Annotated in this window: 44 protein-coding genes and 2 pseudogenes (1 of these 46 running past the window's edge); 31 read left to right on the top strand and 15 right to left on the bottom strand. The window is 69.9% G+C overall.

All coding sequences use genetic code 11. The features are described from left to right. Positions 1–84, bottom strand: the start of a protein-coding gene (locus tag HCC78_RS18020) for an APC family permease (RefSeq protein ID WP_172330183.1). 1,347 nt of this gene lie to the left of the window's left edge; 84 of the gene's 1,431 nt are visible here — the first part of the coding sequence; its start codon is at positions 82–84; the stop codon falls past the left edge of the window. A gap of 139 nt (positions 85–223) precedes the next feature. Here HCC78_RS18020 and HCC78_RS18015 point away from each other — a divergent pair, with 139 nt between their 5' ends. Then, positions 224–1,264, top strand: coding sequence for an AraC family transcriptional regulator (locus HCC78_RS18015; RefSeq protein ID WP_172330182.1), 1,041 nt, complete (start codon positions 224–226; stop codon positions 1,262–1,264). Positions 1,265–1,568: 304 nt separating this feature from the next. Here the strand turns inward: HCC78_RS18015 and HCC78_RS18010 are convergent, their stop codons facing one another. Continuing rightward, positions 1,569–2,258: a helix-turn-helix domain-containing protein gene (locus HCC78_RS18010; protein WP_172330181.1), complete on the bottom strand. Its 690-nt coding sequence runs from the start codon at positions 2,256–2,258 to the stop codon at positions 1,569–1,571. 145 nt (positions 2,259–2,403) lie between these two features. On the opposite strand from HCC78_RS18010, the gene HCC78_RS18005 reads away from it, so the two are divergent. After that, positions 2,404–3,210: a class I SAM-dependent methyltransferase gene (locus HCC78_RS18005; protein WP_172330180.1), complete on the top strand. Its 807-nt coding sequence runs from the start codon at positions 2,404–2,406 to the stop codon at positions 3,208–3,210. 724 nt (positions 3,211–3,934) lie between these two features. Continuing rightward, positions 3,935–4,741: a hypothetical protein gene (locus HCC78_RS18000; RefSeq protein ID WP_172330179.1), complete on the top strand. Its 807-nt coding sequence runs from the start codon at positions 3,935–3,937 to the stop codon at positions 4,739–4,741. An 800-nt stretch (positions 4,742–5,541) separates the two neighbouring features. Here the strand turns inward: HCC78_RS18000 and HCC78_RS34870 are convergent. From HCC78_RS34870 to HCC78_RS17960, 8 genes and pseudogenes are all read right to left on the bottom strand, one after another. After that, positions 5,542–6,858, bottom strand: a complete 1,317-nt coding sequence (locus tag HCC78_RS34870; protein WP_371743859.1) for a mechanosensitive ion channel family protein — start codon at positions 6,856–6,858, stop codon at positions 5,542–5,544. 29 nt (positions 6,859–6,887) lie between these two features. Next, positions 6,888–7,670 (bottom strand): hypothetical protein, encoded by a 783-nt coding sequence (locus HCC78_RS17990; RefSeq protein WP_172330177.1) that lies wholly within the window; start codon positions 7,668–7,670, stop codon positions 6,888–6,890. 121 nt (positions 7,671–7,791) lie between these two features. Beyond that, on the bottom strand, positions 7,792–8,151 hold the full coding sequence (locus HCC78_RS17985) for a hypothetical protein (protein ID WP_172330176.1): 360 nt from the start codon (positions 8,149–8,151) through the stop codon (positions 7,792–7,794). Between the two features lie 118 nt (positions 8,152–8,269). Further along, positions 8,270–10,192, bottom strand: a complete 1,923-nt coding sequence (locus HCC78_RS17980) for a DUF3604 domain-containing protein (RefSeq protein ID WP_172330175.1) — start codon at positions 10,190–10,192, stop codon at positions 8,270–8,272. A 30-nt stretch (positions 10,193–10,222) separates the two neighbouring features. Further along, entirely contained in the window at positions 10,223–10,981 is a 759-nt protein-coding gene (locus tag HCC78_RS17975) for a hypothetical protein (RefSeq protein WP_172330174.1), read from the bottom strand. A 93-nt stretch (positions 10,982–11,074) separates the two neighbouring features. After that, on the bottom strand, positions 11,075–12,130 hold the full coding sequence (locus HCC78_RS17970) for a DUF1214 domain-containing protein (RefSeq protein ID WP_216671211.1): 1,056 nt from the start codon (positions 12,128–12,130) through the stop codon (positions 11,075–11,077). 292 nt (positions 12,131–12,422) lie between these two features. Continuing rightward, positions 12,423–13,292: a transposase gene (locus HCC78_RS34865; protein WP_172330173.1), complete on the bottom strand. Its 870-nt coding sequence runs from the start codon at positions 13,290–13,292 to the stop codon at positions 12,423–12,425. Between the two features lie 493 nt (positions 13,293–13,785). Continuing rightward, positions 13,786–14,640, bottom strand: a pseudogene (locus HCC78_RS17960) (IS110 family transposase). 845 nt (positions 14,641–15,485) lie between these two features. Between HCC78_RS17960 and HCC78_RS17955 the strand changes: the two are divergent. The 11 genes from HCC78_RS17955 (at position 15,486) to HCC78_RS17905 (ending at position 34,036) form a co-directional block, all read left to right on the top strand. Beyond that, positions 15,486–16,736 carry a serine hydrolase gene (locus tag HCC78_RS17955; protein ID WP_253949241.1) on the top strand — a complete coding sequence of 417 codons (1,251 nt, stop codon included), beginning with the start codon at positions 15,486–15,488 and terminating at the stop codon, positions 16,734–16,736. A 14-nt stretch (positions 16,737–16,750) separates the two neighbouring features. Beyond that, the gene (locus tag HCC78_RS17950) at positions 16,751–18,430 is read left to right on the top strand and encodes a ShlB/FhaC/HecB family hemolysin secretion/activation protein (protein ID WP_172330172.1); all 1,680 of its coding nucleotides are present in this window, start codon (positions 16,751–16,753) and stop codon (positions 18,428–18,430) included. Between the two features lie 93 nt (positions 18,431–18,523). Continuing rightward, the gene (locus HCC78_RS17945) at positions 18,524–26,227 is read left to right on the top strand and encodes an autotransporter outer membrane beta-barrel domain-containing protein (protein WP_172330171.1); all 7,704 of its coding nucleotides are present in this window, start codon (positions 18,524–18,526) and stop codon (positions 26,225–26,227) included. A gap of 169 nt (positions 26,228–26,396) precedes the next feature. Next, positions 26,397–27,005, top strand: a complete 609-nt coding sequence (locus tag HCC78_RS17940) for a TetR/AcrR family transcriptional regulator (protein ID WP_253949240.1) — start codon at positions 26,397–26,399, stop codon at positions 27,003–27,005. 111 nt (positions 27,006–27,116) lie between these two features. Further along, the gene (locus HCC78_RS17935; protein WP_172330169.1) at positions 27,117–28,295 is read left to right on the top strand and encodes an ABC transporter substrate-binding protein; all 1,179 of its coding nucleotides are present in this window, start codon (positions 27,117–27,119) and stop codon (positions 28,293–28,295) included. A 50-nt stretch (positions 28,296–28,345) separates the two neighbouring features. Then, positions 28,346–29,215 carry a branched-chain amino acid ABC transporter permease gene (locus tag HCC78_RS17930; RefSeq protein ID WP_172330168.1) on the top strand — a complete coding sequence of 290 codons (870 nt, stop codon included), beginning with the start codon at positions 28,346–28,348 and terminating at the stop codon, positions 29,213–29,215. A gap of 4 nt (positions 29,216–29,219) precedes the next feature. Then, positions 29,220–30,200, top strand: a complete 981-nt coding sequence (locus tag HCC78_RS17925; RefSeq protein ID WP_172330167.1) for a branched-chain amino acid ABC transporter permease — start codon at positions 29,220–29,222, stop codon at positions 30,198–30,200. Beyond that, positions 30,197–30,961 carry an ABC transporter ATP-binding protein gene (locus tag HCC78_RS17920; RefSeq protein WP_172330166.1) on the top strand — a complete coding sequence of 255 codons (765 nt, stop codon included), beginning with the start codon at positions 30,197–30,199 and terminating at the stop codon, positions 30,959–30,961. The genes HCC78_RS17925 and HCC78_RS17920 overlap by 4 nt, the downstream gene beginning before the upstream one ends. Further along, complete coding sequence (locus HCC78_RS17915) at positions 30,954–31,670, top strand: ABC transporter ATP-binding protein (protein WP_172330165.1); 717 nt, start codon at positions 30,954–30,956, stop codon at positions 31,668–31,670. Before HCC78_RS17920 ends, HCC78_RS17915 begins: the two co-directional genes overlap by 8 nt. A gap of 15 nt (positions 31,671–31,685) precedes the next feature. Further along, on the top strand, positions 31,686–32,654 hold the full coding sequence (locus HCC78_RS17910) for a dipeptidase (RefSeq protein ID WP_172330164.1): 969 nt from the start codon (positions 31,686–31,688) through the stop codon (positions 32,652–32,654). A gap of 89 nt (positions 32,655–32,743) precedes the next feature. Next, positions 32,744–34,036, top strand: a complete 1,293-nt coding sequence (locus HCC78_RS17905) for a sorbosone dehydrogenase family protein (RefSeq protein ID WP_172330163.1) — start codon at positions 32,744–32,746, stop codon at positions 34,034–34,036. Between the two features lie 9 nt (positions 34,037–34,045). Here the strand turns inward: HCC78_RS17905 and HCC78_RS17900 are convergent, their stop codons facing one another. From HCC78_RS17900 to HCC78_RS17890, 3 genes are all read right to left on the bottom strand, one after another. Next, on the bottom strand, positions 34,046–35,623 hold the full coding sequence (locus HCC78_RS17900) for an oleate hydratase (protein ID WP_172330162.1): 1,578 nt from the start codon (positions 35,621–35,623) through the stop codon (positions 34,046–34,048). A 166-nt stretch (positions 35,624–35,789) separates the two neighbouring features. Beyond that, on the bottom strand, positions 35,790–37,388 hold the full coding sequence (locus tag HCC78_RS17895; RefSeq protein ID WP_172330161.1) for a caspase family protein: 1,599 nt from the start codon (positions 37,386–37,388) through the stop codon (positions 35,790–35,792). A 78-nt stretch (positions 37,389–37,466) separates the two neighbouring features. Continuing rightward, positions 37,467–38,321 (bottom strand): LysR substrate-binding domain-containing protein, encoded by an 855-nt coding sequence (locus HCC78_RS17890; RefSeq protein ID WP_172330160.1) that lies wholly within the window; start codon positions 38,319–38,321, stop codon positions 37,467–37,469. Positions 38,322–38,421: 100 nt separating this feature from the next. Here HCC78_RS17890 and HCC78_RS17885 point away from each other — a divergent pair, with 100 nt between their 5' ends. From HCC78_RS17885 to HCC78_RS17855, 7 genes are all read left to right on the top strand, one after another. Continuing rightward, on the top strand, positions 38,422–39,402 hold the full coding sequence (locus HCC78_RS17885) for a fatty acid desaturase (protein ID WP_172330159.1): 981 nt from the start codon (positions 38,422–38,424) through the stop codon (positions 39,400–39,402). Beyond that, positions 39,399–40,241: a sugar phosphate isomerase/epimerase gene (locus HCC78_RS17880; protein WP_253949239.1), complete on the top strand. Its 843-nt coding sequence runs from the start codon at positions 39,399–39,401 to the stop codon at positions 40,239–40,241. Before HCC78_RS17885 ends, HCC78_RS17880 begins: the two co-directional genes overlap by 4 nt. Before the next feature lie 75 nt (positions 40,242–40,316). After that, positions 40,317–41,207, top strand: coding sequence for a LysR substrate-binding domain-containing protein (locus HCC78_RS17875; RefSeq protein ID WP_371743858.1), 891 nt, complete (start codon positions 40,317–40,319; stop codon positions 41,205–41,207). Positions 41,208–41,335: 128 nt separating this feature from the next. Continuing rightward, entirely contained in the window at positions 41,336–42,367 is a 1,032-nt protein-coding gene (locus tag HCC78_RS17870) for an ABC transporter ATP-binding protein (protein WP_371743857.1), read from the top strand. Between the two features lie 50 nt (positions 42,368–42,417). Next, entirely contained in the window at positions 42,418–43,530 is a 1,113-nt protein-coding gene (locus tag HCC78_RS17865) for an ABC transporter substrate-binding protein (protein ID WP_172330158.1), read from the top strand. Positions 43,531–43,579: 49 nt separating this feature from the next. Beyond that, positions 43,580–44,395 carry an ABC transporter permease gene (locus HCC78_RS17860; protein ID WP_172330157.1) on the top strand — a complete coding sequence of 272 codons (816 nt, stop codon included), beginning with the start codon at positions 43,580–43,582 and terminating at the stop codon, positions 44,393–44,395. Next, positions 44,392–45,207 (top strand): ABC transporter permease, encoded by an 816-nt coding sequence (locus HCC78_RS17855; protein ID WP_172330156.1) that lies wholly within the window; start codon positions 44,392–44,394, stop codon positions 45,205–45,207. The genes HCC78_RS17860 and HCC78_RS17855 overlap by 4 nt, the downstream gene beginning before the upstream one ends. Here HCC78_RS17855 and HCC78_RS17850 read toward each other — a convergent pair. After that, positions 45,198–46,097 carry a LysR substrate-binding domain-containing protein gene (locus HCC78_RS17850; protein ID WP_172330155.1) on the bottom strand — a complete coding sequence of 300 codons (900 nt, stop codon included), beginning with the start codon at positions 46,095–46,097 and terminating at the stop codon, positions 45,198–45,200. The genes HCC78_RS17855 and HCC78_RS17850 overlap by 10 nt on opposite strands. Before the next feature lie 126 nt (positions 46,098–46,223). Here HCC78_RS17850 and HCC78_RS17845 point away from each other — a divergent pair, with 126 nt between their 5' ends. After that, positions 46,224–47,360 carry a TauD/TfdA family dioxygenase gene (locus tag HCC78_RS17845; RefSeq protein ID WP_172330154.1) on the top strand — a complete coding sequence of 379 codons (1,137 nt, stop codon included), beginning with the start codon at positions 46,224–46,226 and terminating at the stop codon, positions 47,358–47,360. Next, positions 47,357–48,121: a class II aldolase/adducin family protein gene (locus HCC78_RS17840; RefSeq protein ID WP_172330153.1), complete on the top strand. Its 765-nt coding sequence runs from the start codon at positions 47,357–47,359 to the stop codon at positions 48,119–48,121. The genes HCC78_RS17845 and HCC78_RS17840 overlap by 4 nt, the downstream gene beginning before the upstream one ends. Here HCC78_RS17840 and HCC78_RS17835 read toward each other — a convergent pair. Further along, positions 48,118–49,062, bottom strand: a complete 945-nt coding sequence (locus HCC78_RS17835) for a GlxA family transcriptional regulator (protein ID WP_172330152.1) — start codon at positions 49,060–49,062, stop codon at positions 48,118–48,120. The two genes, HCC78_RS17840 and HCC78_RS17835, sit on opposite strands and share 4 nt — an antisense overlap. Before the next feature lie 77 nt (positions 49,063–49,139). On the opposite strand from HCC78_RS17835, the gene HCC78_RS17830 reads away from it, so the two are divergent. The 8 genes and pseudogenes from HCC78_RS17830 to HCC78_RS33810 form a co-directional block, all read left to right on the top strand. Beyond that, positions 49,140–50,300: an acyl-CoA dehydrogenase family protein gene (locus HCC78_RS17830; protein WP_172330151.1), complete on the top strand. Its 1,161-nt coding sequence runs from the start codon at positions 49,140–49,142 to the stop codon at positions 50,298–50,300. A 1-nt stretch (position 50,301) separates the two neighbouring features. Next, positions 50,302–52,341 (top strand): acetate--CoA ligase family protein, encoded by a 2,040-nt coding sequence (locus HCC78_RS17825; protein ID WP_172330150.1) that lies wholly within the window; start codon positions 50,302–50,304, stop codon positions 52,339–52,341. A gap of 5 nt (positions 52,342–52,346) precedes the next feature. Next, positions 52,347–53,138 (top strand): carnitinyl-CoA dehydratase, encoded by a 792-nt coding sequence (locus tag HCC78_RS17820; protein WP_172330194.1) that lies wholly within the window; start codon positions 52,347–52,349, stop codon positions 53,136–53,138. A 12-nt stretch (positions 53,139–53,150) separates the two neighbouring features. Beyond that, entirely contained in the window at positions 53,151–54,074 is a 924-nt protein-coding gene (locus HCC78_RS17815) for a 3-keto-5-aminohexanoate cleavage protein (protein ID WP_172330149.1), read from the top strand. Then, on the top strand, positions 54,071–55,519 hold the full coding sequence (locus HCC78_RS17810) for a carnitine 3-dehydrogenase (RefSeq protein ID WP_172330148.1): 1,449 nt from the start codon (positions 54,071–54,073) through the stop codon (positions 55,517–55,519). The genes HCC78_RS17815 and HCC78_RS17810 overlap by 4 nt, the downstream gene beginning before the upstream one ends. Continuing rightward, positions 55,516–56,265, top strand: a complete 750-nt coding sequence (locus HCC78_RS17805) for a class II aldolase/adducin family protein (protein WP_371743856.1) — start codon at positions 55,516–55,518, stop codon at positions 56,263–56,265. Before HCC78_RS17810 ends, HCC78_RS17805 begins: the two co-directional genes overlap by 4 nt. 767 nt (positions 56,266–57,032) lie before the next feature. Next, on the top strand, positions 57,033–57,263 hold the full coding sequence (locus HCC78_RS17800) for a hypothetical protein (RefSeq protein WP_172330147.1): 231 nt from the start codon (positions 57,033–57,035) through the stop codon (positions 57,261–57,263). Positions 57,264–57,441: 178 nt separating this feature from the next. Continuing rightward, positions 57,442–57,671 (top strand): annotated as a pseudogene (locus tag HCC78_RS33810) (hypothetical protein); the annotation flags it as partial.

Below are 57,671 nucleotides of genomic sequence, written 5' to 3'. Positions count from 1 at the left end.
CGCCGCGGCCACCACGAAGAATACGATATGGGCAAGGCCTATCGAGTTGCCCTGGAGTCGGCTTCCGCCGGTCATGTCGGTCATGTTCTCTTGTCCCTGTTGCACGTGTGCCGTGAATGGGACTCGGTTAGCGCCGGGACCTGCCGCAGCGGCCATTGCCGCGCGCGCCATGAATCCGATAGTCTGCGCCAAGTGGCGCTTCAGAACGGGGGATCCGTGCAGAATGTCGACCGGGACCGGACCGCTGCCGGAATTCCTGTCCGTCAGGGCGATAATTCTTGAGCCGATTTTCGCGCTCTTCGATGAGGATCCGGGCGCTTTGGGAACGCTCCTGCGCCGCCGCGGCATCGATTCGCGGGTGCTGGAGGACCGCTATGCCCCGGTGCCGCTGCCTGCCTACCTGGGCCTTTTCGAGGATGCCGCGGCGCATCTGGGCGAACCCGATCTCGGGCTGCGGCTGGGCGCGCAGGTGCGGCCGGGCAGTTTCGGGCCGATGGGGCTGCGCGCCGCGCAATGCGCCACGATCCGCCGCGGGCTCGACAGCCTGGTGCGCTTCAGCTCGGCGCTGCAGAGCGGCACGCAGGTCAGCCTCGAGGAGGCGGAGGGCGATCTCTGCCTGCGCTACCTGATTGCCGCGCCGCAGGTCGCGCCCTGCCGCCAGGACAGCGAGTTCACCCTCGCAGGGATATGCAGCCTGATCCGGAAGGGATACGACCTGCGCTGGCGGCCCGTCGAGGTGCATTTCCAGCATGCCGCGCCCGAAGCGCCCGGCGAGGTGGCGCGCTGGTTCGAGGCGCCGGTGCTGTTTTCGCAGCCGTCCAACATGCTGGTCATCGCGGCGCGGGATGCGCAAAGGGTCTGCCGGGAGGAGGACCCGGACATGCTGGAGCTGATCGACCGCCACCTCGCCGGGCTGGTGGGCGAAGCGCATCGCGGCCAGTCTGCCAGCAACCAGGTCCGGGCGCTGATCGCGCTCAATCTCGGCGCCCGGCCGATCGACCTGGACATGATGGCGGGGCTGCTGCAGACCTCGCGCCGCTCGCTGCAGCGGCGGCTGGCGGAGGAAGGCGCGACGCTGAGCGGGCTCCTGCAGGAGCATCGCCGGGAGCGCGCCGAACGCCTGCTGCAGGAAGGCGGAAGGAGCATCGAGGCGATTGCCGAGGCGCTCGGCTATGCCGACGGCACCGCCTTCTGGCGCGCCTACCGCAGATGGACCGGACGCAGTCCCAGCCAGTCCGGCTCGGGAAATCCGCCCGGAAGCTGAGCCCGGGCGGAACACCCTGTCCTGCGCCCGGCCCGCATCCTGCGGGAACCGGGCCGAACCGCTTCCTTGAAGCCAGCCGTGCCAGCCAGTGGCGGCCACTGCCGCCGGCGCACATGGCGGCCCGGGCCGGACAGGCAGGGATTGCGCCGCCGCGGCCTTCCGCTGCGCCGGGCGGCACCGGACGGCCTGGCACCTTGCCGGCTACATGGCACGCCGTGCCTGCCAGCGGCGGCGGCCCCGGCCGGATGCTTCCCGTCCCGGCAATGCCGCAGGACCGGCGCGCTGCCGTCCCGGCCGGGTCCGGTCAGTCCCGGACCGCGAGAATGCTCAGGACGAACCAGCGCGAGAAGTCCCGGATCTCCGGCTGCTCTCCTTCCAGGATCAGGTCCCGCCTGCGGATCGCCGTCTCCAGCGGCAGGTGGCCCAGCCATATCTGCGTCATCGTGCGGATATGGGCCGTGACGGTGAGGCCGGTCGCGTATCCCGGATCGCGCAGGCAGATTTCGACCTCTCCGCCGCGGAACAGCAGCCAGAACCGGCTTTTCGCGGATGGCACGCCGAGGAAGTGGAAAGCTGCGGCAAAACACCTGTCCCGTGCCATGCCGCTGCCGGCGACCCTGCGCCGGATGTTCCACATCAGGAGATCCGGATCGAGGTTCCCGTCCTCGGTCATGTCCTCGCGGCAATGCGCCTGCGCCCAGCGTCCCATGCTTTCGAGCACCGGAAACAGCGCAAGCCCCGCTTCGGTCAGGCCGTACACCTTGCCGGATCCGCTTGCTGCGGGCGCGCAGGTCACGATTCCCGCGTGCTGCAGCTCCTTCAGGCGCTGGGACAGCAGCGCGCTGGAGATGCGGGGCAGGCCCCGGCGCAGATCCGCGTAGCGCGTGCTGCCGAAATAGAGTTCCCGCACGACCAGCGGGGTCCATCTGGTCGCCAGGATCTCTGCCGCCCGGGCAATCGGGCAGAACTGGCCATATCCCTGTCGCGTGCCCATGCGCGCCAGCCTAGCGGCGGCCCTGCCCGCATTCAACTTCAGTTATTGAACTTGAGTGCAGGGCACATCTGTCCAGAATGGCGGCAGACGTTGCGGACTGCGGCGCGCGGGTGCCGCGGCGGCGACGGCAGCAGGGGAGGCAAGCATGACGGACACCGATGCAAGGTTCGACGCCTGGACGGCGGGGCAGAGCTACGACCGCTACATGGGCCGCTGGAGCCGGGCCGTGGCGGACGGGTTCCTTGCCTGGCTGGCGGCGCCGGAAGCGGCAAGATGGATCGAGACGGGATGCGGGACCGGGGCGCTGACTTCCGCCATTCTCCGCCAATGCGCCCCGGCGACGATCTTGGCGACCGATGCCTCGGCAGAATTCGTGGCCCATGCGCGCGCGGCCATCGCCGACCCGCGAGCGGGTTTCCGCACCGCGGACGCGGCGCATCTGCCCGCCGAAGATGGCAGCGCGGATGTCGTCACCTCCGGACTCGTCCTGAATTTCCTGCCCGACCGGGCGGCCGGGCTTGCGGAAATGCAGCGGGTCCTGCGTCCCGGCGGCCTGCTGTCCTTCTACGTCTGGGACTATCCCGGCGGCGGCATCGGCTTCATCGACGCCTTCTGGAAGGCTGCGGCGGTCCTCGATCCGAATGCCGCCGATCTCGACGAGGGCGCGCGGTTTCCGTTCTGCACCAGGGACGGGCTGGCCGGGCTGATGGCCGGAGCCGGCCTCGCCGATCCGGAGATGGAAGCCATCGAGATCGTCACTGAATTCCCGGATTTCGAGGCCTTCTGGCACCCCTTCACGCTGGGGGCCGGGCCTGCGCCCGGATATTGTCTCGGCTTGCCGCCGGAGGGCCGCGCGGCCCTGAAGTCGCTGCTGGAAGAGAGGCTGGACACCGGCGGGCCCGTCCGCTTGCCCGCCCGCGCCTGGGGCGTGAAGGCCCGGCGTCCGGAATAGGCGGCGGCAGAGGATCCCCGGCGCGGCCCGGCGGCCAGCCGCTCCGGCATTGCCCAACCTCTTGCCCGGAGGGCGTCATCCGCCCCTCGGCCCTGCGTTCGGGTCTCCGGCGCCGCGCGCCACGGGGCGCGCGCGGTCCACCGCGCGGGCAAAGCGGCGTCTTCCATGCCCCGGACAGGGCGCAACGGTCCCGGACCTGCCGTGCGGCGGCAGCCTGCCGAAGAGAATGGGAGGCGTCCGCGCCCGGCGCGGCAGCGCGCATGCACCCGGACGGACGGAAACCGTGCTCCCGGATCGCGCATTGGCGAGGCGGCCGGGAGGCCGGGCGGACAGCCGGGAAACGCGCCTCCGGCACCGGTCCCGCCTGTCCGCAGCGCGCCGGGTCCGGCAGGCCATCGCCCGAGATGCGCAGGACGCGGCTTTCCCGGCGGGTGCGCAATTCGGGCGGTGCGCGTCCGGCGGGGACGGGACGGCGGATGACGCGGGGGTGCAAGCCGCCGCTCTGGCCATGCGGTGCCCGTCCGGCACTGCGCCGCTGCCGCGTTCCCGGCGGCGCCGTCCGCCCGGCAGGACAGGGTCAGTTGCTGCGTCCCTGCGATGCCGCGCTTGACAGCGGCACCGCCAACGCCTGACTCTCGGCCATCGCGATTTGGCGCGATGTCAGGATTTGGCTGCGGGGCGCGGAGTCCGTCCGCCTTCCCCCTGTGGCGGAGGTTCCAATGCCATGATCTTCCGGATCTACGGACTGCCGCTCTGGGCCTTTGCGCTGCTCATCCTGTCAGTCCTCCTGGGCGCCATCCTGCTCGGGGCATGGAACGGCCGCCGCGCCTCGCGCATGGCCGGCCGGCCGCGGACGAAGCCGGGCAAGGCAAAGAGCGATCTGGAAGTCGGGGCGCTGCTGGCGCTGCTGGGCCTCGTTCTGGCCTTCACCTATTCCTTCGGCCTGACCCGCATCGATGCGCGGAAGCAGGCGCTGGTGCATGAGGCCAATGCCATCGGCACGGCCTTCCTGCGCGCCGACCTGCTGCCGGAACCGGGGCGGAGCGCGCTGAGGGAACAGCTGCTGGCCTATGCCCGCACCCGGTTGATGTCGGAGCCCGCCCGGAATGACATGGGTCTTGCCATGGAGGAGATCGCCGCGTCCCTGGCCGAGCAGGCGAAGCTCTGGCCGGCCACCCGCGACGCGCTGTCGGAGGAGGTTCCGGGCCATGTGCAGATGCTGGTCGTGCAGGCGGTCAATGACGTCCTCGATGCCCACGCCGTCCGGATGGCTGCCGGCCTTGACCGGCTGTCGCCGATCGTCCTTTGCTTCACCATCGCGCTGGCAGCACTGGGCGTCGGGCTTGCATCGCAGAACGAGGCGGCGGAGGGGACGTTCCGGCCTGCCAGGATGATCATGTTCGCCGTCACGCTGTCGGCGCGGATTTTCCTGATATCCGACTTCGACAATTCGTCCCGCGGCCTGATCCAGCTGCACCAGGACAGTCTCGTCGACCTTCTTGCGGAAATGGAGCGGTCCATGACGCCGTGACGCGCCGGAAGGGCACCGGAGCGGCGTCCCGGACACCGGCTCGGGCGGGACCGCAGGCGGGCCCGGCACTCCAGCAGCGGCCGAGGCGCATGGCCCCTGCCGGTCAAACCCCGCGGCAAGAACCTCTGCTGCCGCGTCTGGTCTGGAAGGAGTTCCGGCGGCTTTGGCCAGGATGGTTGCCGAGCCGGCCGCGAGAACCCGCCGCGGGACCGTGCGGGGAGGGCCTGCAGTCTGCGAAGTTGATCGGAATACAGGCATCGTGGCGGGACGGGGATCCATGGGAGACGGTCAACAGCAGGCCGTCCGTTCCGTTGCCGGACCAGACCGGCCGGAACGAGACGCCCATGTCGCCGGAGAGCTCCGGTCGGCAGTGGCTCGGGACCGCGCGGGGCAGCGAGCTCTCCCTTGGCCGCGGACTGGCACGCGCCTTGGCGGCCCCATCCAACCGGGCAAGGATCGACATAACCGCCGCAATGGCCGCCTAGCGCAAATCAAGCCAGTCCGGGATCCGGGTGCAAGCTCGGACCTCGCCGGCAGGGTTGAGACTCGGGTGGTCCTGGATCAGCCGCACCTTCGGTGCCGGACCTCTGCGGGATCCGCGCGTTGGCTGCTTCGGTGTCACAGGCACCTGGCGTGAGGTGTCCGCCGAGTCCGCCGGTTTCCTCCGGGTGTCCCGGCGTCTCCGGCGCGCGAGGTCGGAACGAGGCAGGCTGACCTCGGGGGCGAGGCTGGACGCACCGGGGGAATGGTCGGCGCTGTCGCTGGCCGGGAAGCTGATTCCGGGGAAATCGGTGGCCGCGTCATCGCCCGGCCCGGCCCGATTGGCCAGGGTTCCGGCAAAGTCCCCCGTGATCTTGCCGGCGGCTGCGTCGTGAAGGAGCTGACGTCGGCGGGTCCCGGCTGATGCAGGAAGATGCGTCCGAAGCTGCCGGAGGCTGGCCCCGATGCCTGGCTGGCGCGACCGCCGAACAGGGAGGTCGCCGCCGGCGGCAGCTTTGCGGCGGGCCCCGGGCGATCCGCTCGACCTCCAGCCCGGCTGGGCGTCGCAGTGGCAGGAACTGATCACGAGCTGCCCGGCGGCTTCCGGGAACCGGAGGGCCTTGCCGCAATGTCCGGCCACGGCCGCCCCGTCGCGCACCGGGACTCCGGAGACCCTGGCCAAGGTCCTTGTCCCGGCCGCCAGGATTGCCCGGGGCGAGCTGCCGGCTGCCGCGTCGGGTCGGTCTCGGCATCGGCCGCCCGCATCCGGCAGTCCGGGGCCTCGATGTTGCAGACCCTCCGCGCCGGCGGCGTGGCGAGCCAGAGAGTGTCCGCCATGCGGCGGGCGGAGGGATGGGCGCCGCACGGCCGGCGATCGTCTCTGTGCTGGCAGGCGCATGGCGGGCATCGGCATGGCGGCTGCCCTCTTCGAGGAGATCCCTGCGGCCGCCGTCTCCGACGGGGTCCCCCCGTCGCCCTGCACCCGGTCCTCGGTGCCCCGGAGGATCATGGCGGGTCCGTCCTGCGCCGCTGGCGGGAGCCCGGCGAGGTCCGGCAGCAGCGGAGCCGGGCCGATGGTCCGCCGGCGTGGCCGTGTTTGCCCTCATGTGCCAGCCGGCGGCTGTCCGGCGGCGGCCGGAGCGGCGGTTTCCGGCGCGCCCGTGAAGGGCTGCGGGAACGGGATGGATTTCGACCTGCGGGAACGGGATGGAGATGCCAGCGGCGTCGAAGCCGTCCTTGGCCGCCGCGGTAAGGCCCCAGAAGACCTTCCAGTCGTCCGGCGTCGCGACCCAGGGGCGGCAGAATATGTTGACCGCGCTGTCTGCCAGTTCGCCCACGAAGATCTCCGGCGCGGGTGTGGCAAGGCACAGCGGGTGCTCGTCCACCAGGCGCTCCAGCAGCGCGATCGCCAGGCGGGCGTCGTCGGAATAGGAGATCCCGAAGACAAGGTCGACGCGGCGGGTCCCGGAGGCGCTGGCATTCGCGATCACGCCGGACCAGACCCGGGAATCCGGGATCTGGATGATCTGGTTGTCGGGCGTCCTGATCCTGGTCGGTACCAGCGACATCGCCTCGACGAAGCCGGCCTCGCTGCCTGCCCGGACGAAATCGCCCGTGTCGAAGGGCCGGTTGACCATGATCATCAGGCCGCCGGCAATATTGCCGATCATGTCCTGCAGCGCGAAGCCCAGGATGAAGCTGACCCCGCCGAACACCGCCAGGAGCGGACTGGTCCAGTGCCGAAGAAGGACAGCATGGTCACCAGCTCGGCGCCGAGCGTCAGCCAGCAGGCCGCCTGCGCCATGAAGTTGCACAGCAGCACCGAGATGTTCCTGCCCCGGCCGATCCGCCGCCGCGTCACGGTCCGCGCGAAGGCGGACACGGCCAGCAGGCCGAAGATCCAGGCCAGCACGGCGGCAAGATCGAACAGCGCGCGCAGGCCGCCCGAAGGCGACCGCAGCCAGTCCGCGAAAAGCGATGCCAGCGCCCGGAACTCCGTGGTCCGGACCAGATCCCGGGCCAGAGACGCCAGATAGCGCCGGTGCGGCAGGATTGCCTCCGGATCGCCGCCGCGGTCTTCCCAGGCATTGAGGATCCGGCGGTATTTCGCGGTCAGGCCGTACGCGGTCTCGGAATTGTCCACGATCTGGCTGCGGAGGCCGTCGCGCTGGTCCGGGGCCGCGTCTGCCCGCGCCGTCTTCAGATCGACCGCGCGGATCAGCGCCGACCGGATCTGGAGCCGCGCCGCCTCCGCGAGGGGCGACAGTTCCGGGGCGGCAGGCGGCGAGAGATGCAGCCGCATGTCCTGAGGCCCGGTTGCGGGATCCAGGATCCGCTGCATGAGGCCTTCGACCTGCGCGTTCCGGCTGCCGCCGGGGGCGGCCCGGACGGCGGGCGCAACCGCCGCGAGGAAGGCCAGCACGGCGATCCCGATCAGCCGCTGTATCAAGATGCGGGTTCCGGGCCGGGGCGGGCGGACCACCGGCGCGGCGGCGCTTGCGCCGTCCCGTTGTCCGCAGCCGACGCGGGGACGGGACGGCGCGCTGGTCCCGCGGGCCGATGGCATCCGCTCACTTCATGAGGTCGGAGACGATGCCGATGGCCTCCAGCACGACGGCCGTGTCGCGCGCCACCCTGTAGACCTCGCCGTCATAGCGCGCATAGCCCTGGCCCGGCAGCAGCGGCGGCAGGCGCCACTTGTCGTAATCGGTGATCCAGATCAGGTCCTTGGGAAGCGCCTCGCCGTTGCGGTAGACCTTCCTGAGCTGGCCCGGCGGCATCCCGGCCGGCTTCTTGGCCAGCCCGGGCGGCGTTCCCGCGGACGCCCCGGGCGGCAGCGGCAGAACCTTGCCCGGCTTCTTGTCGTCGGCCGCCGCCGGCAGGGCCAGCGCGATGGCCAGAACAAGCATCATGGCACGATTGGTCTCCATGGTTGTCCTCCTCGGAAGCTCCGGTTTCCGTCCCGTCCGGCCCGGCAGCCGGGCCGCGGACGTCCGGAGCGCTTCGCTTTGCGCGTGGCGGCGGACCCTGGGGCGCCGGCCGGGGCCGTCAGCCGGGCGTGTACCAGACCGGCGATGTATAGGCGCGCTCCTGCTGCTCCGGCGGCACGTAATCCGGCAGCGGCACGCCGAAGAAGCCCGCATCATAGGTCGTCCAGCGCGGCGTCGGGATCTCCAGCACCCGCACGTAGTAGAAGGCGCGCTGCGCCGGATCGAAGGCCGGATCCTCCCAGAACGCCTGAAGGAAGGGCGCGCCGATGCTGTTGGAATAGCTCGCCGCCGCCACGTCCACCGTGCTGCCGACATCGCCTGCGCAGGTCCCGGCCTCGATCGGACGGGCGTCCGAGCAGGCGATGTCGCGGATGCTTTCATGCAGCGCGCCGGCGGCGTCCAGCCAGCCCTTTACTACCTGCACCCGGTCGAGATTTGCCCCGTCGGGGTCCCTCAGCACCTTGACCAGCAGCTGCGGCGGACCGCTCTGCGGTCTGCCGGAGAGGTCGCCGCCCATCGGCACCCCGGCCGCGTAGCCATGGGCCGCGAAATCCGAGCGGTCGAGATCCGCCGGTTCGAACTCAGTTCCGGCAAACACCCGGATGCGGATGCGCGGCCCGGTCGTGGCATAGACCTCCTTGCGCTTCAGCGCGTCCCAGATCGCCTCGCGGGTGTTCTCCCGCGCCCAGACGGCGGTCATTCCGGAGGCCAGCCCCATGCCGTGCACCTGGTCATCCGAGGGGTCGTCCGGCGTCATCCGGCCGGTGATCGCCTCCTCGAAGCGCACCGGGTCGGCGGTCGGCTCCACCATCGGCGCCTTGCCGAAGAAATTCGACTCTTCCGCGGTCGAGAGCCCGGTATGGGAGTCGGTCGAGCCGATCATGCCGAACTTGAACGGATTGGCTCCCAGCGCCGCCTCGTAGGCCAGCCCGCGCTTCAGCGCCTCGCGGGCATATTCGCGCGGCAGCATCTCCGGCGTCTTCGGCTCCAGCCCGAAGCTGCCGCGGTCCCAGGTGCCGTAATCGGCGAAGGGATCCTCCGGCGACAGGGACGGATGCGCCTCGCCGTCTCCCTTGATCTGGGTGACCTCGTAGACCGGTTCCCAGCGCATCCGCCGTTCCGCGTAGTCCGCGTCGATCGGCACCCGCCCGGTCAGCGTCACGTCGTCGAACATCAGCCCGTTCGACAGGTTGCCGTTATGCGGGATCGCCAGCAGCCGCCCGCCCGTCGCGTCCTCGTAGCCCTGCATCCAGGCCCAGAGGTCTTCCGGATCTTCGCTGTCATAAGCGGAAAAGGGGATGACGCGGTCCGCCTCGGCCTTGCCGTCCCGGAAGATGACGTTGCGGTGCAGGTTGTTGCCGGCCGGCCCCGAGGTCCATTCATAGCCGATCAGCGCGGTGAAGCTGCCCGGCGCGTTGTGGCGTTCGGCCGCCTCGGTCATCCGCTGCCACATCGTGGTGGCCAGGGGGGTGTCCTTCAGCGGATCGCCCTTCCTGTCCTCGCTGACGAAGGCCGCGGCCCAGTAGAGATAGGCCTCGGCCATCGCCTTGCCGTCGCGCGGCGCGAACACCCGGCTCAGCCCCTCGGCCCAGGCATTGCCTTGCAGGAGCGCGCTGGTCTCGTCGAGCGCGATGTAGAGGCCCAGGTTCTCCGCATGATCGGCGACCACCAGGAAATCCAGCGGCCGCGCCAGCCGGGCCGGGATGCCGTTCGAGGAGACCACCGTCTCGCCCTTGGCGAAGCGGTAGGCGTCATCGGGCGTGGTCGTGGCGCCCACCAGCCCGGCATCGGCCGAATAGGCCGTGTGCAGGTGGGTGTCGCCGAACAGCACCTGGTCGGGATAGTCCCGCTGCAGGTAGGGCGAATACTGCACGTCCGGTTCCGGCGCCATGCCCACCAGTTCCTGGGAGGCCGCGGGCAGGCCCGCGAGCAAGGCCGAGGCTGCGCACGCCCCCGCGGCGAATGTTCTGAAGGTCGTCATGGTTTCCCCCCCTCCGCAGGCGCCGCGGTTCTAGAACTTGAAGGTCAGGCCGAGGATCGGCCCGGACTGGGTGACGTCGTAGACCGTGCCGTCATCGTCGTAATCGATGTAGAGATGGCGCCAGCCCACCGAGAGCGCGGCCAGGTCGCTGAAGGCCCAGTTCACGCCGGCTGTCACCGTCCATTCCAGGTCAGCCCCAGCGCCGAACCCGCCGATGTCGGCGGAGCCGAAGGCCGTCCACTTCTCCGCCAACTCATAGCGCCCGGCAAGCCCGATGATCGGGTCGGTCCAGTCGGCATCGGTGTCCTTGCGGTAGGTCGCCGCCGCGGTGCGGACCTTGTAGTCGTTCTCGAGGCTCCAGTAGCGGAAGCCGCCGTAGACATCGAGATTGTAGCCCGGGGCCGCCGCGACGGTCCGGCCGACCGCCATGGCCAGGTTGGAGGTGCGGCTCTCGATCTCGACGCTCTTCACCGTCGGGCCGTTGACGTTCTCCTTGGAGGTCGTCTGCACCGCCGAGCTGTCGAGATAGAAGACCCAGGGCCCGTTGCGCGCGCTGGCGAAGAGGAACAGGCCGTAATCCAGGTCATCCCAGATGTCGCCGAAGGACAGGTCCACGGACTGCGCCGGATAGCCCGGAATCGTGCCGAGATCGCCGTCGATCCCGGACATCCAGGCATAGGGCGTGACGGTGAGTTCCCAATCTCCGGCCGCCGCCGCGGGCATTGCCCCCGGCAACTGGAGGAGCAGGGCCGCACAGGCGGAGGACAGGCATTTCCCGGGCACTTTCATTTCGCGTCTCCTCGTTTCGGGCGGGCGGGGCTCTCGGGGAACCCGGCCCGGGGTCCAGGCTTGCCCGCCGGCCGCGCGGCCGACGGGACGGGCTCACATCGGTGCCACCGCGGGGAAGGACCAGCTTCCGTCCAGGATCGCGGGTCCCGGCCGGTAGAGGCGGACGACGTAGTTCCAGCCCTCCATGACCGGCAGGCAGTTCTCCCGCCCGTCATCGCAGCCGCCGAAATGCACGGTCATGCCGCCGTCGTCGTTGCGGGTTCCTGAGACCGAATTGACGTTGTAGGCGCCGAGCGCGTTCTTCTGGTAGAAGCCGTCCGCATTGTAGAGGCTGACCGACCAGAAGGCGCCGACCGGCACGTCGGCGGGCACGTCGATCCTGTATTCCCCGGCCGGCAGCCCCGGCTCGACATTCAGGTAGTAGGCTTCGGTTTCCGGCAGCCCGCCCCAGCCGAAGGCCGCGCCGAGGAAATGGCGCAGCGGCGCGACCTCGCCCTCGGGTCCGAAGGTGTCGCGGCTGTCCGGGGCGAAGCGCGACAGCTCCAGCGCCGCATTCAGGACGGCGCGGAAATCGTCCATGTCGTAGTTAGGCACGACGAAGGAGGAAGTGGACCCGGCCTCGAGCGAGATGGCATCCTGCAGCGCATGCGCGGCCTCCATGTCCGCCGGGTCCGAGGCATCGGCCAGCGTCCGTATGATGATCACGACATAGGGCGTCGTGAAGGTCTCCATGTCGAGCGCATAGGTGCCGCCGCCGAGGAAGACCTTGTTCATGTAGTGGTCCTGGTTGACGACCTGCGCCGAGATGTAGCGGTCCCCGGTATCGGGCAGGACCAGCGTCGCGCCCTTGCTGATGTCGGCCAGCGCCATGCTGTAGATCGTGTCGCGGTTCATCCGGATGGTCGGCTGGCGCTCGACCGGCGTGACCTCGCGGATATGCAGCAGCTGGTTCACCCCGCCCGACAGCGCCAGGTATTTCTCGAATTCGATTTCGGTCGCGGCGCGGACGAAATTGGTGATGTCGACCGGCACCTCACGGCTTTCGAGCAGCCCCTTCAGGTCGCCGCCCCGGTCCTGCGCCGCGGCGGCGCCTGCCAGCGCCATGGCGGCGGCGGCGCAGGCGGCGGCCGGTCTTCCTGCGAAGGTCATGTTTCCGCTCCTTCGGTCTCGGCACTGCCGGGCAATCGCGGCAGAGGCCCCCGCCGGATCGGAGGCGGAGACGGGTTGCGGGCAGGCACGTCCCCGGCAGGTTGCCCTTCGGGCCGGGATGACTGGGACTTGTCCGGACATCGGAAAACGGCACTCACCGCCGCCGTGCCCAACGGGACAGGCGGGCCGAAATTCTTCGCGGCCCTCGCGAGAGCCCCCCCGGCGCGCCCTGCGGCGCGGCGCGCGGCAATTGACGTATAGTAATGATGGAATGTCAAATCATTGATATGGATCATTGGAAACCGCGCATCCTCCGGCATTTGCGCAAGAGGGCCGCATCCGTCCGCTTGCCTGCCAGCCGTCGCGGGTCCGGAGCCCGCCGAGGTCGAGGATTTTCGATGCGGACCGATGCGGATCGGCGCTCATCTTGGGTTGGTCCGCATTGCAAATCGTCCCTATTTGGAAGCTGCGTTCGGCTGGGCGCTGTCCATTGGGGGCAAGTGCTGCGAGCTGGTTCCGCGGGCTTCTCTCCGGCCGTCCGGGCGGTCGTGCCTGATGTCCGGCTGCCATTCGCGCGGCGCATTCTCTGCCGATTGACCGATGATCTCGGCCGCTTCGGCGTCTTGCGCACGGGCCGGGGTTCGGGCAGCGCGCAGAATACGGTGCCTGTGCAGCCGGACGGCTGGTATCCGGAGGTTTCGGAGGGCGGGCACTTCCGCATGCGTCCCTGTCTGCCTCTGCCCCGATGAGCGGCCCAATCCTCGCGGCGCAGGCCTTGCGGACGCGGCGCGCGAGGACGCCACCGGGCAGGACATGACTCAGGACGCTCCCGATGTCCGTGCTCCGCGGCCGGGCGCGGGTCCCGGCTCGACCGCGGCCGGCCTCCGGCCCAGGGCTCCGCCCGTTCAGGGCCGAATTGATCCCCCGGATCACTTCCGGGACGGCCTTCGCCCCACACGGGGCCACCGATGCCGAGCCCGGCGAACCGGCGGACCGGCAGGTCGCGGTCCAGCTGCGCCATCAGCTGCCGCCCGGAGCGGACCGGGAACGGGATGTGCAGCAGGCTGGCCCGGACCAGCCGCTCGGGGGCGATCTGGCGGCGGCCACAACCGGCGCGGAGCGCCGCGAAGCCGCCGTCGCGGTCGGCGGGCGCGTTCGCCATGGGCCTCGGACCGACGGCGGCTCCATGGCCCGCTTCGCCGCCTGCCGGTTTGTCCGCAGCGGATGCCGCGCCGGGATGCGCGCCTCCGGATCGGCATGGCTGGACGGCGATCCGCTCGTGTGGTCCGCCCCGCGCATGCCTGTCTCCGCCGCTGCTCCGCAGCGGGCGGACCATGTTCTGCAACCGGCGTCGGGGCCCGGCTGGGCACAGGACCCTGCTCTCATGATCGCTGTCAACCCCTTGTTCCAAGGCCAATCTTCCGGCGGTGCCGGGCGCGGCGTGTTGGAGATGCGCAAGGCTGGGGGCGAAACTGAGACGACGGTTGAGCAAGCTCTCATGCGCGGGCTGGCTACCGCATGACCGTGTTTCGTCCTGGGGCTGCCTTGCTCTAAGGATCGAGCGTCGTTTCCGGCTCATGACAGGGCACGAGGATTCCCCACCGCGTTCAGCCCCCGGCCTTGCGCATCGGCGGGCCGGAGGGATGTCCTTCCTTCTAAGCAGCCCTCACGGCCGCGCGGGCCGGGTCTGCCGCCACCGTCCGCGCGATGGCCCAGATGAAGCCCACCATCTCGCGGGCAATGGCCGTGGTCACGACCACCTTCGGCTTGCCCGCAGCCGCCAGACGGCGATAGCGCGGGCACATCCGCAGCTGCCCCTTCCAGGCGATGTCCCGGACAGCCGCCGGAAGCCCCTCGACCCGGTCGTGCAGCTTGCGGCTGACCCGCGGCTGCTCCATGCCCCCTCGATCAGGGCCTGCCGTGCAGGCCCGCTGCCTGCCCTGGTGATCCCGCCGCGGCGGAGGCTGGCGCCGCTCGAATGCGTCCTGTGGCGTCAAGCCGAGTTGGGCCATCAGCTGCCGCGGATTGCCGGAGCGGTGGAAGTCGCCGGCTTCGGAGACAACGGTGACCGCGACGATGAACGCGACACCGCGCATGGTCGTGGTCCGCGCCCGGACCAGGTCCCGCATCGCCTCGTGCGCCGCATCCGGAACCCAGACCGCGGTCAGCTCTCCCGCCCGGGTCGCAGCTTCGCCAGCATGACGCCGTCGCGGCGGTGCGTCTCAACGCGGTCTCCGCTCCTGACCGGTATCAGCGAGGGTGCCACGACTGTGCAGTCGTGCCCATTTTGACAAGCTGTCGATGAAGGCCGTGGCCACAGGGCCCGGCCTCGTAGCAGAAGTGAAGCTTGCCGCCGCCAGCACCCAGCTTCTCGGCCAGTTTCCGGACATGGTCAGGCCGGTGCGGGACGGTGCCCAGTGGCGGACCTCACCGCCCCGCTCGTCCGTCGCAACGGCCACCGAAATCGCCGCCTTGTGGACATCCAGCCCGATGAAGATGCTATCCTGCACTAGGTTTCTCCCCAATTCTTGAGGCTCGGCGCCAGCCCGTCCGGCGCAGCCCTCGAAGGAGAATGCCGCGGGAGAGGCCGCCGACCCAGCCGGCTCACTCCGCGATCGTGAGGTCTAAATCGGACCGCCCGGGGCGGGGAGCCGGAGGAGCGTGATCCAACCTGGGGCTGGAGACTGGCGCCGTTTCCGGCGGGTCGAATTGACGCGCCGCCGTCCGGATCCGTCTTCCCTGGACGGCGCGCGGGATCTGCCCATGGTTGTCCGGCCCCGTTCCGTAGGGCGTGGCTGTCGCCGGCCCGGGGCCATGCCCCGGCTGGGGAAGCCCTTGGCCCGCGCCCGCGTTCCCGGCCCGCCGGTGTCCGGACGGGCTGCCTTCGGAAGGCTTCCTGCATGGACCATCCCGTCGAGGCCTCGGGGACGGCAACGGATGCAGGCAGCGGCCGGGCGGTCCCAGTGGCCAGTCCGGGCAGCAGGGGGGCAAGCTTTCGCAAAGTCAACCTGCGGGAGATTGCGGGTCCGGGAGGGCCGACGGGGCGCCCAGGCCATTCTGATAATTAGAATGGATGATCTCAAATATTGGAATAGATGGCAATGGAGACGGCCGCTACCGTCGTTTCCGTTGATCACGGGTGGACGAAATGGCTGGGCCTAGCGGCAGATTATCCTTCGTTGGCGGGCGGTTCCGGGCTGCTGCATCCGGGCCCTGCAGGGCTCCGGGCTCCCCGATCCGCCCTGCCGCCGCGGCGGTGTTCCCCCCTATGCGTGGTTGCGCGGATTTCCGCGGCACGGTTCCCCCGCGGCCCTGCGCTGTCCGAGACTTTTCCATTCCGAGAGGATTCTAGACCTTGAAACGCTTCGATTCCCCGATCCCGGTCCGGCCGCTGGCCGTCCTTGCCGCGGCTGCGCTGGCCTCCCCTGCCGCTGCCGGTGCGGCGGAGGATGCCTGCATCCCCGATCCGGCCGCGCTGATCGCCGCGCCGCCGGGACCGGACGTGCCGCTTCCCGCGGAGCTGGCGGACCGGCTGGACGCGGCCCTGCGCGACGCGCTGCCGCTGGCGGCTGCGCCGGGGATCATCGCCGGTGTGCAGACCGCCGAAGGCCGCTGGAGCGCAGCCGCGGGGCTTGCCGATCCCGACGCGGGGACGCCGATGGAGGCGGGCATGCATACCCGCATCGGGTCGGTCACCAAGACCTTCACCGGCACGCTGCTCATGCAGCTCGCAGAGCGGGGCGACCTGTCGCTCGACGACACGATCGGCAGCTATGTCGAGGACATTCCGAACGGCGACGCCATCACCTTGCGGCAGCTCGCGGACATGACCAGCGGCCTGGCCAACTACACGCTGACCGACACGTTCTGGCAGGCCTTCGCCGCCGATCCGCAGCGGGTCTACACTCCGCAGGAGCTGCTCGGCTATGCAGTTCCGGCCTCGCCGATCTTCGAGCCGGGCGGGCGCTTCGACTACTCCAACACCAATACCGTGCTGCTCGGGCTGGTGATCGAGAAGGTCACCGGCGCGCCGGTCGGCGATGCGATGCGCAGCATGATCATCGGGCCCCTCGGCCTGCAGGACACGATCTGGCCGGAGGCATCGCCCGACCTGCCGGAGCCGTATGCGCGCGGCTTCACCTTGCAGGGCGACGACATTCCGCCCGAGGATCCGGCTGACGCAACCTTCTGGAACCCGTCCTGGGGCTGGACCGCAGGCGAGATGATCTCCACCCTCGATGACCTGCTGGCCTATGGGCATGCGTTGGCCACCGGCCAGGGGCTGCTGGGCGAGGCGGCCCAGGCGGAGCGGCTGGCTTCGTTCCCGGAGGCGGGCGGCTACGGCATCGGCTTCGGCTGCATCGGCGGATGGCTCGGCCATACCGGCGAGCTGCCCGGCTACAACACCACGCTCTACACACATGTGCCCAGCGGGATCACGGTGGCGGTCCAGGCCAACAGCGACATCCCCTCGGGCGATTGCGGCGAGATGGACGTGCTGCCGGGCAACCCCGGGGGCGTGGCCTGCGCCTCGCCGGCAACGCGGGTCTTCGCCGCGCTCTCCGAAGCGCTCGGACACGGCTTCGCCCGGCCCTCGGCCGACTGAGCGGGAGACGCCAGATGACATCCCCCGCGCAGCGCGCAGCCCGGCGGCTGCGCGGCCCCCTCCTTCTTGCCGTTCTCGCCGCCCCGGTCGCGGCGGTCCCTGCCGCGGCGCAGACCGTCTCAGCGCTCGACCGGGCGGTGGCCGGACAGACCACCATCCTCGAACGCTTCGCGCCGCCGCCGCGCGTCGGCCAGGTCGACCTGGCGGTCCAGGACCAGAAGGCGCGCATGCCCGGCCCGGAGGCGGAGAAGGTCCGCTTCCGGCTGGCCTCGGTCGGGCTCGCCGGGGCGCGCACGGTTCCGGCAGACAGCCTGGCGCCGCTCTGGCAGGACATGATCGGCACCGAGATCAGCCTGGCCGATCTCTATGGGCTGGCCGACCGGATCGACGCCGCCTACCGGCAGGCCGGCTATTTCTCGGCCACCGTCGTGCCGGTGCAGGATTTCCGCGGCGGGGAGGTCACGCTGCGAGTCTACGAAGGCTACCTGCAGCGGGTCGAGGTCACCAGCAGCATCCCCGGCATCGACCTGCGGCTGCGGCCCTATATCGACCGGCTGATGGCGATGAACCCGATCCGGATCGCCGAGGCCGAGCGCGTGCTGCTGCTGATGGCCGATCTCGGCGGGCTCGAGATCAACGGAACCTTCCTGCGCCCGGACACTCCGACCGGCGGCGGCGTGCTGGAGCTGGAGGTCGGCCAGGTGCGCAGCTCGGGCATGGTCGGGCTGGACAATCTCGGCACCGACGAGGTCGGGCCGCTGGAACTGTCGGGCACGCTGGTGCTGAACGACATGCTGGGGCTGTTCGAGACGACGACGCTGGTCGCGGTCACCGTCCCCGACAGCCCCGAGGAGATGGGGCTGCTGCAGCTGTCGCAGGATTTCCCCGTCGGGCATGACGGGATGACGGCCGGCTACGGGCTCACCTACCTGGCGCAGCAGCCGGGCGGCGACCTGGAGGAGCTTGACGTCGAGGTCGAAACCGCGATCGGATCGGCCTACCTGGCCTATCCCTTCCTGCGCCGCCTCGACCGGAGCCTGACCGGCCGGATGGAGATCACCCTGCGCAACGACGATGTCGACATGCTGGGCATGGCGCAGCTGCGCAGCCGCACCCGCTGGGCGACGCTCGGCCTGCGCTACGACCGCGAGTTCGAGCTGGGCGGCTATTCGGCCGGGGCCGAGATCGGCCATGGGCTAGACACTGCCGACCTTCGCCAGGAAGTGCCGGCCGGATACCGCTTCCTGCGGCTCGATCTCGATGCCAACCGCAGCCTGTCCGAGCACACGCTGCTGCGGCTGCGCGCGGCCGGCCAGCACGCCCCGCAGGCCCTGCCGGCCGCGGTGCAGTTCGCGCTCGGCGGCGATCCCTATGGCTGGGCCTTCGACAATGGCAGCCTGGCCGGGGACAGCGGCGCGGGGGCGGCGCTGGAGCTGAGCCACGGCTTCGCGACCGGGATCGGGGCGCTGCCGGAGCTGACGGCCACCGCTTTCGCCGATTACGGCGCGGTCTGGAGCGATGACGCGGCGGCGGAGCAGGACGGCGCCACGCTGGGCTCCGCCGGTTTTGGCATATCCGGCATGCTGGCCGGGCGCGCGACCTTCCAGCTGGTCGCCGCCGCGCCCTGGCAGGCGGATGACAGTCTCGACGATCCCGGGCCGCGGCTGTTCTTCCGGGTCGCCCTTCCGTTCTGATCCGCCAACCCTTGCCCCTCCGCGCCGTGCGGCGATCCCGCGCGGCGTGTCCAAATCCTTTTTCCCGAAGCAAATACGTTTGGAATGACCCCCATGCTGCGAACCCAATTGCTGCTGTCCGCCGCGGCGGTGTCCACCGGAACCCTCTGGGCGCTGCCCCTCCTGGCCGATTGCGAAGCCTCCGGCAGTGCCGCGACCTGCACCGGCGATCTCTATGACGGGCGGGGCGTCGAGTATCAGCGCGACGACGGCTACGGCGTCCTGTCGGTGACCGTCCGCGACCTGACCCGGGACATCGAGACGCCGCAGAACCCGAATGCCGCGCTGGCCGAATGGCATGGCAATGACGGCGGGGCGGGACAGGACGGCGGCACCAGCGAGAACCTGAGAATGTCCTTCGACGGCGGATCGCATGGCGTGAACGGCACGGCAGGCGGCTTCGCCATGGGGGTGACGGCGCAATCGGTGGGGGGCGCCGGCGGCAATGCCCCGGCCAGCGGATCGTCCTCTGCACGCGGCGGGCACGGCGGCGATGGCGGCCTGGCGCAGACCTTCTTCACCTCCGGCTACGTCACCTTCGCCCCGCCGTCCGGGCAGCCCGGCGGCGTCGCCGTCGGCGCCATTTCCGGCGGCGGGCAGGGCGGCAGTTCCGGCGATGTCCAGATCGTGGCGGGCACGGCGTCCAGCGGCAATGGCGGCGATGGCGGCGACGGCAGCGCGGCAGAGACCAGCTTCGGCTCGGGCACGGTGACCGCCGGTGGCACGGCGCCCTACGGCGTCGGCAGCACGTCGCAGGGCGGGAACGGCGGCAGTGCCGGGGCGGCGCGGATCACCCTGGGCGATGCCGAGGCCGGCCGGGGCGGAAATGGCGGCCATGGCTCCCGGGCCACGACGGAGGTCTCGGCCGGGAGCGTGACCGTCACGGGCGGCTACGCCCGCGCGGCTGCCGCGCGCTCGGCGGGCGGCACCGGCGGCACCGGCGGCGCGGCGTCCTCCGGCGACAAGGCCGTCACGGGCGGCAGCGGCGGCCAGGGCGGCGCCGGCGGCACTGCCGCGGCCAGCGCGAATGCCGCGACCCTTTCCGCAGATGGCAGCAACGCCGCCGCACTCGCCGCGGAAAGCGCCGGCGGGGATGGCGGACAGGGCGGCAGCGCGGAGAGCTTCGTCGCGCTCGGCAGCGGCGGCGCGGGCGCCGAAGGCGGGCAGGGCGGTGCCGGCGGTGCCGGCGGAAGTGCCTCGGTGTCCACCGGCACCGGCACGGCCAGCGCGGCCGGCAGCCGCGCGGCGGCGGTTCTGGCGGAGTCGGTCGGCGGCGCCGGCGGCACGGGCGGAACTGGCCAGGCCGGCGGCGCCAAGGCGATCGGCGGCGCTGGCGGCGCTGGCGGCGACGGCGGCTCGGTCTCCGCCACGCTCGGCAGCGGCATGATCAGCGTGGCGGGCAATGCGGCGGCGGCGGTGTCGGTCCGCAGCATCGGCGGGCAGGGCGGCACGGGCGGCTGGTCGACGACGGTGGCCGGCGATGTCCAGGGCGGGCATGGCGGCCGGGGCGGCGCTGCAGGCCAGGTCACGGTGACCAGTTCAGGCCATGCCACGATCGCCGCCACCGGCACGGGGGCCCAGCACGGCATCCGCGCCGAGGCAATCGCCGGGAAAGGCGGCAACGGCGGCGGCGGATCGACCGATGCGGGCAAGGGCACCGGCGGGGATGGCGGGCAGGGCGGCGAGAACGGCTCGGCCGTTTCGGTGACCGTGGATGCCGGGATCGCGACGGCAGGCGAGCATGCCCAGGGGATCCTGGCGCGGAACTACGGCGCGGCAGGCGGCAACGGCGGCTCCGGCACGGGGGTGATCGGCACCGGCCAGGGCGGCGCGGCCGGCGGCGGCAGTCCGGGCGGGACCGTCAAGCTGTCCTTCGGCGGCACGATCTCCACGGGCGGGGACAAGGCCAATGCCATCCTGGCCCAGAGCATCGGCGGCTTCAGCGGCGATGCCGGCGCGGCCTCCGGCTTCCTGGCCTACGGCGCGGGCGCCCAGAGCGCGGGCGATGGCGCCGAGGTGTCGGTCGATCTCCAGGCCGGGACGGTGCTGGAAACCTCCGGCAGCCATGCCAGCGGCATCGTCGCCCAGAGCATCGGCGGCGGCGGCGGCCATGGCTCGGACGGGGCCGGGATCAGCGCGCTCGGCGGTTCGGGATCGGCGGGGGGGCACGGCTGGCTGGCGATGGTGACGACGCAATCGGGCCGGATCTCGACGGCAGGGGACGGCAGCCGCGGCATCCTTGCGCAGAGCATCGGCGGCGGCGGGGGCGACGGCGGCAGCGCCACGGGCATCGCGGCCATCGGCGGCAGCGCGGGCGCCGGGGGCAACGGTCTCACGGTTTCGGTCGAAAGCGGCGCGGCGATCGCCACCCTGGGCGCGCATGCGGAAGGCGTGCTTGCCCAGAGCGTCGGCGGCGGCGGCGGCTCGGCCAAGGATGCCGTCGGCGGGGTCGCCGTCGGCGGCAGCGGCGGGTCCGGCGGTTCGGGCGGAGAAGTCGACGTCACGGCCGGGGCGGACATCTCCACCGCGGGCGGCCAGTCCGATGCCGTCTTCGCGCAGAGCATTGGCGGCGGCGGCGGCAAGGGGGCCTTGGCGGTGTCGCCGGACGGCCTGGTGTCGGTGGCGATCGGCGGTTCGGGCGGCGGCGGCGGCGACGGCGGCGATGTCACCTACCGCGATCTCGACCCCGCCGCCTCCTACCTGCTGGCGACAAAGGGCGACCGGGCGCGCGGCATCTACGCGGCCTCCGTGGGCGGCGGCGGCGGCGACGGCGGCCACGCGACGACCGTCGGCAACATAAACGTCACCATCGGCGGTTCGGGCGGCAGCGGCGGCAACGGCGGCACGGTGACCGTCGATACCGGCGCAACGGTTGCCACCGGCGGCGACGGGGCGGCGGCGGTCATGGCCAAGTCTGTCGGCGGCGGCGGCGGCAGCGGCGGCGGGTCGGTCTCGGTGGCCGGCGGCGCGGTCGGGATCGCCGTCACGCTGGGCGGTTCGGGCGGCGAGGGCGGCACGGGAGGAGATGTCTCCGTCGCCGCGCGCGGCGGCCTGACCACGGCCGGGGACAGCTCGGACGGGATCATCGCCAAATCGGTCGGCGGCGGCGGCGGCCATGCGGGCCAGACGCTGAGCATCACCGGCCCCTCGGGCGGCAGCGTGAACACGACCGTCGGCGGATCGGGCGGCAGCGGCAACCATGGCGGCGAGGTGACGGTGGAGTCCGAAGGCGCCATCGCCACGTCGGGGGACTCCTCCCGCGGCATCCTCGCGCAATCGGTCGGCGGCGGCGGCGGGTCCTCGGCGTTGACCGGCAGCCTCAACATCGGGGCCTCGACCGGCTCGATCGGCACGACGGTGGGCGGCAGGGGCGGCGCGGGCGGCGACGGCGGCAACCTGTCGGTCACCGCGGGCGGGACGATCTCCACCGCGGGCGACAATGCCGAGGGCATCTACGCCGCCAGCGTCGGCGGCGGCGGCGGCGACAGCGGCGCGACCTTCGCCGGGACGCTGGCGCCGACCTCGATCCAGACCACGATCGGCGGTTCCGGGGGCTCGAGCGGCTCGGGCGGGGCCGTCACGGTCATCAGCGACGCCGCCATCGGCACCGCGGGCGAGCACGGCAGCGGCATCCTGGCCCAGAGCGTCGCCAATGGCGGCGGCAGTTCGGGCTTCGTGGCCAGCGGCGCGATCGCCGGGGCATCCGTCAACACCACTGTCGGCGGCTCGGGCGGGTCCGGCGGCAGCGGCGGCGACGTGACGGTGATCAATGATGGCCGGATCTCCACTGCCGGATCCTATGCAGAGGCGATCGCCGCCCGCAGCCTGGGCGGCGGCGGCGGCTCCGCCAAGGGCAGCATCAGCGGCGACATCGCGATGGGCGCGGTTTCCGTCACCCTGGGCGGCGGCGGCGGCGCGGGCGGCAGCGGCGGCGCGGTGGAGGTCGTCTCCGGCGCGGCGCTGTCGACCTTCGGGGCGCATTCCCACGCGATCCTCGCCCAGAGCCATGGCGGCACCGGCGGCACCGGGGGCTTCTCCGCCGAAGGCAGCCTCACCGGCGGCGAGCTGTCGGGCAACGTATCGGTCACCCTCGGCGGCGCTGGCGGCCAGGGCGGCAGCGGCGGCGCGGTCCGGGCGGAGAATGCGGGACTGGTGGCCACCTGGGATTACGGCGCGCGCGGGATCATGGCGCAGTCGCTCGGCGGCAATGGCGGGATCGGCGGCAATGTCTATACCGGCAACGTCAACATCAGTTCGGAGGGCGGCGCCAACGTCAATGTCGCCATCGGCGGCAGCGGCGGCTCGGGCGCCCTGGGGGGCACCGTCGATGTCGGCAACTCCGGCACGATCACCACCGGGGGCCACGATGCGGCCGGGATCATGGCGCAGTCGGTCGGCGGCAATGGCGGGGCGGGCGGCAATGTCTATACCGGCGTCGCGACGGTCTCGCCCGGCAGCTCGGCCACGGTCGGCGTCGATCTCGGCGGCAACGGCGGCACCGGCATGGATGCCGGGGACGTCACCGTGTCCAATTCCGGAAACATCGCCACCGCGAAAGGCGGCTCCGACGGCATCCATGCCCATTCGGTGGGCGGCGGCGGCGGCAAGGCCGGCAACGCCGCGAACTTCAATCTCAACCTGACCGGCGCCAACAAGGGCTCCACCTTCACGCTGACCGCGAATGTCGATGTCGGCGGCAAGGGCGGCGCCGGCGGCGCGGGCGCGGCGGTCACGGTGTCGAACGGCGGCTGGATCGACGTGTCCGGCGAGGGATCGCGCGGGATCGTGGCCCAGTCGGTCGGCGGCGGCGGCGGCGACGGCGGCCTCGCCTCCAGCTACAGCCTCGGCATGAGCGGCGTCTGCAAGCTGGCCACGCTCACCGCCTACAGCTGCTCCCTGCCCGGAAGCGAGGACGCGACCACGGTGCAGCTGTCGATGAACGCCGTGATCGGCGGCTCCGGCGGGGAAGGCAGCCATGGCGGCACGGTCACCGCCGGCAATGACGGCCTGATCTCGACCCATGGCAAGCTCGGCCACGCGATCCTGGCGCAGAGCATCGGCGGCGGGGGCGGAACCGGCGGCGAGGGCGACCTCGGGATCGCCGGCTGGACGACGGACAAGACCGCCGCGACCATTGCGGGCCTCGTCTCCACCACGACCCAGATCCCCAGCTTCCGCAGTTTCAGCCTCGCGCTCGGCGGCTCGGGCGCCAATGCCGCAGACGGCGGCACGGTCTTGATCGGCAACGGCGGCACGCTGGCCACCGAAGGCGACCTGGCCTACGGCATCTTCGCCCAGTCGGTCGGCGGCGGCGGCGGGGCCGGCGGGGCCGGGGCCAGCGGCGTCTTCGCGAATGTCACCATCGGCAGCTCGGGCGGCGGCGGCGGCAATGGCGGGGCCGTCACAATAGCGGGCACCGATCCGGACAGCAGGCCCGGCGCGATCTACACCAGCGGCACCGGAAGCATCGGCATCCTCGCCCAGTCCGTGGGCGGCGGCGGCGGGGCCGCGGGAGACGTGCATCGCGGGCTGTCCCTCGGCTTCGCGGATCTCCATATCGGCGCCGGGGTCGGCATCCGCCTGGACGGGGCGGAAGGCGGCGACGGCGGCGACGTGTCGGTCACCAGCGGCGACATCGTCACCACCGGCAGCGGCGCCCACGGCATCTTCGCCCAGTCGGTGGGCGGCGGCGGCGGCGGCAGCGGGATCGAGAACACCTCGGCCGGGGAGTCCGTGCTTTTCGCCGGAAGCAACGGCGAGAGGGGCGATTCCGGCGCGGTGACGGTGACGGCAGTCGGCAGCATCCATGTCAGCGGCGCGAATGCCCACGGCATCTTCGCCCAGTCGGCTTCCGGCAGCACGGAAGGGGATTCCAGCGGCGACGTCACGGTGACGGCGAATGGCGACGTCATCTCTTCCGGCGCGCGCGGCCGGGCGATCCTGGCGCAGAGCGCGGGCAGCGGCACAAGCGGCAAGGTGACGATCAATGTCGCTGCGGGAGCCACCGTCGCCACATCCGCGGAGGGAGCCGAGACGGTCGGCATCTTCCACGGCCGGGACAACGTCATCGACAATGCCGGGACGATCGCCAATGGCGACGGAACGGCAGGCGGCTTCGCGATCCGGACGGACGGGCGCGCCGCGCTTTCGGTGCGCAACACCGGGACGATCGCGGGGTCGGTGCGCAGCGCGATGGCCGACGGCAGCGCGGCGGCGGGCGTCACCATCGACAACGCCGCGGGCGCGGCCTTCCTGATGGGCTCGCGGATGGTCCTCGGCGAGGGCGGCAGCTTCGCCAATTCCGGCTTCGCCACGCCGGGCAGCGCGGGGACGGTGTCGCGCAGCAATTTCACGGGCAGCTTTTCCCAGGCCTCCGGCGGCACGCTGGGGATCGACGTCACCGCCCGGCAGGCGGACGGCACGGCGGCCCGGACCGATCGGCTGCGGATCGACGGCACGGCCGATCTCGCGGGGAAGGTGAAGGTCAACATGGATGTGGGCGCGGCGCCGGCCGCAGGGGCGCAGACCACCGGCGCTTTCCTGACGGCGACCGGTGGGGTCGCGGATTCGGGGCTGTCGGTGGAGTCGACCGTCGCGGCGAGCTACAGCCTGAACTGGACCACGGCGGATGCCGTCAGGCTGGACTACCAGCTGGATTTCGGGTCGGGCGCCGCGCTCTCGGCGGCGCGCTCCGGCCATGCGCCGCTGGCCCGCCACCTGCAGGCGATGTACGAGGCGGGCACCCTGCCGCGGGAGGAGGCCAACCAGCTGGCCGCCATCGCCGATCCCGACGACTACGGCGACGCCATCGCCTCGTTCAGCAACGAGATCTATTCCGACAACCAGTTCAGCTCGCTGCAATCCAGCCTGCGCTTCGGCGACGCGATGATGAGCTGCGCCGGGCGCAGCGGCGCCTACCGCTTCATCGCCGAGGAGCAATGCGGCTGGGTCCGGTTCGGCGGCTCGCGCCTGACCCAGCGCGGCGGCAGCGGCGGCATGGGCTTTGACGAGACCACCGGCGGGGTGACCGCGGGGATGCAGGCGGGCTTCGGCGGCGGCTGGCATCTCGGCGCCGCCTTCTCCTACGAGAACCGAAGCCTGTCCAAGGACGGCATGATGTCGAGCAAGGGCGATGTCTTCCAGGTCGGCGCGGTGGCCAAGCACCAGTCCGGCCCGGTTCTGGCGGCCGCCTCCCTGGCCCTCGGCCATGGCAGCTTCGACATCGAGCGCGACACCTTTGGCGGCGGCACCGCCCGAGGCACGCAGGACATTTGGACGCTGTCGGGCCAGCTCAGGGGGGAATACCTGCTCGGCCGGGACAATCTCTTCGCCAAGCCGCGGTTCGACCTGGGCGTCGACATCATCCGCACCGGCAGCGTCGGCGAGACCGGGGCCGGCGGGTTCAACCACCGCATCGACGGTTCGACGGGCACTTATTTCAACGTCCAGCCGGCGGTGGAGTTCGGCGGGGAATGGACGGACGGCGACGGCACGGTCTTCCGTCCCTCGCTGACGCTCGGCGTGACGCAGTTCCTCGGCGGCGCCGCCCCCGGCACCAGCTCGCTCTTCGAGGCTTCGCCGGATGGCGTGCCGCGGATCGAGACCGGCAGCCAGTTCGACACGCTCTACGGCGATGCCGCCCTGGGGCTGGAGGTGATCTCGGCCTCGGGGATGGTCGTCAGCGCCGCCGCCTATGGCAGCTTCTCGGAGACCACCGAACAGGTCGGCGCCAGCTTCCGCCTGTCGATTCCGTTCTGAGCGCGCCGCGGCCGGGATCAGCCCGGCCGCATCCGTCTCCGGCGATGCAAAAACGGGCATTTCCGGCCTGAGGCCGCGCAAATCGCAGTCATTCCGCTGCAGTTCATGCCAAAGATGAACAGAATCATAAAAACCGGCCGAACGGTTTGTTAATGATCCGGTCATGACAATGACCAGACGCAGGACCCAGGACGAGCGCAGCGCGGAGACCCGCAGGCTGCTGCTGGAGGCGACGATCCAGTCGCTGATGGAGGTGGGCTACGCCAATACCAGCACGGCGGGCATCGCGCGCCGGGCCGGGGTGTCGCGCGGGGCGCAGACGCATCACTATCCGGGCAAGATGGACCTGATCGTGGCGGCGACCGGCGAGATGTTCGCCAATTTCGCCGACGGGCTGGAGTCGCTTGCCGCCGAGCTGCGGGAGGGCCGGCTCGACCTGGACGGCTTCTTCGAGGCGGCCTGGGACAATGTGCTGAAGGGGGACTGGTTCTATTCCTCGCTCGAGATCATCGTCGCGGCGCGCGGCGACAAGGAACTGCGCCGCCAGCTCGCGCCGCTGATCCTCGACCTGCACGAGAAGTTCGAAGCCACCTGGTCGCGCAGCTTCGTGGCCGCCGAGCCGGGGACCGTCTCGGCCCGGGTGGCGATGAACCTGGTGATGAACGTGTTCCGCGGCATGGCGGTGCAGGCCGTCCTGCGCCGCGACGAACGCTATTTCCGCGAGATGCTCGACGCGCTGAAAGCCGTCATCGCGGTCCATGTTCGGCCGGCGCCGTAGGAAGTGGCGCGAATAAACAAACCGACCGGTCGGCAAGTTAAGAATTTGCCAACCTAACCAGAAGCGGTGCCAAGCCGCGATCCTCCCCGACAGACCAACAGGAGCCAGAAGATGCGAACACTTGCCTCCCTGCTTGCCGCGCTTGCCGTAACGGCCGCGCCGGTGCTCGCCCAGGATGCGGAATGGGAGACCGAAGGTCTCACCGACGATGCCATCACCATCGGGGTGATGGGCCCGTTCTCGGGCAATGCTTCCTCCTACAGCAAGGCGCTGATCGGGATGATGGCCTATTACGACAAGATCAACGACGAGGGCGGCATCTACGGCCGCAAGCTGGTCGCCGTCCAGGAAGACACCGCCTGCGACAGCGCCAAGGGTCTGGCCGCGGCCAAGAAGCTGATCTCGCAGGACAAGGTCTTCATGCTGCAGGGCAATTCCTGTTCGGGCGTGGCGCTGGCGCTGCGGCCGACGATCGAAGAGTCGGGCGTGCCGTGGATCGTCGCCCATGCGGTCAGCGACTCGATCTCCGACCCGCTGGCGAAGAACATCTTCCACGGCGTGCCGACGGGCGGTGCCAACGGGCGGGCCATGGCGGCCTTCGTCCTGTCGAAGCCGGACACCGCGAATGTCGCGATCATCGAGCATTCGAATGACTGGGCGCACAGCTATTCCAATCCCGCCCGCGCCTATCTGGAAGAGCACGGCGTCACGCCGTCGCTGGACCTGACGATGGAGCGCGGCCAGACCGATGCCACTGCGCAGGTGCTGAAGCTGCGCCAGGAGAAGCCCGACTTCATCATCGCCGCGCTCTATGAGGCGGAGACCGCCATCTTCCTGCGCGACCTGAAGAAATACGGGATGGGCGACATTCCGGTGATGGGCACGGCCGGGACCGACCTGGAGAACACGCTGAAGCGCACCGGCGATTTCGACACGGTGAAGAACTACTACGTGATCCATTCCTACGTGGACAATCTCGACGGGCCGAAGATGGAGCCCTGGGGCGAGATGATCCACAAGTACTATCCAGACGAAGAGCTCTCGACCTTCTCCTTCGTCTCGATCGGCTCGGCCGAGGCGCTGGTCGAGGCGCTGAAGGCGGCGGGTCCCGAGCTGACGCGCTCCAAGCTGATGGCCGCGCTGGAAGAAGTCCGCGATTTCGACACCGGCATCCTCTCGGACCCGATCACGTGGACGCCGGAGGACCACCAGGGCGTCAAGGGATCGGCCGTGGCGGGCTTCGTCGACGGCACGCCGACCGTCCTGAAGGCCTGGGGCCAGCCCTACTGAGTGCCTGACCGCCGGGCGCCTGCGCCCGGCCTTTCCAAGGAGCAGACAAGATGCTGTTGCAGCTCACCCTGGGAGGGCTTTCCCAGGGCATGATCTACGCGCTCGTCGCGCTGTCGCTGACGGTGGTCTACCGATCGACCACGGTGGTGAATTTCGGCCATGGCGACTTCGTGATGGCGGGGGCGTTCCTCTCCTACGTGCTCGTCGTTCTGGCCGGGATCGCCTTCCTGCCCGCCGCGGTACTCGCCATGCTCGCCATGTTCGTCCTCGGCGTGCTCTTCAACCGCGGGCTGATCCGCCCGGTGAAGGGCGGGCCGCATATCGGGCTGGCGCTGATGTGCATCGCTGCCGGGTACCTGCTGCGCGGGATCGCGCGCATGGTCTGGGGGCGCGAGGTGCTGCCGATGCCCGCCGTATTCGACATGGCCCCGATCTTCCTCGGCGATCTTGTGATCACAGGCGATGCGGTCTTCATCATCTCCACCGTGCTGGTGCTGCTCCTCGTGTTCTTCGGGCTGCTGGCGCTGACCGATCTCGGCAAGATGGTGCAGGCGGTCTACCAGAGCCCGCGCGGCGCCCGGCTGATCGGGCTCAATGTCGAGCGCTTCGACGATTTCGCCTGGGGCGTGGGGGCCGCGCTCGGCGCGCTCGGCGGCATCCTCGTGGCGCCGGTCTCGCTGCTGCATCCCGATTTGGGGGCGTCCTTCCTGATCAAGGGTTTCGCCGCAATGACGCTCGGGGGCTTCGGCTCGCTGGGCGGCGCGGTGCTGGGCGGCGTGATCCTGGGCGTCGCTGAGCAATATGCCGGCGCCTATCTTGACAGCGCGCTGATCGAGATCACCGCCTATCTGGTGATCGTCCTCGTCCTCTTCATCCGCCCGCAGGGCCTGTTCGGCCGCAAGGCCGTGGTGAAGGTGTAAGCCGATGTCCAACATGCCCACCCCCCGCCAGCAGAACCTGCGCACCTATGCCTTCTGGGCAGTGCCCGCGGCGCTCCTCTTCCTGCCGCTGGCGACCAACGCCTATACCCAGTTCATCGTCAACGGCATGCTGATCTCCATCCTGGTGACGCTGGGCTTCTCCCTCGTCATCGGCAATCTCGGCCAGCTCGCCTTTGCCAATACCGCCTTCTTCGGGATCGGCGCCTATGCATCGGCGATCCTCTCGGCCAAGGCGGGGATCCCCTGGATCGTGACCGTCCCTCTGGCCGGGGCTGTCGGCGCCCTCGGCGGGCTCATCGCCTCGGCCGCCGCGCTGCGCGGCATCCGCAGCTACTACCTCGCCATCATCACCCTGGCCTTCGGCGAGCTGATGCGGTGGGCCTATCTGCATGCCAAGCCGCTGACCGGCGGCACAGACGGCATGCCCCTGCCGCGCGAGACGATGTTCGGCATTTCGCTGACCGACGACACGCTGAAATTCTACATCTTCCTCGCCGTCACGGTGCTTCTGGTGAAGGCCACGCTGAACCTTCTGCGCTCGCGCTTCGGCCGCGCGGTGATGGCGGTGCGGGAAAACGAGATCGCCACCGCCTCGCTGGCGATCCCGACCGCACGGGTGATCGTGACCACCTTCGCCTGGTCGGGGCTCGTCGTCGGCTGCGCCGGGGCGCTTTTCGCGCGCCATGTCGGCCATGTCTTCCCCGAGAGCTTCGGCATGCTGCAGCTCATCGCCTCCTTCGCGATGGTGCTGGTCGGCGGGCTCGGCTCGGTTCTGGGCGCGGTTCTGGGCGCGGTCCTGCTGACCGCTCTGCCCGAATACCTGCGCGCCTTCCCGGGGATGGAGGAGCTCTTCTTCGGCCTGATTGTCGCGGCCGTTCTGGTCGCGATGCCGAAGGGGCTGGCGAGCCTCCTGCGCCGGCTCTCGCCGGTCTTCACCGAACGCTACTACCGGGAGGCCCCATGACGCTGCTTCTGGAAACCCGCGGGCTCTCGGTCCGCTTTGCCGGGCTGACCGCGCTCGACGACGTGTCCTTCCGTCTCGACGAAGGCCAGATCCGCGCCGTGATCGGCCCGAACGGCGCCGGCAAATCGACGCTCTTCAACGCGATCTCGGGCTATGTCACGCCGACCTCGGGCAGCGTGCTGCTGAAGGGGCAGGAGCTGACGCAGCTCACCCCGCACGAGATCGCCGCCCGCGGCATCCGCCGGACCTTCCAGAATGGCGGGCTCTTCCCCGAGCTGACCGTGCTGGAAAACGTGCTGACCGGGCTCCATGCCCAGACCGCGGGCAGCTTCCTCGACATCCTGCTCGGCCGCTCGAAGGCGCTGAGGGCCGAGGCCGACGCCATTGCCCGCGCCCGCGACCTGCTGAAGCTGATGTCGATGGACCATATGGCCGATACCCGCGCGGGCGACCTCTCGGGCGGGCAGCAGCGCATCGTCGAGATCGTCCGCACTGTCGCCTCCGATCCGCCGGTGCTGCTGCTCGACGAGCCGGCGGTCGGGCTCTCGCCGGTGGCGAGGGCGCAGATGATGGAGATCATCCGGCGGCTCGCAGGCGAGAAGGGCGTCGGCATCCTTCTGATCGAACACGCGGTGGAGCTGGTCATGGCCGCGGCCGACCGTATCCTGGTGATGGCGGCCGGCGCCCGCATCGCCGAAGGGACGCCTGCCGAAATCCGTGAGGACCGCGCCGTGCTGGAGGCCTATCTCGGACATGCCTGACACGCCCCTCCTTCAAATCCGCGACCTGCATGCCGGTTATGGCAAGAAGCCGATCCTGCGCGGCGCGTCCTATGACGTGTTGCCGGGCGAATGCCTGACGCTGCTCGGTGCCAACGGCTCGGGCAAGTCGACCTCGCTCAACGCGGTCTGCGGCTTCGTGCGGCCCTCCGCGGGCTCCGTCCTCTTCGACGGCACCGAAACCGCCGGGCTGCCGCCGCATCGCATCTTTGCCCTCGGCATCGCCCAGGTCAGCCAGGCGCGCGACCTCTTTCCGGACCTCTCGGTCGAGGACAACCTGCGGCTCGGCGCGATGCGCCGCGGCGGGCGCGAGATGGCGGAGACGCTCGATCGCATCTATGCCCGCTTCCCCCGCCTGAAGGAGCGCCGCCGCCAGCCGACCCGCACGCTCTCGGGCGGCGAGCAGCAGATGGTCGCCATCGGCCGTGCGCTGATGTCGAAGCCGCGGCTGCTGCTGCTCGACGAACCCTCGGGCGGCTTGTCGCCGCAATTCTGCGAGGAAATCGCCCAGATCATCGACGCGCTGAAGCTCGAGGGCGTCACCATGCTGATGGTCGAGCAGAACCTCAACCTCGCCTTCCGCGCCGCCGACCGCTTCATCGTGCTGCGCGACGGGCAGGTCGTGGATGGCGGCGATGTCCGCGCCATGGCCGGCGATCACGACGCGATCGTGCGCAACATCTATCTCTGAACCAAGGACCAAGACATGACCACGCTGCACGATGACCTGACCGTTTTCGACGGGCTCATCATTTCGGACTGGGGCCGCCCGGTCTTCGAGGCGATGCGGGCGGGCGGGCTGACCGGCGCCAACTGCACCTGCTCGGTCTGGGAGAACTTCCGCGACACGATGCTGGAAATCGGCCGCTGGAACGGCATGTTCCGCGACCACGCCGACCTGATCGTCAAGGCCAGGACCGTCGCCGATATCCGCCAGGCCAAGGCGGACGGGCGGACCGCGGTGGTGCTGGGCTTCCAGAACACCTCGGCCTTCGAGGACCGGCTGGAGTTCATCGAGCTCTTCAAGGAACAGGGCGTCGGCATCGTCCAGATGACCTACAACACCCGCAACCTGGTGGGCTCGGGCTGCTACGAGACGGTCGATGGCGGGCTGTCGGATTTCGGCCATGAGGTGGTGGCCGAGATGAACCGCGTGGGCATCCTCTGCGATCTCAGCCATGTCGGGCCGAAGACCTCCGAGGACGTGATCCGCGCCTCCAAGCGGCCCGTCGCCTATAGCCACTGCCTGCCCGCGGGGCTGAAGGCGCATCCGCGGAACAAGTCCGACGAACAGCTCCGCTTCATCGCCGAGGCCGACGGCTTTGTCGGCGTGACCATGTTCCCGCCCTTCCTCGCCGCGGGAAACGGCGCGACGGTGGACGACTACGTCGCCGCCATCGACTACATCGTGAACCTCGTCGGCGAGGAGCGCACCGGTTTCGGCACCGATTTCACCATGGGCTACGGCGCGAAGTTCTTCGAGTATCTCAACCGCGACAAGGGCTATGCGCGCCAGCTCACCGATATCTGGGAAGTCGAATTCCCCGACGGGCTGGGCTCGGTCGCCGATTTCCCGAACCTGACGGCGGCGATGGAGCGCGCGGGCTGGTCCGAGACCAAGATCCGCCGGATCATGGGCGAGAACTGGCTCTCGCTGCTCGACCGCGTCTGGTAGCGCTCGCACATCCTGTCGCGGCAGGCGCAAAGGTGCTGTCGCGGCTGGTGCATCTCCGCTAGGCTGCCCCCGAGGAGAGGGGAGAAGCCATGGATTTCATAGCGAAAGCCACCGAACTGGTGGGCGGAACGGTCGCCTGGACGCGGCGCATGGGGTCGCCCGCGCATCAGGCCATCGGCCAGGCGCCGCAAATCCCCGAGGCCCGCAAGCAGGGGATCATGACCCTGAAGATGCCGGTGGCCGAGGGCTGGAAGGACGGGCGGCTGCCGGTCTGCGCGCCGGGGCTGAAAGTCAATGCCTTCGCCTCCGGGCTGGACCATCCGCGCTGGATCGAGGTGCTGCCGAACGGCGACGTGCTGGTCGCGGAATCCAAGGAGCAGCCGGCGCCGCCGAAGACGCTGATGGATCACGCCGCGCAGGCAACGATGCGCCGGGTCAAGGCGATCGGCACCAGCGCGAACCGGGTGACGCTGTGGCGCGATGCCGATGGCGACGGCATTGCCGAAATCCGCGAGGTCTTCGTAGAAAACCAGAACCAGCCCTTCGGCATGGCCTTGGTCGGTAACCGCTTCTATCTCGGCAATACCGACGGGATCCGGGTCTTCGACTTCGCGCCCGGCAGCACGGCATTGTCCGGCGAGGGCGAGCAGCTGGTCGATTTCAAGCCGCACGGCCATTGGACCCGCAGCCTGCTGGTCTCGCCGGACGGCGCCAGGATCTATGCCGGCGTCGGATCGCTGTCGAATATCGGCGATGCGGGCATGGAGGCCGAAGAGGGCCGCGCCGCGATCTGGGAACTGGACGTGGCGACGGGGCAGGCGCGGATCTTCGCCTCAGGCCTGCGCAACGCCGTGGGCATGGTCTGGGAGCCGGTCACCGGAAAGCTCTGGACCGTGGTCAACGAACGCGACGGGCTGGGCGACGAGACGCCGCCCGATTACCTGACCTCGGTCGAAGACGGCGGCTTCTACGGCTGGCCCTATTGCTACTGGGGCCGGACCGTCGACGACCGCGTGCCGCAGGACGCAGGCCTGGTCGCCCGCGCGATCACCCCGGATTACGCGCTCGGCGGCCATACCGCGTCGCTCGGCCTCTGCTGGATGCCGGAAGGCACGCTGCCCGGCTTCGGCGATGGCATGGTGATCGGCCAGCACGGCTCCTGGAACCGCTCCAAGCTCAGCGGCTACAAGCTGATCTTCGTGCCCTTCGAGAACGGCCGGCCCGCCGGCCAGCCGCGCGACATCCTCTCGGGCTTCCTGTCGGAGGACGAGAAGCTGGCCTATGGACGCCCGGTCGGCGTGACCATCGGGCCGGACGGCAAGTCGCTGCTGATGGCGGACGATGTCGGCGACGTCATCTGGCGGGTCACGGCCGCCGCCTGAGGCGCGGCCTCATCCCCGCAGGAACACTCCGGCCGCGCGCATCAGCACCCTCGGGTCGAGATCGGTGCGCGCGACCGGCGGCGGCGGCGTGCAGCGGCCGGTCAGCCCGGCGACCGCGGCGCGGGCGGCGCGGACCGAGTATTCCACAGTGAAGACGCAGTCGCGCTCCTGCTCGCAGAACTGGCCCATCACCGCGACGTTGCCGATGTCCGGCGGGCAGACAAGCGGACGGTCGCCGGGGCGGCGCGGCATGAACTGGCTGGTGATGAACGGCATCCGGCAGGGGCGGATGCGGGCGTTGCGGAACCAGCCGGCCTGATCCTCGGACAGGTGCAGCTGGCCGCAGAGTTCCGCGGCGATTTCGTCGCCGGTGGCCTCCCACATCGGCTTCCGCACGAAGTCGCCGGGCCGGTCGCCGCGCAGCCCGTAGCCCCAGAAGACCTGCTTCCCCGGGGCCTGGCCGCGGAAATGCGGCTGGTGGAACAGCACGATCGACAGCACCCAGCCCGAGCCTGCGAAGGTCACAAGCCCGCCCGTGCCGGTGCGGTTGCCGGTATGCGCCTCCATGAAGGCGAAGAAGCCGGGATCTTCCATCGTGACAGTGAAGGAGTTCCAGGCGCTCAGGCGCGGGTCGCCGCAGAAGGCTTCGGGCCGGCCGAAGCCCGGCTCCGCCGCGGCGAGGTTGCGCCACAGCCTCCAGGACGGCCCCTCGCGGTCTTCCTGGCCCGGCGCGGCATCGTTGCTGCCCAGGACCGCGCCGTCAGTCATCGAGCCCAGCGTCAGGTAGACCTTGTCATCCGCGCCGAGCGGCACCGCCGTGCCATCGTCCAGGACCAGGTCCGTTGCGCGGCGGCTGCCGGGGCTGCCCGCGAAGCGCAGATCGGCGATCGCTGTGCCGGTTTCGATGCGCACGCCGCGCGCTTCCAGCCAGCGCTGGACCGGCAGGATCATGGAATCGTACTGGTTGTAGCGCGTCCGCAGGATCCCCTCGATCCGGGTGAAGCCGGGAAAGAGATGGATGAACCGCTTGAGATAGCGCCGCATCTCGGCAGCGGAATGCCAGGGCTGGAAGGCGAACATGGTCGACCACATCAGCCAGAAATTGCTGTCGAAGAAGGACGGGCGGAACCAGTCCTCGATGCGCCGCGCCCCCAGCGCGGCCTCCGGCACCAGCGTCAGCCGGGCGATGTCAAGCTTGTCCATCATGCGCAGCGAAAGCTCCGCGCGGTCCGGCGCGGGCCGCCCGTCACGGACCAGCCGGCACTTGCCCGATCCCGGCACCGCGCGGTTGAAGGCGAAGATGTCCTCGGCGGCGGAGACCGCCGGATCGTCGGCAGACGGGATGGAGCCGAGCAGGTCGAGCGTGCAGGCGAAATGCGGCTCGAACATGCGGCCGCCGCGGACCAGGTAGCCGGCGTCCGGGCCGCCGCTGGCATCGAGCGAACCGCCCGCCACCTCCGCGGCGTCGTAGATGCGGATGTCTTCCCCGCGGGTCCCCGCATCGCGGATCAGGAAGACGGCGGCGGCCAGCCCGGCAATGCCGCCCCCGGCGATGTGATGCAGTCCGGACGGCGTGTCTCGTGTCATGGCGTGTCCTCCCCGGCACGGAAGGATCCTGCCATGGCGCCGGGGGGCGGTCGTTGATCCCGGTCAAGCACCCGCCAGGGGCCGCGCCCGGTTCAGATGGCGCGGGACTTGGGCTCCGGCCCGGGGGGCGCAGGGCCCGCCCGGCAAGCGGCCCGGTCCGCCGCCTTTAGCCCGCCTTGCGGCCATGCACGGTGCAGGTCGACGTGCCCTTGGTGGTATAGCTCAGACCGTCCGGCGCCATCTGGCCGCTGAAGGTGTTGGTCTTGGCCGGGAAATAGGATTTGCCGCTGATCGCCAGCCCGCTGAGCGTCATCTCGGCGGTGCCGTGCTGCCCGAGCGAGTCCGAGATCTCGCCGCGGAAGAAATTCGGCTGCGTCTCCCTCAGCCGCACCGTGCCCGTGACGCGGAGGCCGAAGGCACAGGTTGCGCTGAAGGACCAGGACCCGGCCATGGTGGGTCCGCGCACGGCCCTGGGCGGCTCCGGGGCAGGGGGCGCTGCGGTGCTGCAGACCGGGCCGGTCTGGGCCTCGACTGCCTTCAGGGCGGCCTCGAGTCCCAGATCCCCTTCCGCCAGATCCGCCCCGCTTTCGCGGATGAACCGGGCAAAGGCGCTGCGCGTCCGCGGACCGGCAATGCCGTCGGCGGCGCCGGCGGCGCAATTCGCCCGGTTCAGCGCTGCCTGGGTGGCGCGGATGATGTCCTCGCGGCTCCGCGCGGCCATGGCGGGCGGTGCTGCCTCCTGCCCGGGGGCGTCCTCTGCCGGGGGCTCCGGCGCCGCGGCATCCCGCGCGCTCGGTCCCGCTTCGGAGGCAGCCGCCCCCTCGCGCAGCTGCAGGGCGAGTTCGTAGGTGTATTCCCCGCGCCGCGCGGCATGGCGCTCCAGGAAGATGTCCCAGGCCGCGGGCGTGCCGATCTCGCGGGCGAGATCGAAATCCTCCCGCATGCGGTCCGCGCCATCGCCGCCCGGCTGCGTCTCCGCCGCCGGCCGGTTCGCTGGCGGGGCGAAGTAGAACGCGCCGATCAGCTCGTCGTAATAGGCCGGCACCTGCGCGTGCTGGACCGAAAGCGCCATGTCGCGCACCTCGATCCGCAGATCGGCCACCATCTCGCGCAGCTCCAGCCCCGGCTGGGGCAGCCGCTTCAGCAGCGCGCGGGTGAAGACGGAATTCGCCGCGCCGGTCTCGCCCGGCAGATGGTCGAGCGCGAGCTGCCCGGCCCCGGCGGAGAAGATCACGAAGCTGCCCTGCGGCGCGGCGATCCGGCCGAGCCCGCGGGTGGCGCCGATGCTGCGCCCGGAGGCCGTCGCGAAGGGGTTGTTGCGGCAGGCGTCGATGATCGCGATGACCGTGCGGGCGCCGGTCGCTCGGACGCGGTCGAGCAGCCCGGACAGCGCGATGGACTCCGACTTGACGAAATCGCTCTCGCCCGCGCCGGGAACCAGGATATCGGCCGGCAGCAGGTAGTTCTCGCCGTCGATCTCGACCCCGTGGCCGGCGAAATACACCACTGCCGTGTCGCCCGGCTGGAGCCGCGCGGTGAAATCCGAGATCTTGCGGTTCATGTCGCGCCGGCCCGCATCGGTCGCGGTCAGCGTCTCGTATCCCTGCTGCCGGAGCGCATCGGCCACGGCGGTTGCATCGGCGACGGCCAGCGCCAGCTGCGGCACGTTCGCATAGGCGTCATTGCCGATCACCAGGGCCATCCGGTTCTGGGCAAATGCCGGACCGGCGGCCAGCCAGGCGCAGAGAAGCAAGATGATCCGCATCGAAATATCCCGTCCAAACCTGGGCCAGTGTGGCACGGATCCGCGGCCATCCCAACAGCGGGCGGGACGCGGCGGCAGTCAGGCGGCAATCTCGGCCTTGATCCAGTCGATGAAGGCCTGGGCCGGATCCGAGGCGCCGCCGGGCGGCGGGGCGATCCAATAGGCTGCGCGGGCGGGCATCTCCGTCCCGAAGGGGCGCACCAGCCGCCCGGTGCTCAGCGCCCGCGCGCAGGTCAGGCTGTCGCCCAGGCAGAGGCCCAGCCCGGCCTCGGCGGCGGCATACATCGCGAGGAGCCCGGTGAAGGAGATGCCCTCGGTTCCCGGACGGAGCCCGGAGCCTGCCGCTTCCAGCCAGCGCCCCCAGTCGGCCGGTCCGTCGAGATGCAGCAGCATGTCCGGCCGCAGCCCGCCGATGGCGATCCCGCCGCCCTCGTAGAGCAGCTCCGGCGCGCAGACTGGAAAGAACGCGACCCGCAGGAGCAGCTCGGCCCCCGGCGGCGGGCTGTCGGTGAAGCCGATCCAAAGGTCCGCGCGTGGCGGCTCCTCGCCCGAGGCGAAGCTGGACAGGGTCAGCGCCACGTCCGGGCAGAGGCCGAGGAACCGCCGCAGCCGCGGCGCCAGCCAGGTTGCCGCCAGCCCCGAGGTCACGGCCAGATCGAGCGTGCCGCCTGCCGCGCCGATCCCGCGATGGGCGTCGCGCAGCGCCGCGAGCCCGGGCCGTATCGCGGCGACATAGCGGTGCGCCTCGCCGGTCAGCCTGAGACCCCGGCCCTGCGCTTCGGCCAGGCGGAAGCCCAGCCGCGCCTCCAGCGTGCGCAGCTTGTGGCTGACCGCGCTGGGGCTGAGATTCAGCTCCGATGCGGTGGCCGCGACCGAGCCTGTCCGGGCCAGGGCGTCGAGCATTTCAAGGGCGGATATCGGCGGCAAATTCATGCAGAAAATTCATCTTAATGGCAAATCAATGTCAATAGACGTGCAAATTATTCAACATTAATCTGTATCGAACATTTCCGCGCCACGACAGGGGACCAGGATGGAAGCGAGCTTTTCGCGCAGGAAACTGCTGGAGCCGGCAGAGCTGAGGACGCTGGCAGAGCGGTCGGACCTGAAGGGCTGGCTGCAGCTCGGCAGCCATCTGGGCGCGATCGCCGCCGCGGCCTGGCTGCACGCGCTGGCCATGGGGACATGGTGGGTTCTGGCCACCGGGCTGGTGCTCGGCGTGCTGGTGAATTTCCTCTATGCCGCGCAGCACGAGCTGTCCCATGCCACCGTCTTCGCCACCCGCTGGCTGAACGAAGCCTTCGGGCGGATCATCGGCTTCTTCATGCTGTTCCCGCGCGATTTCGACCAGGTGATGCATTTCGCCCATCACCAATGGACGCAGGACTGGGAGCGCGACGGCGAACTCGTGCGCGAGCCCTACACGCTGGCCACCTACCTCCTGTGGCTGTCCGGGATCACCTATTGGCGCAACCGCATCCTCGGCATCGTCCGCCGTACCCGCGGCGTCATCGTGGAACCCTTCATCCGTCCGCAGGAAGAGGCGCGCATCATCCGCGAAAGCCGCATCCATCTGGGCCTCTACGCCGCGGTCCTGATCGTCTCGCTGGCGACGGGCAGCTGGATCTGGCTCACCTTCTGGATCCTGCCGATGGTGCTGACCAAGCCCGTCCACCAGCTGCAGAACACCATCGAGCATCTCGGCCTCAGCCACGAGGACTCGATCCTCGAGAACACCCGCTCCACCCGCGCCAATGCGCTGGTCCGCTGGCTCTGCTGGCAGATGCCGTACCACACCGCGCACCACACCTTTCCCTCGGTGCCGTTCTGGAAGCTCGGCGAGCTGAACGCGAAGATCGAGGCGAAGGCCGGCGGGGTCTGGCAGATGGGCTGGATCGAGTTCCAGATCGAGGTGATACGCAAGCTCCGCGCCAAGGACGAAAGCCAGTACCCGATGAACGAGGTCTGGGTCGTGCCGGTGCGCGGCCGCCCGCTGCGGGTGATGGCCGAATGACCCGGCGCCTCGACGTCTATACCGCCCTCTGGGCGATGCAGCCGCATGACCAGTCCGGCGTGAAGCTGCCCTACGAGCAGGTGGTGGAGAAGGTGGCCGGGGCGGGCTATGCCGGCATGGCGTTGGATTTCGGCGCTACCTCTGCGGAGGACATCCGCCGCATCCAGCCGATGATGGCGCGCGCCGGGCTGACGCCCTTCCTGGTGGACTTCCCGAAGACGGTGGAGGGCCTGCGGCCGACGCTGAGGATGGCGAAGGACTTCGGCGCGCCCTTCGTGGTGGTGATCGGCCAAGTGATGCCGCTGTCCGTCGAGGGCATGATTCCGGTGATCCGAGCCTGGATCGAGATGTCGGAACAGGAGGGCATGCCGGTCCTGTTCGAGACCCACCGCAACTGCATCACCAACGACCTCTACGCGACGCTGCTGCTTCTGGATGCCGTCCCCGAGATGCGGCTCTGCGCCGACCTTTCGCATTACGTGACCGGCCGCGAGATGAGCTTCCCGATCCCCCGCCGCGAGATGGGCCACATCTCCCGCATCCTCGCGCGTTCCGACAGCTTCCAGGGGCGTGTCGCCGGGCGCGGGCAGATCCAGCTCCCGCTCGGCTGGCCCTCCAGCCGCAAATGGGAAGATCTGTTCCGCGGATGGTGGCGCGAGGGGCTGGCGGGCTGGCGCGCGCGCAACGCGGACGGCACCTGCATCTTCCTCTGCGAACTCGGGCCGCCCGATTATGCGCTGACCGGCCCGGACGGGCGCGAGATGTCCGACCGCTGGGAAGAGGCGCTGGTGCTCAAGGGCTGGGCCGAGGAGATCTGGGCGGAGCTGGAAGCCGGCTGACCGGGACTTGCCGTCCGCCCCGCGCCCCGTATGATCCGGCGGGTTGCGGATCAGGGCAGGAGGCCGGGCTTGCGGGTGCCATCGATGAATGCGCTGCGCGCGCTGGAAAGCGTCGCGCGGCTGGGCTCGATCTGGCAGGCCGCCGAAGAGCTGAACCTGACGCGCAGCGCGATCAGCCACCAGCTGCGCCTGCTGGAGCGCGAGCTGGATTTCGACCTGACCATCCGCGTCGGCAACCGCATCGAGCTGACCCCGCGCGCGCGCGACTATGCCTCCGACGTGCGCCGCGCGCTCAGCCTGATCTCGGCCTCGGGGACCCGCGCCGGGCGGCACGGGATCAGCGGCACGCTGCATGTCAGCTGCCCGGCAGGCTTCGCCTCCGCCTGGCTCTGCCAGCATCTGGGCGATTTCGTCGAGGCGAACCCGGATGTCACCGTCTCGCTGGTCACGCCGATGCGCATCGACAGCACCGCCAATCCCGAAATCGACACGTTCATCACCTTCGGCCATGACGGCCGTGCCGACCTGGTGGTGGAGCCGCTGCTGCCGGTCGAGTTCACCCCGCTCTGCACGCCGGACTATCTCGACCGGATGGGCGGCTTCGTCGATCCCGGCAGCCTGCAGCGCGCGACCTTGCTGCATATCGGCGATTTCGCCGACTGGGAAAGCTGGATGCGCCTCGTCGGCCTGCCGCCCGAACAGGCGCATCGCGGCATCTGCTTTTCGGGGATGAATGTCGCCCATTCCGCCGTGCTGGCGGGCCAGGGGGTGGTGATCGGGGACATGGTGCTTTGGGGCCATGCGGTGGAATCGGGCCAGCTGGCCCGGCCCTTCCCCGGAAAGCTGCATTCCGATACCGGCTACTATCTCTGCACGCCTTCGGAAAAGCTGGAAAATCCCGTGGTTGACGCCTTTCATACCTGGCTGAAGCAGGAGTTGCGGAAGAATTCATCCCTGCTGAAATGAGCGACGTAACGGCAAATGAAATTTGCCAAGACGGCGCGAAAGTTTCATTTGATTCTCCTGTTTGATCCTCCCTAGGTTGGCCGCGGGTGCTGCGGCGCCCGTTTCCGAAGCAATCCGGCGAGGTCAGGGTGACAGCTCCAGCACAGATCGAAGCGCGCGGCATCCACATGCGGTTCGGCCATTTCAGCGCGCTCCAGGACGTGTCGCTGACCGTCCAGAAGGGCGAGTTCCTGTCGCTTCTCGGGCCTTCGGGCTCAGGCAAGACGACCTTCCTGACCGTGCTGGCCGGGTTCTACGAACCGAGCGAGGGCAGCCTGATGCTCGACGGGCAGGACATGACCCATGTCCCGCCGGGCAAGCGCGGCTTCGGCATGGTGTTCCAGGGCTATGCACTGATGCCGCATCTGACCGTGGCCGAGAACATCGCCTTTCCGCTCAAGGTGCAGAAGCGCGGGGCGAAGGAGATCAAGGCGCGGGTCGAGCAGATGATCGCCATGGTCGGGCTCGAGGGCCACGGCCACAAGAAGCCCGCCAAGCTCTCCGGCGGCCAGCAGCAGCGCGTCGCGCTCGCCCGCGCGCTGGCCTACGAGCCGTCGGTGCTGCTGCTCGACGAGCCGTTCTCGGCACTGGACAAGAACCTCCGCCTGCAGATGCAGGAGGAACTGCGCCGCCTCCACCGCGAGCTGGGCACCACCTTCGTCTTCGTCACCCATGACCAGGAGGAGGCGCTGGCGCTCTCCAGCCATGTCGCCATCTTCGAGAAGGGCCGGCTCCAGCAGATCGGCACGCCCGAGGATGTCTACGAACGCCCGGCGAACCGCTTCGTCGCGGAGTTCCTCGGCGACATCAACGTCTTCCCGCTGGCGGGCGGCGCAGTGGGCGGACGTCCGATCCTTCTGCCCGAGGCGGCGGGGCAGGGCAGCGACCTCGCCATCCGGCCCGAGCACATGCGCCTGGGCCTGACGGAGCCCGAGGGAAACGCGCTGCCGATGCGGGTCACCGACCGCATCTATCTCGGCCCCTCGACCCGGCTGATCCTCGAAGGCGCGGGCGGCGTGCCCGCCACCATGACGCTGCCGACTGCGACGGCCGCTCCGGCGATCCGCGAGGGCGCGCAGGTTTGGCTCGGCTGGGACGCGCGGGACAGCTTCGTCATCTGACCCCTTCCTCCAAGACATAACCGAAGACAGACAAAACGACAGGGAACCCCATGAACAGCCATTTCCGTAACGACTGCGCCGAGATCCTGCGCGAACGCCATCAGAAGGGCCAGATTTCGCGCCGCACGCTGCTGCAGGGGCTCGGCCTCCTGGCCGGCACTTCGGCGCTGGGGCTCGGTGCCGGTCGCGCGCTGGCCGTCGGCCAGAAGCTGGTCTTCGTCAACTGGGGCGGCGACGCGGTCGACGCGATGGGCGAGGCCTTCGGCAAGCCCTTCACGGCGGAAACCGGCGTGCAGGTGCTGTTCGACGGCTCCGGCCCGACCGAAGGCGCGATCACCGCACAGGCCGAAAGCGGCCATCCGACCTGGGACCTGGTGGATTGCGATCCGTTCTCCGGCCAGGCGCTCGGCAAGAAGGGCTACATGGCGCCGATCGACTGGTCGGTCGTGGACGAGTCCAAGATCCGCCCCGGCTTCAAATGGGACTACGCGGCCTCGACCTATTTCTATTCCTACGTCATCGCCTATGACACGACGGCCTATGACGAGCCGCCGGCCTCGATGGCCGATTTCTTCGACACCGAGAAATTCCCCGGCAAGCGGTCGATGTACAAATGGGGCGCGGGAATGTGGGAGGCGGCGCTGCTGGCCGACGGCGTGGCGCCTGCGGACCTGTACCCGCTCGATCTCGAGCGCGCCCATGCCAAGATCGCGGGGTTCAAGGACAATGTCGCGGCCTTCTGGGGCGGCGGCGCCGAAAGCCAGACGCTGCTGCTGGGCGGCGACGTCACCATGGCGCTGATCTGGAGCACCCGCGCCAAGGTCGTCCATGCCGATACCGAGGGCGAGATCACCTTCATCTGGGACGAGGGCATCGTCGCGCCGGGCTCCACCGGGGTCCTCGCCAACAACCCCGCCGGGCCGGAACTGGCGATGAAGTACATCGCGGCGGGCCAGTCGCCCGAGGGGCAGGCGAAGCTGTTCGAGCTGCTGGGCAACGGTCCGGCCAACCCGGCGGCGGACGCGCTGATCCCCGAGGAGATGAAGCCCTTCAACCCGACCGATCCGGCGAATTTCGACAGGCAGATCCCCCTCGACATGGCCTGGTACGAGGAAAACTATAGCGCGGCGCTCGACGCCTACCTGAAGATCATCTCGGCCTGAGCCGGTCCCGCCGCCCTCTGCGGAGGGCGGCCCTCAACGGGGGTCCCCCATGCTGGCGCGCGCCGTCCTCATCCTGCCGCTGCTCCTGTTCCTCGGAGCGAGCTATATCCTTCCCTTCCTCGGCATCGTGCAGCTTTCGGTCACCGGCGACGAGCCGGGGCTGACGCTTTCGCATTACGGGACCGCCGTCTCCGACCCGCTGGTGCAGAGCGTCTTCTGGCGCACCCTGCGCGTCTGCGCCTCGGTCACGGTGCTGTCGGTCGCGGCCGCCTATGTCGTGACCTTCCTCTGGGTGCGGGGCAGCGCGCTGACCTCGCTGCTGGTCGAGCTCTGCATCATGATCCCGTTCTGGATCTCGGTGCTGTCGCGCGCCTTCGGCTGGCTCGCCATGCTGTCGAACCGCGGCATGATCAACACCTGGCTGAAGAAGGCCGGGCTGATCGACATGTCCCTGCCGCTTGTCCATAACGAGTTCGGCGTGATCGTCGGCATGACGCACTACCTGATCCCCTTCGCCGCCTTTCCGCTGGCCGCCGCCATGCGCAATGTCGACGAGCGCGTCCTGCTCGCCGCCGAGGGCATGGGGGCCTCGCGGATGCGCACCTTCTGGCAGGTCTTCGTCCCGATGACCCGCAGCGGCATGATGGGCGCAGCGCTCCTGGTCTTCGTCTTCTCGATCGGCTTCTACGTCACGCCGGCGATCCTGGGCGGCGGACGCAGCGTGATGGCGGCAGAGCTGATCTACCTGCGGCTCTTCCAGATCCCCGACTGGGGCCTCGCCACCGCGGTCAGCGTGCTCCTGATGGCCGCCATCGCCGGCATTCTCGTCACGCTGATGCGCCGCTACGGAGACCTCGCGAAATGACCCGCTTCCGTCCCGGCCTCGCGCTGTCCACATCCGGCGCGCTGGTCTCGGTCTTCCTGCTGATGCCGCTGATCGCCGTGGTGCCGGTCAGCTTCACGCCCAAGCGCTTCCTGTCCATGCCCGCGGGCGAATGGTCCGGCCGCCATTACGAGGCGCTGCTGAGCGATCCGGCATGGATCGGCAGCGTGCTGCTGTCGGTGAAGATCGGGCTCGCCTCCGCTGCCTTTTCCTGCCTGCTGGCCACTGCCTTCTGCATCGGCATCTGGCTCTTCAAGCCGATCTTCTCGCAGGTGATGACCGGGCTGGTGCTGCTGCCGATGGTGGCGCCGCCGGTGGTGTCGGCGCTGACGCTCTACTTCTTCCTCAACCGGCTGACCCAGTGGAACGGCGTGATCGCCTATGACACATGGGCGGGCGTCGCGCTGACCCATTCGGTGATGAGCGTGCCCTATGCGGTGGTCATGGTCTTCGTCGCGCTGTCGCAGTTCGACCGCCGGATCGACCTTGCCGCGCAGTCGATGGGGGCGTCCCTGCGGACCCGCATCTTCTCGGTGATCCTGCCCAACATCCGCTTCGGCATCGGCGGGGCGTTCTTCCTGGCGTTTCTGCTGTCCTGGGACGAGATCGGCGTGACGCTCTTCGTCACCTCGGTGAACGCGATCACCCTGCCCAGGCGGATGTGGATGGGGCTGCGGGACAATATCGACCCGTCGATCGCTGCTGTCTCGGTGATCCTGATCGTGCTGGTGACCGCGGCGACGCTGATCCGTGCCGGGCTGCAGTACCGGGCCAAGCGCGCCGCTCAGGGCTGAGCGGCGCCTTCGGCCAGCAGCCACTCCGCGAAGGCCCGGCAGGCGGGCCCGGCCTCCGCTTCCGGCGCGATGGTCATGTGATAGGCCGTGCCGAGGTCCAGCTCTCCGCCCGGCCAGCGCGCCAGCCGCCCCTCGGCCTCGATCCCCTCGGTGATCGAGCGCCAGCCGAGGATCAGCCCCTGGCCATGCAGCGCCGCCTGCACCGCCTGCACATAGGTGTTGAACATCAGCCCGCGGCTGCGCGGCGCGGGCAGGCCGCTGAGGCGGCAATACTCGGCCCAGCCGGTCCAGTGCCGCGCGCCTTCGAATTCGACATGGATCAGCGGCGCCATGTGGAGGCCGGTCCCGGCCTCTGCCAGCCGCGCGACCAGTGCCGGATGGCCGACCGGGCAGATGCGTTCCGGGAACAGAACCTGCGTCGTTCCGTCGGTCCAGCCGCCGTCGCCATAGCGCAGCACCACATCCATGCCGGGTGCCCGCCGCTTCAGGTCCGAGGGCATCGCCTGGACGTTGATCAGGATGTCCGGATGCGCCGCGTAGAAGCCCGAGAGCCGCGGCATCAGCCAATGCGTCGCCATCCCCACCGTGCAGGCCACGGTCAGCGCGGGCGCCTCCCCGGAGGCCGACGCGCGGATCGAGGCGATGGCCGCCGAGATCAGCCCGATCCCCTCCCGCACCGCCTGCGCCAGCTGCTGGCCCGCCTGCGTCAGCCGCGCGGGCCGCACCGTGCGGTCGAAAAGCGCCACGCCGACATGGTCCTCCAGCGCCTTCAGCGACTGGCTGACCGCGGGCAGCGACACGTTCAGCTCGGCGGCGGCCGCGCGCATGGAACCGGCACGGTCCACCGTCTCGAACACGGTCAGCAGGCGCAGCGGCGGCAGGGGTTCCATAAGTTAAGAGATCCATTAAGTTGAGTTTGGTTTTAACGATCTACCAGAACCACGGAACCTTGTGCAATCTGCGAGTCATCGGCCGGCCATGCCCGGCGCCCTCTCCCCCCAAGTTAAGGCATTCCCATGGATACGCTCGCAGATGTCTCCGCAAATCCCGTCACCCTCGGCGACAAGGGCCTGACCTTGCCGCTGGCGGCTGGGGAGGCGTATTTCAACTACTACTGGCTGCGCGACAACTGCCCCAGCTCCTTCGACAGCGCCACCCGCGAGCGAAGCTTCGACATCATGCATCTCGGCGCCGCGCCGCGCCCCGACTGGGCGCAGATCGACGGCGGCAGCCTGACCGTCGGCTGGGCGGGCGAGGCGCATGTCTCCACCTATCCGCTGAGCTTCCTGGAGGCCTACAGCCAGGGCCTGCCGCGCTTCGACCCGGCGGAAAAGCCGCGCCGCGCCTGGTTCGCGGACCATTATGGCGCCATCGCCCGCTTCAGCCATGCCGAGCTGAAGGCCGAGCCCGCCAGGGTCGCCGCCTGGATCGAGGCGATCCTGGTCGAGGGCGTCGCCATCGTCACGGAGATGCCCGATACCGACGAGGCGCTGACCGAGACGGCCGAGTTGATGGGCCATGTCCGCCCGACCTTCTTCGGCCTCTATTTCGACGTGCGGACCCATATCAAGCCGACCAACCTTGCCTACACGGCGGGCGCACTGGAGATGCATACCGACACGCCCGCGGAAGAATACGCGCCGGGCGTGCAGTTCCTGCACATGCGCCGCAATTCCGTCGAAGGCGGGCGCAACCTGTTCCTCGACGGCGTCGCCGTGGCCGAGGCCTTCCGCGAGGCGCATCCCGAGGAGTTCCGCCTGCTGGCCGAGACCGAAGTGCCCTACTACTGCGAGCATGACCATTACGACATGCGCTCGCGCCAGCGGGTGATCGAGCTCGACGGCAACGGCAATGTCACCGGCGTCACCATCAGCCAGCACATGTTCGACATCTCCGACCTGCCGCAGGACCTGCTAGACAGCTACTATCCGGCCTTCGTCCGCTTCGGGAAGATGCTGCAGGACGACCGCTTCGTGATGAAATTCACGCTCCATGCCGGCGAATGCATCGTCTTCGACAACCACCGCATCGTCCATGGCCGCGCCGCCTACACGGCGGAAAGCGGCGAGCGCTACCTGCGCGGCTGCTATGCCGACCGGGCCGAGATGCGCTCCACCTACCGCGCGCTGACCTCGGAAGGCCGGTTCAAATGAGCCTCGGCGCGATCCGCAACGAGGCCGCGGAACCCGCGGAGCTGACAAGGCTCCGCGAGGATCTGGCCGCGGCTTTCCGCATCTGCGACCGCTTCGGCTGGAGCGAGTCCGTCGGCAACCATTTCAGCGCGGCGCTGTCGCCCTGCGGCAAGACCTTCCTGCTGAACCGCAAATGGCAGCATTTCGGCTCGATCCGTCCCGATGACCTGCTGGTGCTGAACGCCGACGATCCGTCTGCTATGCAGGGGCCTGACGCGCCGGATGCCTCCGCCTGGACGGTGCATGGCACGATCCACCGGATGCTGCCCGAGGCGCGGGTGGTGCTGCATGCCCATTCGCCCCATGCCGTGGCGCTGGCCTGCCTGAAGGACCCGACGGTGCTGCCCCTCGACAACAACACGGCGCGGTTCTTCGGCCGGGTGGGCTATGACCTCGAGTTCGGCGGCATCGCCGATGCCGAGGAAGAGGGCGTCCGCCTCGCCACGGCGATGAAGGGCAACTCGGTTCTGGTCATGGGCAATCACGGCGTCACCGTCGCAGGCCCGACCGTCGCCGATGCCTTCGAAGACCTCTATTTCTTCGAGAAGGCAGCGCAGACGCTGATCCTCGCCCACTCCACCGGCAAGCCGCTCGCCGTGCTGTCGGACGAGGTGGCGCGCAACACTGCCGAGGGCTGGAAGCCGTATCGCGGCATGGCCGGGCGGCATTTCGACTACCTGAAATCGAAGCTCGACACCGACGCGCCGGGCTGGCGCGGCTAGCCCTGCCGCAGCCTCGCGCGCAGGTCGCGCGGGGCAATCCCGAATTCCTTGCGGAAGGCCCGCGTCATCGCGCTGGCGTCCCTGTAGCCGCAGCGCGTGGCGATCTCGGCCACCGACAACCCGGTTGTCTCCACCATCCGCCGGGCCTCTCGCAGCCGCGTCGACAGGTAGAGCCGCCGCGGCGTGAGCCCGTAGCGCGCCATGCAGCGCTCTTCGAAGGCGCGCTTGCTCAGCCCCAGCTCCCCGGCGATCTCGGCCACAGGCACCGGCGTCTCGATCCGCCGCCGCATCAGCGACACCCCCGCCTCGGGTTCCCGCCCGGGCGGCAGGCCGTCGCCGCGCCGCGTCTCGCCATGCATGAAGAGCGTCGACACCTCCAGCCGCAGCATCGGCCCGTGATGCGCCTCGATCAGGTCCAGGATCAGCTCGAAGGTCGTCGTCGCCCCGCCGCAGGAAATCAGGTCGCCGTCATGCAGGACCCGCGCCGGATCGACTTCGGCTTCGGGGAAATCCTCGGCCAGCCGGTCGGCCTCGTCCCAGTGGATCGTGACCCGCCGCCCCGCCGCCAGCCCGGCATGGGCGATCAGCCAGCTTCCGGTATCCATCCCCGCCATCGTGGCGAAGCGACGCCGCGCCGCGCGCAGCCCGCGCGCCGTGGCCGCCCTGCCGTGGCGCTGGAAATCGTAGCTCGACACCACGAAAAGGTAGTCGCCCCCCGGATGCGCGGCCAGCGCCATGCCGGTCTGCACCGTCAGGCCCGAGGAGGAGGTCACGGGACGTCCGTCCAGGCTGACATAGTCCCATTCATAGAGGTTCCGTCCGGTCAGGTTGTTGCAGGCGCGAAGCGGCTCGACCGCATTCGCCAGGCAGTGGTTCGAGAAGGCATCGAACAGCAGAACCGCAACCTTGCGCGGACGATGCAAATTTTTCCCGTTCTGCATGAAAGTTGACCTGAACTGCATGATCTGTCCCTGCCGGAGTCGCATTTTCGGGACAAGTGAACAAGAGGGCATGACACATGCAATTCGGACTGACCGGCGAGCAGGAGATGATCGTCTCGACCGTGCGGAGCTTTGTCGAGAACGAGATCTATCCGCATGAGGCGCTGGTCGAGCGCACCGGCGAGGTTCCCGCCGAGATCGCGCAGGGCATCAAGCAGAAGGTCCTCGACATGGGCTTCTATGCGTCGAATTTCCCCGAAAGCGCGGGCGGTCCGGGGCTGAGCCACCTGGAATTCGCGCTGGTGGAGCGCGAGCTCGGCCGCGGCTCGATGGCGCTGACGCATTTCTTCGGCCGTCCGCAGAACATCCTGATGGCCTGCAAGGGCGAGCAGATCGAGCGCTACCTCTCGCCTGCCGTGAAGGGCGAGCGGATGGATGCGCTGGCGATGACCGAACCCGATGCCGGGTCCGACGTGCGCGGCATGAAATGCACCGCCGTGCGCGATGGCGGCGACTGGGTGGTGAACGGGTCAAAGCATTTCATCTCGGGTGCGGACCATGCCGATTTCTTCATCGTCTTCGTCGCGACCGGCGTCGACGAGACCCCGCGCGGCCCGAAGAAGCGGATCACCTGCTTCCTCGTCGATCGCGGCACGCCGGGCTTCGAGGTGCGCAAGGGCTACAACTCGGTTTCGCATCGCGGCTACAAGAACTGCATCCTCTATTTCGACGATTGCCGCCTGCCGGATGCGCAGGTGCTGGGCGAGGTCGATGGCGGCTTCGAGGTGATGAACGAGTGGCTCTACGCCACGCGGATCACCGTCGCCACCATGTCGGTGGGCAGGGCGCGCCGGGTCTTCGACATGGCGGTGGACTACGCCGCGCAGCGCAAGCAGTTCGGCCAGGAAATCGGCCGCTTCCAGGGGGTCAGCTTCCAGATCGCCGACATGGTGACGGAGATCGACGCGGCGGACTGGCTGACGCTCAGCTCTGCCTGGCGGCTCGACCAGGGCCTGCCCGCGAACCGCGAGATCGCCTCGGCCAAGGTCTATGCCTCCGAGATGCTGGCGCGCGTCACCGACGCGGCGCTGCAGATCCATGGCGGCATGGGATTGATGGACGAGCTGCCGATCGAGCGTTTCTGGCGCGATGCACGGGTGGAGCGCATCTGGGACGGCACCTCGGAGATCCAGCGCCACATCATCAGCCGGGAGATCTTCCGGCCGCTGGGGGTCTGAGATGCAGCCGCTTTCCAGGCTCTTCAGCCCGCGCGCCGTCGCGGTGATCGGCGGCGGCGCCTGGTGCGAGGCGGTGGTCGCGCGCTGCCGCGCCACCGGCTTTGCCGGGCCGATCTGGCCGGTGCATCCGAAGAAGGAGACGGTCGGCGGACTGCCGGCGGTCCGTTCGCTGTCGGAGCTGCCGGGGGTCCCGGATGCCGCCTTCATCGGCGTCAACCGCGAGGCCACGATCGGCGTGGCGGCGGAACTGTCCGCCATGGGCTGCAGCGGGGCGGTCTGCTTCGCCAACGGCTATGCCGAGGCGGTGGCCGAGCTGCCCGACGGGCCGGAGCTGCAGGCGCGGCTGGTCGAGGCCGCGGGACCGATGCGCATCCTCGGCCCCAACTGCTACGGCTTCGTCAATGCGCTCGACGGCGTGGCGCTCTGGCCGGACATGCACGGGCTGTCGCCGCTTTCCTCCGGCGTTGCCGTGGTCGGCCAGTCCTCCAACGTGCTGATCAACCTCACCATGCAGCGCCGCGGCCTGCCGTTGGCTGTCGTCGCCGGGGCCGGCAACCAGGCGCAGGCCTCCATGGCCGAGATCGGTCTCGGCCTGCTCGAGGACCCGCGCATCACCGCGCTCGGGCTGCATGTCGAGGGCTTTTCGGACCTGCCCGCTTTCGAGCGGCTGTCGCGCCGCGCCGCCGAGCTGGGCAAGCCGGTGGTCCTGCTGAAGGTCGGCCGCTCCGAACAGGCGCAGGCGGCGGCTGTGTCGCATACCGCCTCGCTTTCCGGGTCGGATGCCGGGGCGCGGGCGCTGGCAGCGCGCCTGGGCTTCGCGCAGGTCGACAGCGCGGCGGAATTGGTCGAGGCGCTGAAGCTGGCCCATGTCACGGGCCGGCTCGCTTCGGCGCGCATCGCCTCGGCGTCCTGCTCGGGGGGCGAGGCCTCGCTGATGGCCGATCTGGGCGCCGCGAAGGGCGTGGCCTTCCCGTCCCTCACGCCCGCGCAGAGGGCCGGTCTGGCCGAGGCGCTGGGGCCGCGGGTCGCGCTGGCAAATCCGCTGGACTACAACACCCATTGCTGGGGCGACGAGGCGGCGCTGGAGGCGGCGTTCACCGCGCTGGCCGGGGCCGATCTGGCGCTCTGCTGCGTGGTGCTCGACTATCCGCGCTCGGACCTCTTCGATGCGCCCGACTGGGACAAGGTGGTCCATGCGGCGATCGCGGCGCACCGCTCGAACGGCGCGCCGATGGCAGTGGTTTCGCTGCTGCCCGAGGGCCTGCCGGAGGACGTCGCCGCAAGGCTGGTCGCTGCCGGGGTCGCGCCGCTCTGCGGCATGGCCGAAGCGCTGGCCGCGGTCCGTGCCATGGCCGATGCCGGGGCCGCGCCTTCGGCTGCCGGCCTGCTGGTCCCGGGGCTGGTCGCGAACGCGCCGCGGCTTCTGGCCGAGGCCGAGGCCAAGGCGGTCCTGGCCCGCGCAGGCATCGCCGTGCCGCAATCGGCGCGCTCGCCTTCGGCGGCAGAGGCCGAAGCGGCGGCCGGGACCATCGGCTTCCCGGTGGTGCTGAAAGGCGAGGGCATTGCCCACAAGACCGAGGCCGGGGCGGTGGCGCTGAACCTCGCCAGCGGCGAGGCGGTGCGCCGCGCTGCCGAAGCGATGCCGGTGGCGAGCTTCCTCGTCGAGGAGATGATCACCGGGACGGTGGCGGAACTGCTGGTCGGGGTCGTACGCGATCCGGTGCATGGCTTCGTGCTGACGCTGGGGCTGGGCGGCATCCTGACCGAGCTGATGGCCGACACGGTGTCGATGCTGGTCCCGGCGCCGGAGGACGAAATCCGCGCGGGGCTCGACCGGCTGAAGATCGCGCCGCTGCTCGGCGGCTACCGCGGCAAGCCCGGGGCCGATCTGGCCTCGGTCGTCGCGGCCGTCATGGCGGTGCAGGGCTTCGTGGCCGAGCATGCCGACCGCCTGGAAGAAATCGAAATCAACCCGCTGATCTGCACGCCCGGCCGCGCCGTGGCCGCGGACGCGCTGATCCGCATGGGAGACATGGAATGAACGACATGACGCAACCCGCCTCCGCCGTCCGCACCGCGCGGCGCGGGGCCGTTCTGGAAGTGACGCTGGACCGGCCGAAGGCCAATGCGATCGACATGGCGGCGAGCCGCGAGCTGGGCGAGACCTTCATGGGGTTCCGCGACGACCCGGAGCTGCGGGTCGCCATCGTCACCGGCGCGGGGGAGAAGTTCTTCTGCCCGGGCTGGGACCTGAAGGCTGCCGCCGCGGGCGAGGGGCCGGATGCGGATTACGGGGTGGGGGGCTTCGGCGGGCTGCAGGAGCTGCGCGGGCTGAACAAGCCGGTGATCGCCGCGGTCAACGGAATCTGCTGCGGTGGCGGGCTGGAACTGGCGCTCGGCGCCGACATCATCCTCACGGCGGACCACGCCACCTTCGCCCTGCCGGAAATCCGCTCGGGCACCGTGGCGGACGCCGCGACCGTGAAGCTGCCGAAGCGCATCCCCTATCACATCGCGATGGAGCTGCTGCTCACGGGCCGCTGGTTCGACGCCGAGGAGGCGCATCGCTGGGGACTGGTGAACCGCATCCTGCCCCCGGAGGGCCTGATGGAGGCGGCGCGGGCGCTGGCGGATGAACTCGCCTCCGGCCCGCCGCTGGTCTTCGCCGCGCTGAAGGAGATCGTGCGCGAGGCCGAGGACATGAAGTTCCAGGACGCCATGAACCGCATCACCCGCAGCCAGTTCGAGACCGTGGAGCGGCTCTACCGCTCCGAGGACCAGAAGGAAGGCGCCCGCGCCTTCGCCGAGAAACGCGATCCGGTCTGGAAGGGCCGGTAAGGAGAGACGAGAATGCCGCTTCGCATGAACCGCAGGCCCTTCATCACCGCCGCCGTCACCGGCGCGGGCGCCACCCAGGACAAGAGCCGCCTGGTGCCGCGCTCGCCGAACGAAATCGCCGATGCCGCCATCGACGCCGCCAAGGCCGGCGCGGCCATCGTGCATTGCCATGTCCGCGACCCGGAAACCGGCGCGCCCTGCCGCGACCTCGCGCTCTACCGCGAGCTGACCGACCGCATCCGCTCGGCCGATGTGGACGTGGTGCTGAACCTCACCGCCGGGATCGGCGGCGACCTGACCTTCGGCACGCCCGAGACGCCGATGCAGCTGGATGCCCCGAATACTGACATGGCGGGAGCCACGGAACGCATGGCGCATGTCCGCGACTGCCTGCCCGAGATCTGCACGCTCGACTGCGGCTCGATGAATTTCGGCGACGGCGACTACGTGATGACCAACACCACGAACATGCTGCGCGCCATGGGCCGGATGATGACCGATCTGGGCGTGAAGCCCGAGATCGAGGCCTTCGACACCGGCCATCTGTGGTTCGCCTCGCAGCTGGCCAAGGAAGGCGTGCTGGACGATCCGGCGCTGGTGCAGCTCTGCATGGGCATCCCCTGGGGCGCGCCGAACGACCTGCAGACCTTCATGGCGATGGTGGCGAACGTGCCCGCGGGCTGGACATGGTCGGCCTTCAGCCTCGGCCGGGACCAGATGCCCTATGTCGCCGCCGCCGCCATGGCCGGGGGCAATGTCCGCGTCGGGCTGGAGGACAACCTCTACCTGGAGAAGGGCGTTCTGGCGACGAATGCGCAGCTCGTCGAAAAGGCGGCGGGCCTGCTGGAGAACATGGGGGCCTCGCTGATGGGACCGCAGGAGGTCCGCGACCTGCTGGGCCTCGCCAAGCGCGTGCCCACGGGGCTGGCCGCATGAGCCGCGCCGCGATCATCGGCGGCGGGCTGATCGGCGGCGGCTGGGCGGCGCGCTTCATGCTGAACGGCTGGGACGTGGCGGTCTTCGATCCGGACCCGGAGGCGAAGCGCAAGATCGCCGCCGTGCTGGCGAATGCCCGCCGCGCGCTGCCCGCGCTCTATGACCGGGCGCTGCCTGCCGAAGGGACGCTGACCTTCGCCGCCTCTCTGGACGAGGCCGTCGCGGGCGCGGACTGGGTGCAGGAAAGCGTCTCTGAGCGGCTGGACCTGAAGCACCGCGTCTATGCCGGCATCATGGAGGCGGCGCCGGGGACGGTCATCGGCTCCTCGACCTCGGGCTTCCGCGCCGCCGATCTGGCGTCGCAGGGCGCGCCCGTCGTGGTCGTCCATCCCTTCAACCCGGTCTACCTGCTGCCGCTCGTCGAGATCGCCGGGGAACCGGAGCTCTGCGCGAAGGCCGAGGCGCTGGTGCGTTCCGTCGGCATGGCGCCGCTGGTGCTGCGCAAGGAGATTGACGCCTTCATCGCCAACCGCCTGCAGGAGGCGCTCTGGCGCGAAGCCCTCTGGCTGATCCGCGACGGCATCGCCACCACGGGCGAGGTCGATGACGCGATCCGGCTCGGTTTCGGGCTGCGGCTCGGGCAGATGGGCCTGTTCGAGACCTACCGCATCGCCGGAGGCGAGACCGGATACCGCCACTATCTGGAACAGTTCGGCCCCTCGCTGTCCTGGCCGTGGTCGCGGCTGACCGACGTGCCGGACCTCGACGGCGCGCTGGTCAATGCCATCTGCGAGCAGTCCCACGAGCAGTCCGGCGACCGCACCATCGCTGATCTGGAACGGCTGCGCGACGACAATCTCGTCGGCATGATCCGGTCGCTGCGCCAGAGCGGCTCGGGTGCCGGCGGCGCGGTGCTGGCCCACGAGGCGCTGCTGCCCACCGGCGGCACGCTGGACGGCCTGCCTGTCACGGCGGCGCGGCAGGTGCCGCCGGGCTGGGCCGATTACAACGGCCACATGAACGAGGCCGCCTATCTGGAGGCCGGGACCTGGGCCACCGACGGGCTGATGCAATTGATCGGCGCCGATGCCGCCTATGTCGCCTCGGGCAAGAGCTTCTTCACCGTCGACACCCGCATCCGCTACCTTGCCGAGATGCATGTCGGCGAGCGGCTGGCGGCGACGACGCAGGTGCTGGAGGGCGCGGGCAGGAAGATGCGGCTCTTCCACCGCATCTTCCGTGCGGACGGCACGCTCTCGGCGACGATCGAGACGCTGCTCCTGCACACCGACCTGACAACGCGCCGCGCTTGCCCGCCGGAGCCGGAAGTGGCACGACAGCTCGAACGCTATGCCGCCGCCCATGCCGGGATCACGGCCGAGGGGGCGGGCCAGGCCGTGGGCCAGCGCGCCCCGGCGCCCGCGAAGGAAAGGGACATCGCATGAAGGACATCGCCATGACCGCCGCCGAGCAGAAGGCGCGGGAAGATCTGGCCGCCTGCTACCGGCTGGCCGCGCTCCACCGCTTCACCGACCTGATCTACACCCACATCACCGCGCGGGTGCCGGGCGAGGACGGACATTTCCTGATCAACCCCTATGGCTGGCGCTGGGAGGAGATCACGGCCTCCTCGCTGGTCAAGATCGACGTGCACGGCAATAAGGTCGACGGCAGCCCGCACCGGGTGAACCCGGCGGGCTTCACCATCCATTCGGCCGTGCACATGAACCGCCATGACGCGGCCTGGATCATGCATACCCATACCCGGGCGGGCGTCGCGGTGTCCTGCATGGAGGAGGGGCTTCTGCCGCTCAACCAGATCTCGCTGCAGTTCCACAACCGCACCGCCTATCACGACTTCGAGGGGATCGCGCTGGATCTGGACGAGCGCGAGCGCATCGTCGCCGATTTCGGCACGCACCCGGTCATGGTGCTGCGCAATCACGGGCTGATCGCCACCGGGCGCAGCGCGGCGGAGATGTTCTCCAACATGTTCTACCTGGAGCGCGCCTGCGAGATCCAGATCGCGGCGCTCTCCACCGGCCAGCCGCTGCGGATGGTGGACGACGAGATCGCCGCCCATGTCCATGGCCAATACGTGCAGATGCTGGAAGAGGACGGAGACCTGGCGCTGGAATGGGACGCACATCTGCGTTCCATCGAAGGGCTGGGCAGCGATTACCGCAGCTGAGCCGCGGCGGGGGCTCCGCCGGGTCCGACAGCGCATGTTGGGCGGTCCCCCTGAGGGACCGTCGGCCAGGCAAACACTGCGGGCTGTGGCGGTTCACGGCCATGGTCCGATATGGTGTCCGCAGTCCTCCGGGGTTCCGCCTGGCAGCGAAGCTCCGGTTCCGGCTGGGGCGGCGCACTGCCGCCGGGCGCCTGCTTGGCCGACCGGCGGCCGACCCTCGCAGTCCGGCAAGTCCCTTGTCCCGTCGCTGGGGCCTCTCGAGGTGGTCCGGCTTGCGCCGCCCGGGCCGTAGGGAAGGCCGTCTGGATGTGAAGGGGCGACGGCGACAGGGCCCGCTTGCCTGAGCTGGCCGCCATGTCGTTCCGCTTCCCAGCGCAGAAGACGGGACCGGTGCGCAGCCCGGCTGTAGCGGGGCTGCGTGCCAATTCCGGGCTTCTCCCAACCGCTCCGGTCCCGCCTTTTTGGGGGCGTTCCGGACCGGAGCAGGGGACGCACGGCCCTCGCCCTGCCGCAGGCCTGCGCCGGCGATGTCCTGCGCTGGCGGGCCGCCAGCCGGTCCCGCTGCCCGGGCTCGGCCGCATCGCCGGAAAACCTGCCGTGCCGCGTGGCCCACCCCGCCAGCCAGCCCCGCACGATCGCGTATCGCGGCTTTTGCTGATGCAAGGGATCTGGAGACAGGGCCGGGTCGCAGAGCGGCGACGCGGCGGACCGGTCCGATGCGCCCCCTGACCTGATCCAGAGCTTCGCGCAGCTCGGCCGGAGCATTGATGATCAATGTTTTCAAAGGGACCATCGCTCGGGAAGTTGCTTCTGCGGCATTGTCGCGTGCGGTCGTGAAGTGGCGGATCATCTCGGACGGTCCGGCTTGGGCTTTTGCCATGGCTTCTGCGGGGCCGTTCATCACGGATCGGGCGGCGCTCCAGGCGCCGGGACAATCGGATTCGCCGTGGAGATTGCGCAGCTGCCGGTTCGGTCGCTTGACGCCCAGCACGGTGTGACCCACGGCCAGAATTTCCCGGGACAGACCTGCAGCGAAGGTGCCGGTTCCTTCGATGCCGAAGGCTCTGACCGGTCGGAGGCCACGGGCTCATGTCTACCAGGCCGCTGAAATAGTCGTACCTCGGCGCCGGTTCCAGAACATGATTCACCCGCTGCGGATCAACGGCGGAGGCAGGCATGCGCAGTGCAGACGGGACGGGCGGATCGCTGTCCAGCCATGCCGATCCGGAGACGCGCGTCCCGGCGCAGCATCCGCTGCGGAAGATCCGGCAGGTCGCCAAGCGAGCCATGGCGCCGCCACCGGTCCGAGGCCCATGGCGAACGCACCCGCCAGCCTCGATGCCGGGTTCGAGATGCTCCATGCCGATTTCGGGCGCCCCTCGATCGCCCCCGGGCGGCCGATCCGG

Origin of the sequence: Mangrovicoccus sp. HB161399 (assembly GCF_013184745.1) — a bacterium.
In the GTDB taxonomy this organism is placed as follows: Bacteria; Pseudomonadota; Alphaproteobacteria; order Rhodobacterales; family Rhodobacteraceae; genus Mangrovicoccus.
The sequence above is the reverse complement of the archived record's forward strand: the minus strand, read 5'-3'. Positions and strand labels throughout refer to the sequence as shown.

Coding starts and splice junctions, on each gene's coding strand:
- HCC78_RS34870 (WP_371743859.1), bottom strand. CDS start 6,858: ATGGTCAACCGGCCCTTCGACACGGGCGATTTCGTCCGGGCAGGCAGC.
- HCC78_RS18005 (WP_172330180.1), top strand. CDS start 2,404: ATGACGGACACCGATGCAAGGTTCGACGCCTGGACGGCGGGGCAGAGC.
- HCC78_RS17890 (WP_172330160.1), bottom strand. CDS start 38,321: ATGAATTTGCCGCCGATATCCGCCCTTGAAATGCTCGACGCCCTGGCC.
- HCC78_RS17940 (WP_253949240.1), top strand. CDS start 26,397: ATGACCAGACGCAGGACCCAGGACGAGCGCAGCGCGGAGACCCGCAGG.
- HCC78_RS18010 (WP_172330181.1), bottom strand. CDS start 2,258: ATGGGCACGCGACAGGGATATGGCCAGTTCTGCCCGATTGCCCGGGCG.
- HCC78_RS17975 (WP_172330174.1), bottom strand. CDS start 10,981: ATGAAAGTGCCCGGGAAATGCCTGTCCTCCGCCTGTGCGGCCCTGCTC.
- HCC78_RS17885 (WP_172330159.1), top strand. CDS start 38,422: ATGGAAGCGAGCTTTTCGCGCAGGAAACTGCTGGAGCCGGCAGAGCTG.
- HCC78_RS17845 (WP_172330154.1), top strand. CDS start 46,224: ATGGATACGCTCGCAGATGTCTCCGCAAATCCCGTCACCCTCGGCGAC.
- HCC78_RS17810 (WP_172330148.1), top strand. CDS start 54,071: ATGAGCCGCGCCGCGATCATCGGCGGCGGGCTGATCGGCGGCGGCTGG.
- HCC78_RS18015 (WP_172330182.1), top strand. CDS start 224: ATGTCGACCGGGACCGGACCGCTGCCGGAATTCCTGTCCGTCAGGGCG.
- HCC78_RS17840 (WP_172330153.1), top strand. CDS start 47,357: ATGAGCCTCGGCGCGATCCGCAACGAGGCCGCGGAACCCGCGGAGCTG.
- HCC78_RS17850 (WP_172330155.1), bottom strand. CDS start 46,097: ATGGAACCCCTGCCGCCGCTGCGCCTGCTGACCGTGTTCGAGACGGTG.
- HCC78_RS17825 (WP_172330150.1), top strand. CDS start 50,302: ATGCAGCCGCTTTCCAGGCTCTTCAGCCCGCGCGCCGTCGCGGTGATC.
- HCC78_RS34865 (WP_172330173.1), bottom strand. CDS start 13,292: ATGGCGAACGCGCCCGCCGACCGCGACGGCGGCTTCGCGGCGCTCCGC.
- HCC78_RS17915 (WP_172330165.1), top strand. CDS start 30,954: ATGCCTGACACGCCCCTCCTTCAAATCCGCGACCTGCATGCCGGTTAT.
- HCC78_RS17945 (WP_172330171.1), top strand. CDS start 18,524: ATGCTGCGAACCCAATTGCTGCTGTCCGCCGCGGCGGTGTCCACCGGA.
- HCC78_RS17970 (WP_216671211.1), bottom strand. CDS start 12,130: ATGACCTTCGCAGGAAGACCGGCCGCCGCCTGCGCCGCCGCCGCCATG.
- HCC78_RS17815 (WP_172330149.1), top strand. CDS start 53,151: ATGCCGCTTCGCATGAACCGCAGGCCCTTCATCACCGCCGCCGTCACC.
- HCC78_RS17855 (WP_172330156.1), top strand. CDS start 44,392: ATGACCCGCTTCCGTCCCGGCCTCGCGCTGTCCACATCCGGCGCGCTG.
- HCC78_RS17935 (WP_172330169.1), top strand. CDS start 27,117: ATGCGAACACTTGCCTCCCTGCTTGCCGCGCTTGCCGTAACGGCCGCG.
- HCC78_RS17905 (WP_172330163.1), top strand. CDS start 32,744: ATGGATTTCATAGCGAAAGCCACCGAACTGGTGGGCGGAACGGTCGCC.
- HCC78_RS17880 (WP_253949239.1), top strand. CDS start 39,399: ATGACCCGGCGCCTCGACGTCTATACCGCCCTCTGGGCGATGCAGCCG.
- HCC78_RS17860 (WP_172330157.1), top strand. CDS start 43,580: ATGCTGGCGCGCGCCGTCCTCATCCTGCCGCTGCTCCTGTTCCTCGGA.
- HCC78_RS18000 (WP_172330179.1), top strand. CDS start 3,935: ATGATCTTCCGGATCTACGGACTGCCGCTCTGGGCCTTTGCGCTGCTC.
- HCC78_RS17800 (WP_172330147.1), top strand. CDS start 57,033: ATGATCAATGTTTTCAAAGGGACCATCGCTCGGGAAGTTGCTTCTGCG.
- HCC78_RS17895 (WP_172330161.1), bottom strand. CDS start 37,388: ATGCGGATCATCTTGCTTCTCTGCGCCTGGCTGGCCGCCGGTCCGGCA.
- HCC78_RS17865 (WP_172330158.1), top strand. CDS start 42,418: ATGAACAGCCATTTCCGTAACGACTGCGCCGAGATCCTGCGCGAACGC.
- HCC78_RS17830 (WP_172330151.1), top strand. CDS start 49,140: ATGCAATTCGGACTGACCGGCGAGCAGGAGATGATCGTCTCGACCGTG.
- HCC78_RS17805 (WP_371743856.1), top strand. CDS start 55,516: ATGAAGGACATCGCCATGACCGCCGCCGAGCAGAAGGCGCGGGAAGAT.
- HCC78_RS17820 (WP_172330194.1), top strand. CDS start 52,347: ATGACGCAACCCGCCTCCGCCGTCCGCACCGCGCGGCGCGGGGCCGTT.
- HCC78_RS17835 (WP_172330152.1), bottom strand. CDS start 49,062: ATGCAGAACGGGAAAAATTTGCATCGTCCGCGCAAGGTTGCGGTTCTG.
- HCC78_RS17950 (WP_172330172.1), top strand. CDS start 16,751: ATGACATCCCCCGCGCAGCGCGCAGCCCGGCGGCTGCGCGGCCCCCTC.
- HCC78_RS17985 (WP_172330176.1), bottom strand. CDS start 8,151: ATGGAGACCAATCGTGCCATGATGCTTGTTCTGGCCATCGCGCTGGCC.
- HCC78_RS17900 (WP_172330162.1), bottom strand. CDS start 35,623: ATGACACGAGACACGCCGTCCGGACTGCATCACATCGCCGGGGGCGGC.
- HCC78_RS17925 (WP_172330167.1), top strand. CDS start 29,220: ATGTCCAACATGCCCACCCCCCGCCAGCAGAACCTGCGCACCTATGCC.
- HCC78_RS17930 (WP_172330168.1), top strand. CDS start 28,346: ATGCTGTTGCAGCTCACCCTGGGAGGGCTTTCCCAGGGCATGATCTAC.
- HCC78_RS17980 (WP_172330175.1), bottom strand. CDS start 10,192: ATGACGACCTTCAGAACATTCGCCGCGGGGGCGTGCGCAGCCTCGGCC.
- HCC78_RS17920 (WP_172330166.1), top strand. CDS start 30,197: ATGACGCTGCTTCTGGAAACCCGCGGGCTCTCGGTCCGCTTTGCCGGG.
- HCC78_RS17910 (WP_172330164.1), top strand. CDS start 31,686: ATGACCACGCTGCACGATGACCTGACCGTTTTCGACGGGCTCATCATT.